At 64.5% G+C, this 54,671-nt stretch carries 57 protein-coding genes (1 of these 57 running past the window's edge); 15 read left to right on the top strand and 42 right to left on the bottom strand.

Features of this window, described 5'->3' with window-relative positions; genetic code table 11:
* The 16 genes from ACVOLV_RS05805 to ACVOLV_RS05730 all read right to left on the bottom strand — a co-directional run.
* On the bottom strand, positions 1-222 hold the 5' end (the start) of the coding sequence (locus tag ACVOLV_RS05805; RefSeq protein WP_481553567.1) for a tetratricopeptide repeat protein. 516 nt of this gene lie to the left of the window's left edge; only the first 222 of its 738 coding nucleotides appear in the window; the start codon lies at positions 220-222; its stop codon lies off the left edge, out of view.
* Between the two features lie 76 nt (positions 223-298).
* Positions 299-562 (bottom strand): hypothetical protein, encoded by a 264-nt coding sequence (locus tag ACVOLV_RS05800; RefSeq protein WP_481553566.1) that lies wholly within the window; start codon positions 560-562, stop codon positions 299-301.
* A gap of 117 nt (positions 563-679) precedes the next feature.
* Entirely contained in the window at positions 680-2,041 is a 1,362-nt protein-coding gene (gene mgtE / locus ACVOLV_RS05795) for a magnesium transporter (RefSeq protein ID WP_481531995.1), read from the bottom strand.
* A 117-nt stretch (positions 2,042-2,158) separates the two neighbouring features.
* On the bottom strand, positions 2,159-3,877 hold the full coding sequence (gene ptsP / locus ACVOLV_RS05790; protein WP_481553565.1) for a phosphoenolpyruvate--protein phosphotransferase: 1,719 nt from the start codon (positions 3,875-3,877) through the stop codon (positions 2,159-2,161).
* Between the two features lie 49 nt (positions 3,878-3,926).
* Positions 3,927-4,196, bottom strand: a complete 270-nt coding sequence (locus ACVOLV_RS05785) for an HPr family phosphocarrier protein (protein ID WP_303749143.1) — start codon at positions 4,194-4,196, stop codon at positions 3,927-3,929.
* Positions 4,189-4,581 (bottom strand): PTS sugar transporter subunit IIA, encoded by a 393-nt coding sequence (locus tag ACVOLV_RS05780; RefSeq protein WP_282267870.1) that lies wholly within the window; start codon positions 4,579-4,581, stop codon positions 4,189-4,191. Before ACVOLV_RS05780 ends, ACVOLV_RS05785 begins: the two co-directional genes overlap by 8 nt.
* A 98-nt stretch (positions 4,582-4,679) precedes the next feature.
* Positions 4,680-5,558 (bottom strand): RNase adapter RapZ, encoded by an 879-nt coding sequence (gene rapZ, locus ACVOLV_RS05775; protein WP_481553564.1) that lies wholly within the window; start codon positions 5,556-5,558, stop codon positions 4,680-4,682.
* Positions 5,555-6,505: an HPr(Ser) kinase/phosphatase gene (gene hprK / locus ACVOLV_RS05770; protein WP_481546254.1), complete on the bottom strand. Its 951-nt coding sequence runs from the start codon at positions 6,503-6,505 to the stop codon at positions 5,555-5,557. The genes rapZ and hprK overlap by 4 nt, the downstream gene beginning before the upstream one ends.
* Positions 6,502-6,954 carry a PTS sugar transporter subunit IIA gene (locus ACVOLV_RS05765; protein WP_303749146.1) on the bottom strand — a complete coding sequence of 151 codons (453 nt, stop codon included), beginning with the start codon at positions 6,952-6,954 and terminating at the stop codon, positions 6,502-6,504. Before ACVOLV_RS05765 ends, hprK begins: the two co-directional genes overlap by 4 nt.
* Before the next feature lie 25 nt (positions 6,955-6,979).
* The gene (gene hpf / locus ACVOLV_RS05760) at positions 6,980-7,294 is read right to left on the bottom strand and encodes a ribosome hibernation-promoting factor, HPF/YfiA family (RefSeq protein WP_282267862.1); all 315 of its coding nucleotides are present in this window, start codon (positions 7,292-7,294) and stop codon (positions 6,980-6,982) included.
* Positions 7,295-7,353: 59 nt separating this feature from the next.
* Positions 7,354-8,784 (bottom strand): RNA polymerase factor sigma-54, encoded by a 1,431-nt coding sequence (locus ACVOLV_RS05755; protein ID WP_481553563.1) that lies wholly within the window; start codon positions 8,782-8,784, stop codon positions 7,354-7,356.
* Positions 8,785-8,825: 41 nt separating this feature from the next.
* The gene (gene lptB, locus ACVOLV_RS05750) at positions 8,826-9,545 is read right to left on the bottom strand and encodes an LPS export ABC transporter ATP-binding protein (protein ID WP_481546251.1); all 720 of its coding nucleotides are present in this window, start codon (positions 9,543-9,545) and stop codon (positions 8,826-8,828) included.
* A complete protein-coding gene (lptA, locus tag ACVOLV_RS05745) occupies positions 9,545-10,066 on the bottom strand; it encodes a lipopolysaccharide transport periplasmic protein LptA (protein WP_481553562.1) in 522 nt (173 codons plus the stop codon). The genes lptB and lptA overlap by 1 nt, the downstream gene beginning before the upstream one ends.
* Positions 10,053-10,619 carry an LPS export ABC transporter periplasmic protein LptC gene (lptC, locus tag ACVOLV_RS05740; RefSeq protein WP_481553561.1) on the bottom strand — a complete coding sequence of 189 codons (567 nt, stop codon included), beginning with the start codon at positions 10,617-10,619 and terminating at the stop codon, positions 10,053-10,055. Before lptC ends, lptA begins: the two co-directional genes overlap by 14 nt.
* Complete coding sequence (locus ACVOLV_RS05735; RefSeq protein ID WP_481553560.1) at positions 10,619-11,164, bottom strand: KdsC family phosphatase; 546 nt, start codon at positions 11,162-11,164, stop codon at positions 10,619-10,621. Before ACVOLV_RS05735 ends, lptC begins: the two co-directional genes overlap by 1 nt.
* A 63-nt stretch (positions 11,165-11,227) precedes the next feature.
* A complete protein-coding gene (locus tag ACVOLV_RS05730; protein ID WP_481553559.1) occupies positions 11,228-12,229 on the bottom strand; it encodes a KpsF/GutQ family sugar-phosphate isomerase in 1,002 nt (333 codons plus the stop codon).
* A gap of 52 nt (positions 12,230-12,281) precedes the next feature.
* On the opposite strand from ACVOLV_RS05730, the gene ACVOLV_RS05725 reads away from it, so the two are divergent.
* From ACVOLV_RS05725 to ACVOLV_RS05715, 3 genes are read left to right on the top strand one after another with little or no spacing between them, the layout of a single operon-like run.
* Complete coding sequence (locus tag ACVOLV_RS05725; RefSeq protein ID WP_481553558.1) at positions 12,282-12,512, top strand: BolA family protein; 231 nt, start codon at positions 12,282-12,284, stop codon at positions 12,510-12,512.
* Between the two features lie 39 nt (positions 12,513-12,551).
* Positions 12,552-13,826 carry a UDP-N-acetylglucosamine 1-carboxyvinyltransferase gene (gene murA / locus ACVOLV_RS05720; protein ID WP_481553557.1) on the top strand — a complete coding sequence of 425 codons (1,275 nt, stop codon included), beginning with the start codon at positions 12,552-12,554 and terminating at the stop codon, positions 13,824-13,826.
* Positions 13,823-14,131: an EF-hand domain-containing protein gene (locus ACVOLV_RS05715; RefSeq protein ID WP_481553556.1), complete on the top strand. Its 309-nt coding sequence runs from the start codon at positions 13,823-13,825 to the stop codon at positions 14,129-14,131. The genes murA and ACVOLV_RS05715 overlap by 4 nt, the downstream gene beginning before the upstream one ends.
* A 463-nt stretch (positions 14,132-14,594) precedes the next feature.
* Here the strand turns inward: ACVOLV_RS05715 and ACVOLV_RS05710 are convergent, their stop codons facing one another.
* The 5 genes from ACVOLV_RS05710 to purM form a co-directional block, all read right to left on the bottom strand.
* On the bottom strand, positions 14,595-15,278 hold the full coding sequence (locus ACVOLV_RS05710) for a DUF3108 domain-containing protein (RefSeq protein WP_481553555.1): 684 nt from the start codon (positions 15,276-15,278) through the stop codon (positions 14,595-14,597).
* 2 nt (positions 15,279-15,280) lie between these two features.
* Positions 15,281-16,045 carry a DUF3108 domain-containing protein gene (locus ACVOLV_RS05705; RefSeq protein ID WP_481553554.1) on the bottom strand — a complete coding sequence of 255 codons (765 nt, stop codon included), beginning with the start codon at positions 16,043-16,045 and terminating at the stop codon, positions 15,281-15,283.
* 86 nt (positions 16,046-16,131) lie between these two features.
* On the bottom strand, positions 16,132-16,791 hold the full coding sequence (gene purN, locus ACVOLV_RS05700) for a phosphoribosylglycinamide formyltransferase (RefSeq protein WP_481553553.1): 660 nt from the start codon (positions 16,789-16,791) through the stop codon (positions 16,132-16,134).
* Positions 16,788-17,396 (bottom strand): DUF2238 domain-containing protein, encoded by a 609-nt coding sequence (locus ACVOLV_RS05695; protein ID WP_481553552.1) that lies wholly within the window; start codon positions 17,394-17,396, stop codon positions 16,788-16,790. The genes purN and ACVOLV_RS05695 overlap by 4 nt, the downstream gene beginning before the upstream one ends.
* A 12-nt stretch (positions 17,397-17,408) precedes the next feature.
* The gene (purM, locus tag ACVOLV_RS05690; RefSeq protein ID WP_481553587.1) at positions 17,409-18,434 is read right to left on the bottom strand and encodes a phosphoribosylformylglycinamidine cyclo-ligase; all 1,026 of its coding nucleotides are present in this window, start codon (positions 18,432-18,434) and stop codon (positions 17,409-17,411) included.
* 142 nt (positions 18,435-18,576) lie between these two features.
* On the opposite strand from purM, the gene ACVOLV_RS05685 reads away from it, so the two are divergent.
* Genes ACVOLV_RS05685 through hda form a run of 3 tightly spaced genes read left to right on the top strand, consistent with a single transcriptional unit; the run spans position 18,577 to position 21,568 of the window.
* Positions 18,577-19,698: a DUF2066 domain-containing protein gene (locus ACVOLV_RS05685; RefSeq protein WP_481553551.1), complete on the top strand. Its 1,122-nt coding sequence runs from the start codon at positions 18,577-18,579 to the stop codon at positions 19,696-19,698.
* Entirely contained in the window at positions 19,695-20,870 is a 1,176-nt protein-coding gene (locus tag ACVOLV_RS05680; RefSeq protein ID WP_481553550.1) for an AI-2E family transporter, read from the top strand. The genes ACVOLV_RS05685 and ACVOLV_RS05680 overlap by 4 nt, the downstream gene beginning before the upstream one ends.
* Positions 20,867-21,568: a DnaA regulatory inactivator Hda gene (gene hda / locus ACVOLV_RS05675; protein ID WP_481553549.1), complete on the top strand. Its 702-nt coding sequence runs from the start codon at positions 20,867-20,869 to the stop codon at positions 21,566-21,568. The genes ACVOLV_RS05680 and hda overlap by 4 nt, the downstream gene beginning before the upstream one ends.
* Positions 21,569-21,702: 134 nt before the next feature.
* Here the strand turns inward: hda and murU are convergent, their stop codons facing one another.
* From murU to ACVOLV_RS05655, 4 genes are all read right to left on the bottom strand, one after another.
* On the bottom strand, positions 21,703-22,413 hold the full coding sequence (gene murU / locus ACVOLV_RS05670; protein ID WP_481553548.1) for an N-acetylmuramate alpha-1-phosphate uridylyltransferase MurU: 711 nt from the start codon (positions 22,411-22,413) through the stop codon (positions 21,703-21,705).
* Positions 22,410-23,420 carry an aminoglycoside phosphotransferase family protein gene (locus ACVOLV_RS05665; RefSeq protein ID WP_481553547.1) on the bottom strand — a complete coding sequence of 337 codons (1,011 nt, stop codon included), beginning with the start codon at positions 23,418-23,420 and terminating at the stop codon, positions 22,410-22,412. Before ACVOLV_RS05665 ends, murU begins: the two co-directional genes overlap by 4 nt.
* Before the next feature lie 46 nt (positions 23,421-23,466).
* On the bottom strand, positions 23,467-23,742 hold the full coding sequence (locus ACVOLV_RS05660; RefSeq protein WP_481553546.1) for a GlsB/YeaQ/YmgE family stress response membrane protein: 276 nt from the start codon (positions 23,740-23,742) through the stop codon (positions 23,467-23,469).
* 93 nt (positions 23,743-23,835) lie between these two features.
* Positions 23,836-25,329, bottom strand: coding sequence for a M20 family metallopeptidase (locus tag ACVOLV_RS05655; protein WP_481553545.1), 1,494 nt, complete (start codon positions 25,327-25,329; stop codon positions 23,836-23,838).
* Positions 25,330-25,564: 235 nt separating this feature from the next.
* Here ACVOLV_RS05655 and ACVOLV_RS05650 point away from each other — a divergent pair, with 235 nt between their 5' ends.
* The gene (locus ACVOLV_RS05650; protein ID WP_481553544.1) at positions 25,565-25,897 is read left to right on the top strand and encodes a ComEA family DNA-binding protein; all 333 of its coding nucleotides are present in this window, start codon (positions 25,565-25,567) and stop codon (positions 25,895-25,897) included.
* Positions 25,898-26,396: 499 nt separating this feature from the next.
* Here the strand turns inward: ACVOLV_RS05650 and ACVOLV_RS05645 are convergent, their stop codons facing one another.
* On the bottom strand, positions 26,397-27,803 hold the full coding sequence (locus ACVOLV_RS05645; RefSeq protein ID WP_481553543.1) for a GntP family permease: 1,407 nt from the start codon (positions 27,801-27,803) through the stop codon (positions 26,397-26,399).
* A gap of 161 nt (positions 27,804-27,964) precedes the next feature.
* Here ACVOLV_RS05645 and ACVOLV_RS05640 point away from each other — a divergent pair, with 161 nt between their 5' ends.
* From ACVOLV_RS05640 to ACVOLV_RS05630, 3 genes are all read left to right on the top strand, one after another.
* On the top strand, positions 27,965-30,205 hold the full coding sequence (locus ACVOLV_RS05640; protein WP_481553542.1) for a TonB-dependent receptor: 2,241 nt from the start codon (positions 27,965-27,967) through the stop codon (positions 30,203-30,205).
* 70 nt (positions 30,206-30,275) lie between these two features.
* Positions 30,276-30,437 (top strand): hypothetical protein, encoded by a 162-nt coding sequence (locus ACVOLV_RS05635; RefSeq protein WP_481553541.1) that lies wholly within the window; start codon positions 30,276-30,278, stop codon positions 30,435-30,437.
* Positions 30,438-30,633: 196 nt separating this feature from the next.
* Positions 30,634-33,990, top strand: coding sequence for a hybrid sensor histidine kinase/response regulator (locus ACVOLV_RS05630; RefSeq protein WP_481553540.1), 3,357 nt, complete (start codon positions 30,634-30,636; stop codon positions 33,988-33,990).
* 61 nt (positions 33,991-34,051) lie between these two features.
* Here the strand turns inward: ACVOLV_RS05630 and ACVOLV_RS05625 are convergent, their stop codons facing one another.
* Positions 34,052-34,411, bottom strand: coding sequence for an ArsR/SmtB family transcription factor (locus ACVOLV_RS05625; protein WP_481553586.1), 360 nt, complete (start codon positions 34,409-34,411; stop codon positions 34,052-34,054).
* Between the two features lie 82 nt (positions 34,412-34,493).
* Between ACVOLV_RS05625 and ACVOLV_RS05620 the strand changes: the two genes are divergently transcribed.
* Genes ACVOLV_RS05620 through ACVOLV_RS05610 form a run of 3 tightly spaced genes read left to right on the top strand, consistent with a single transcriptional unit; the run spans position 34,494 to position 36,219 of the window.
* The gene (locus ACVOLV_RS05620; protein ID WP_481553539.1) at positions 34,494-35,384 is read left to right on the top strand and encodes an MBL fold metallo-hydrolase; all 891 of its coding nucleotides are present in this window, start codon (positions 34,494-34,496) and stop codon (positions 35,382-35,384) included.
* Positions 35,381-35,794: a YeeE/YedE family protein gene (locus tag ACVOLV_RS05615; RefSeq protein WP_481553538.1), complete on the top strand. Its 414-nt coding sequence runs from the start codon at positions 35,381-35,383 to the stop codon at positions 35,792-35,794. The genes ACVOLV_RS05620 and ACVOLV_RS05615 overlap by 4 nt, the downstream gene beginning before the upstream one ends.
* Positions 35,791-36,219, top strand: coding sequence for a DUF6691 family protein (locus ACVOLV_RS05610; protein WP_481553537.1), 429 nt, complete (start codon positions 35,791-35,793; stop codon positions 36,217-36,219). The genes ACVOLV_RS05615 and ACVOLV_RS05610 overlap by 4 nt, the downstream gene beginning before the upstream one ends.
* 142 nt (positions 36,220-36,361) lie before the next feature.
* Here the strand turns inward: ACVOLV_RS05610 and ACVOLV_RS05605 are convergent, their stop codons facing one another.
* Together ACVOLV_RS05605 and ACVOLV_RS05600 are read right to left on the bottom strand one after the other, a co-directional pair.
* Positions 36,362-37,024: a response regulator transcription factor gene (locus ACVOLV_RS05605; RefSeq protein ID WP_481553585.1), complete on the bottom strand. Its 663-nt coding sequence runs from the start codon at positions 37,022-37,024 to the stop codon at positions 36,362-36,364.
* 111 nt (positions 37,025-37,135) lie between these two features.
* The gene (locus tag ACVOLV_RS05600) at positions 37,136-37,933 is read right to left on the bottom strand and encodes a 3-hydroxybutyrate dehydrogenase (protein ID WP_481553536.1); all 798 of its coding nucleotides are present in this window, start codon (positions 37,931-37,933) and stop codon (positions 37,136-37,138) included.
* 116 nt (positions 37,934-38,049) lie between these two features.
* Between ACVOLV_RS05600 and ACVOLV_RS05595 the strand changes: the two genes are divergently transcribed.
* Complete coding sequence (locus ACVOLV_RS05595) at positions 38,050-39,882, top strand: 3-hydroxybutyrate oligomer hydrolase family protein (RefSeq protein ID WP_481553535.1); 1,833 nt, start codon at positions 38,050-38,052, stop codon at positions 39,880-39,882.
* Positions 39,883-40,082: 200 nt separating this feature from the next.
* On the top strand, positions 40,083-40,685 hold the full coding sequence (locus ACVOLV_RS05590; RefSeq protein WP_296250704.1) for a HutD/Ves family protein: 603 nt from the start codon (positions 40,083-40,085) through the stop codon (positions 40,683-40,685).
* Between the two features lie 87 nt (positions 40,686-40,772).
* Here ACVOLV_RS05590 and ACVOLV_RS05585 read toward each other — a convergent pair whose 3' ends face one another.
* The 13 genes from ACVOLV_RS05585 to ACVOLV_RS05525 form a co-directional block, all read right to left on the bottom strand.
* On the bottom strand, positions 40,773-42,383 hold the full coding sequence (locus tag ACVOLV_RS05585) for a sulfite reductase subunit alpha (protein ID WP_481553534.1): 1,611 nt from the start codon (positions 42,381-42,383) through the stop codon (positions 40,773-40,775).
* Entirely contained in the window at positions 42,380-43,360 is a 981-nt protein-coding gene (locus ACVOLV_RS05580) for an FAD:protein FMN transferase (RefSeq protein ID WP_481553584.1), read from the bottom strand. Before ACVOLV_RS05580 ends, ACVOLV_RS05585 begins: the two co-directional genes overlap by 4 nt.
* Positions 43,361-43,537: 177 nt before the next feature.
* On the bottom strand, positions 43,538-44,344 hold the full coding sequence (locus tag ACVOLV_RS05575) for a DUF4198 domain-containing protein (RefSeq protein WP_481553533.1): 807 nt from the start codon (positions 44,342-44,344) through the stop codon (positions 43,538-43,540).
* A gap of 25 nt (positions 44,345-44,369) precedes the next feature.
* A complete protein-coding gene (locus ACVOLV_RS05570; RefSeq protein WP_282272916.1) occupies positions 44,370-44,891 on the bottom strand; it encodes a DUF2271 domain-containing protein in 522 nt (173 codons plus the stop codon).
* A gap of 25 nt (positions 44,892-44,916) precedes the next feature.
* Positions 44,917-45,561 (bottom strand): PepSY-associated TM helix domain-containing protein, encoded by a 645-nt coding sequence (locus ACVOLV_RS05565; RefSeq protein WP_282272918.1) that lies wholly within the window; start codon positions 45,559-45,561, stop codon positions 44,917-44,919.
* A gap of 313 nt (positions 45,562-45,874) precedes the next feature.
* Positions 45,875-48,289, bottom strand: a complete 2,415-nt coding sequence (locus ACVOLV_RS05560; protein ID WP_481553532.1) for a TonB-dependent receptor domain-containing protein — start codon at positions 48,287-48,289, stop codon at positions 45,875-45,877.
* Positions 48,290-48,407: 118 nt separating this feature from the next.
* The gene (locus ACVOLV_RS05555) at positions 48,408-48,821 is read right to left on the bottom strand and encodes a hypothetical protein (RefSeq protein ID WP_481553531.1); all 414 of its coding nucleotides are present in this window, start codon (positions 48,819-48,821) and stop codon (positions 48,408-48,410) included.
* 111 nt (positions 48,822-48,932) lie between these two features.
* The gene (locus ACVOLV_RS05550; RefSeq protein ID WP_481553530.1) at positions 48,933-49,646 is read right to left on the bottom strand and encodes a tetratricopeptide repeat protein; all 714 of its coding nucleotides are present in this window, start codon (positions 49,644-49,646) and stop codon (positions 48,933-48,935) included.
* Positions 49,643-50,335, bottom strand: a complete 693-nt coding sequence (locus ACVOLV_RS05545; protein ID WP_481553529.1) for a Fe2+-dependent dioxygenase — start codon at positions 50,333-50,335, stop codon at positions 49,643-49,645. Before ACVOLV_RS05545 ends, ACVOLV_RS05550 begins: the two co-directional genes overlap by 4 nt.
* A 75-nt stretch (positions 50,336-50,410) precedes the next feature.
* On the bottom strand, positions 50,411-52,714 hold the full coding sequence (locus tag ACVOLV_RS05540; protein WP_481553528.1) for a TonB-dependent receptor: 2,304 nt from the start codon (positions 52,712-52,714) through the stop codon (positions 50,411-50,413).
* Positions 52,715-52,833: 119 nt separating this feature from the next.
* Positions 52,834-53,265 (bottom strand): hypothetical protein, encoded by a 432-nt coding sequence (locus tag ACVOLV_RS05535; RefSeq protein WP_481553527.1) that lies wholly within the window; start codon positions 53,263-53,265, stop codon positions 52,834-52,836.
* 293 nt (positions 53,266-53,558) lie between these two features.
* Positions 53,559-53,891, bottom strand: a complete 333-nt coding sequence (locus ACVOLV_RS05530; RefSeq protein ID WP_303749185.1) for a non-heme iron oxygenase ferredoxin subunit — start codon at positions 53,889-53,891, stop codon at positions 53,559-53,561.
* A complete protein-coding gene (locus tag ACVOLV_RS05525; RefSeq protein WP_303749186.1) occupies positions 53,888-54,424 on the bottom strand; it encodes a GNAT family N-acetyltransferase in 537 nt (178 codons plus the stop codon). The genes ACVOLV_RS05530 and ACVOLV_RS05525 overlap by 4 nt, the downstream gene beginning before the upstream one ends.
* Positions 54,425-54,671 lie beyond the last annotated feature (247 nt).

The following is a 54,671-nucleotide window of genomic DNA, read 5'->3' as shown; positions in this document are numbered from 1 at the left end:
TTGGCGCGCGGCGTCGAGTAGCAGGGCTTTGGCCTGGGCATGCTCGCCTTTCACATTCAGGGTGCCGGCCTCCTGTACGGAAGCACGCAACTCCTTGCCCAGCGCTGGCTCACCTGGCTGCGAGTAGATCTGTGTGGTGCTGAGCGTGACCGGATCGACGGGTTCGTCGGCGAGTGCGTTGGCGCAAGCCAACGCCAGAACAATACAAAGCAGATAACGCATACGTCCCCCGCGTAGCGATGTGGACGTCAGCGTAGCCGGAGCCGCCGCGAATCGGTAGGGGCGCCGGTGCAGGCGCTCAGCCGCGCGGCGCCATTGCCAGGATTGCCAGCTGCTGCTGGGCTTCTTCATTGCCAGCTGCGGCGGCGGCCTGCACCTGGGCCAGGTCCGGGTGTTGCACTACCAGCAGTGGGTACTCGCATTCGGGGCAGGCGTATTCGGTCTGCTCGTCGTGCAGCTCCATTTCCATCTGCCGTGAGTTGCCTTTCCATTCGCAGGCAGGGCAGTTGTGCAGCTCTTCGCGCCAGCCGCTCTGGTAGTAGTCGTTGACGGTGATGGTCATGGGCAGGGCCTGAAACAAGAGCGGGGAAATGTAGCCCGGGTAAGCGGAAGCGCACCCGGGAGTTCTTCGCGGAAAGCCCCGGGTGCGCTGGCGCTTACCCGGGCTACGGTTTCGCAATCAGTGCAGCAGCACCAGCGTGGCCAGGCCGAGGAAGGTGAAGAAGCCCATCGAGTCGGTGACTGCGGTCAGGAAGATACCGCTGGCCAATGCCGGGTCGAAGCCGAGTCGCTTCAGCGTCAATGGCACCAATACGCCGGCCGATGCGGCAAACAATAGATTGAAGGTCAGCGCGATGCCGATCACCAGCGACAGCCCGGGCATGTGGAACCACGCCAACACGATCAGGCCGAGCACGGTGCCCAGCACCACACCATTGAGCAGGGCTACACGCAATTCCTTCCACAACAAGGTGCGGGCATTGGAGGCGCCAACCTGGCCCAAGGCCAGGCCGCGGATCATCAGCGCCAGCACCTGGGTACCGGCATTGCCGCCGAGGCCGGCGACAATCGGCATCAGTACCGCCAGCGCCACCAGCTTGTCGATGGTCCCTTCGAAGTGGCCGACCACGCTGGAGGCGAGGAAGGCGGTGCACAGATTGACCGACAGCCACATCAGGCGGCGGCGCATGGCGCGCCAGACCGGGCTGAACAGGTCTTCGTCCTCGTCCAGGCCGGCCGCGCCCAAGGCCTGGTGATCGGCCTGGCCACGGATGATGTCGACCACGTCATCGATGGTGATGCGGCCGATCAGGATGTTGTTGTCATCCACCACCGGTGCCGAGACCCAGTCGTGATCGGAGAACTGGCGGGCTACTTCGTCGGCGCTTTCGCCCACGTCGATGGCCGGCTGTTCGTCATCGATCAGGCGGTTGATCGGGGTGGTGTCTTCGTGGGTGACCAGCGAAGCCAGCGAGAGGCGGCCCAAGTACTGGTGGCGACGGCTGACCACGAACAGGTGATCGGTGTGGTCAGGCAGCTCGCCGCGCAGGCGCAGGTAGCGCAGCACCACGTCGACGTTGACGTCGGCGCGCACGGTGACCACGTCGGGGTTCATCAAACGGCCGGCGGTGTCTTCCGGGTAGGACAGCACCTGCTCAAGCCGCTCGCGGTTCTCGCGGTCCATCGACTTGAGCACTTCGTCGATGACGGTGTCGGGCAGGTCCTCGACCAGATCGGCAAGATCGTCGATGTCCAGGTCTTCGACTGCGGCGATGATCTCGTCCGCGTCCATGTCCGCCAACAGGCTCTCGCGCACGTCTTCACCGACATGCACCAGCACCTCACCATCATCCTCGGCATCGACCAGGCCCCACACCACTTCGCGCTTGCCTGGCGGCAGCGATTCGAGCAGGTTGCCGATCTCGGCCGGCGACAAGGTGTTGACCAGGCGACGCACCGGGCCCAGGCGGCCGCTGTCCAACGCATCGGAAAGCAGGCGCAGCTGACGTGCGGTCTTGTCGTGGCGTACGGCTTCGGCCATGCGCAGCTCCCGGAGTGGTGATGGCCGCAGTCGGTGGCGGCAGGCGCCATCGGTGGTGTCTAGCCCGCCATTATCGCGTGCGGCGCGCGCGCTTGCATATAACCCGCGTTAGCGGAGTCAGTTTCCGGCGATGCTGGCGACCCAGCGTTCAATGCCGCGGCGGTCGCGTGCAGCCAACAACTGCGGGGCCTGCAGGCGCAGCTCGGCCAAGTTGACCTCACGGATGGCGCGTCGCACTTCCAGCAAGGTCGCCGGGTGCAGGCTGAACTCGGTCAGCCCCAGCGCCAGCAGCAGGGCTGTCATATGCGCGTCACCTGCCATTTCACCGCAGACCGCCACCGGCGTGTCGTGCCGCTGCGCGGTATCGATCACCTGCCACAGCAGCCGCAGCACCGCCGGATGCAGCGGCGAGTACAGCTCGGCCACGGCGTCGTTGTTGCGGTCGGCGGCGAGCAGGTACTGGACCAGATCGTTGGTGCCGATCGACAGGAAGTCGACCTGGTCGATGAAGGTCTCCAGTGCGATGGCCGCTGCCGGCACCTCGATCATCGCCCCGACCGGAATGTTCTCCGCGACCTCATGACCGTCATTGCGCAGGATCGCGGCCAACCGCGACAGCCGCCGGCGCACCGCCATGATTTCCTCGCGGGTGGTCAGCATCGGCACCAGGATGCGTAGCGGGCCATAGCCGGAAGCGCGCAGGATGGCCCGCAGCTGGGTGTCGGAGACTTTCGGCCGGGCCAGCGACAGGCGCACGCCACGCAGGCCGAGTGCGGGATTTTCTTCGCTGCTGAGTACCAGACCGGTGCGGTCGGCCTTGTCCGCGCCAAGGTCCAGGGTGCGGATGGTGACCGGGCGGCCGCTCATGCCCAGCACGGTGTCGCGGTAGACACGGAACTGTTCTTCTTCGTCAGGCAGCTGGTTGCGCTGCATGAACAGGAATTCGGTGCGGTACAGGCCGAGGCCACGGGCACCCAGCGCATGCGCCTGGGCCACGTCGTCATGCGACTCGGCATTGGCCAGCAGGGTGATCTCCGCGCCATCGAGGGTGCGGGTGGGTTTTGCCCGCAAACGCCCAAGCTCCCGTTGCTCACGGGCCAGTTCGCGTTGGCGCAGGCGGTACTGGCGCAGGTCGTCCGGGGCCGGATCGACCACGATCTCGCCGCTGACGCCGTCCAGGATCAATACATCGCCATCGCTGACTTTCTGCAGCACCGCAGTCGCAGCCACTACCAGCGGCATATGCAGGCTGCGGGCGAGGATGGCGCTGTGCGAGAGCACGCTGCCGGCGCTGCTGACGATGCCGACCACGCCCTGCGCCTGCAGCTGCGCCAGTTCCGACGGAGCGACGTTTTCGCAGACCAGGATCTCGCCCGCCAGCCCTTTCATGGTAGTGGTGCGTTTATGCAGGAAGGACTGGATGCGACCAATGACATGGTCCAGGTCGTCCATCCGGCTCTTCAGGTAGGCATCTTCCATGCCCTCGAACACCTTGGCCAGGCGGTCGCGCTGGATGCGCAGGGCGTGGCTGGCGCTGTAGCGCTTGCTGCGCACCAGTTCGTCCAGCGCGGTCAGCAGTTCGGGGTCGTCCAGCAGCATGGCGTGCAGGTCGAGGAACTCGCCCACTTCCGCCGGCAGTGCGCCCTGCAGGCGGGTGCGCAGCTCGCGCATTTCCTGGCGGGCCGCATCGGTGGCACGGTGCAGCCGTTCCAGCTCGTGTTCAACCGCAGCGGCGGCGACGCGCTTTTCACCAATATCCTGCACATGCGGCAGGCGTACGCGGGCACGGCCGAGCGCGCTGCCACGGGAGGCGGGCAGGCCCGATAAACGGGTCATTGCTGCCGGCTCCACACAATGGCTGCAGCTGCGCGCGCGGCCTGTGGCATCAGTTGTCCTCGTCGAAACGACGCTCGAACAGCGCAGCAACTGCCTCCAGTGCGGCCGCCTCGTCTTCGCCGTCCACGCGCACCGTTACCGGCGTGCCTTGGGCGGCGGCCAGCAACATCACGCCCATGATGCTCTTGGCGTTGACCTCGCGGCCCTTGGCCACAAGCGTGGCGTTGGAGCGGAAGGCAGACAGCACCTGCACCAGTTTGGCGGTGGCCCGGGCATGCAGCCCCAGCCGGTTTGAAACCATGAGTTCTTGTTCAAGCATCGTCGGTGATGACTCCGTTGCGAGCGCCCGCCGCCGCAGTGGCGGGCAGTTGGTCCAATCCCTGTTCCGGATAGTTCATTACCCGCAGCAACATCGCCAGACTCAATCCCGATACGCGCTTGGTAGGCGTGCCCAGGCGTGCCAGTTTGCCGGCAAGATTGCTCGGGCTGGCGCCGTACAGATCGGTCAGTATCAACACGCCGCCTTCACCTTCCACCCGCCGCATCGCCGCAGAAGCGGCCGGTAGCAGGGCATCCAGGTCGGCGTCGAAAGGCACTTCGAACGCTTCTGTCTTCAGCGGCAGTTGCCGCAACAAGGCGGTCGTCACTTCCAGCAGGGAAGTGCCGACACCGGTATGAGTTACAAGGAGAATGCCGCAGGTCATCCCTGAACGTTAACAGGTCAGGCCAAGTCCGCGATAGCGCTTAAAACTGTCTTCTGTGTGCCATTCAGTGCCTGCGCGGTGATTGCGCAGGCACATGTTCAATCCTGTTCGCGATGGAAGGTGGCCACGTCCTGCCAGCCCTGTTCGCGCGCGTGCCGGGCCAGCCGTTCGGCCAGGTAGACCGAGCGGTGTTTGCCGCCGGTGCAGCCAAAGGCCACGGTGACGTAACTGCGGGTCTCGCTGCCCAGCTTGGGCAGCCAGGTATCGAGCAGGTCCTGCAGCTGGGTGACGTAGCGCACCACCTCGGGCTGGGCGTCCAGGTATTCGCGGACTTCGCGGTCGCGCCCGGTCAGCGAGCGCAGTTCCGGGTCCCAATGCGGATTGGGAAGGACCCGCGCGTCGAAGACGAAATCGGCTTCGGCCGGCACGCCGCGCTTGTAGGCGAAGGACTCGAACAGCAATGACAGCTTGCTCTCGTGGCTGAGCGCAAATTCGGTGATCACCCGGCGGCGCAGCTGGTGCACGTTGAGGCGGGTGGTGTCGATGATGGCATCGGCCTCGCGGCGCAGCGGGGCGGTCAGCTCGCGCTCGCGGGCAATGGCTTCCGGCAGTGACAGGCCGAGATGGCTCAGCGGGTGTCGGCGGCGGGTGTCGGCGTAGCGGGCCAGCAAGGTGTCGTCATCGGCTTCGAAGAACAGCAGCCGCGCCTCGATGCCGTAATCCAGCGCGGTCTTGCGCCAGACAGCCAGCTGGCTGAGGTCGCTGCGGCCACGCACGTCAATGCCGACCACCAGTCGCTGCGGACGATTCTCATCGCGTTCGCCGAGTACGCCACGTACGAATTCCGGCAGCAGGTTTACCGGGATATTGTCCGAGCAGTAGTAATCCAGGTCTTCAAAGGTCTTCAAGGCCACTGACTTGCCCGAACCGGACAGGCCACTGACGATGATCAGGACCGATGCAGGGTGCGCACTCATGAGCTGCGTTGCTCCAGCAGGTTGCTATGGCGGGCGATGAACATCGCCGCCGGGTCGATGCCCTTGGTGCGCAGGATGTGCAGGCGGGTGGCGGCCTCGGTCAGCACCGCCAGGTTGCGCCCGGGCATCACCGGCAGGGTGATCAGCGGCACGTCCAGGTCAAGCACGTGGCGTTTGCCCGAATCACCGGTCAGGCGCTCATAGCCATAGCTGCTGGGTTCGGTCATCGGCTTGGTCAGGTGGACGATGAGGCGAAGGTACTTGTTCTTCTTTACAGACGTGTCACCGAACATCTGACGCACATTCAGTACGCCCAGCCCGCGCACTTCCAGCAGGTCCTGCAGCAGCTCCGGGCAGGTGCCATCGAGCACGTCCGGGGCGATCTGGGTGAATTCGGGGGCGTCATCGGCGACCAGCCGATGGCCGCGGGACAGCAGCTCCAGCGCCAGTTCGCTCTTGCCCGAGCCTGCCTCACCGGTGATCAGCACGCCGATGGAGTAGATCTCCATGAATACGCCATGCAGGATGACCCGCGGCGCCAGCGTGCGGGCCAGGTGATAGCTGAGGTGGTTGAGCAGTTCATGGCCACGGCGTGGCGACACCCACAGCGGCGTCTGCGACTCATCGGCGGCCGAGCGCAGGTCTTCCGGGCAGCCGTGGCTCTTGGTGATCACCAGCGCCAGCGGCCGGGCCTGGATGATGCGCTCGATCACTTCCCAGCGCTGGCGGGCATCCAGCGAATCCAGCCAGGTCAGTTCCTCGGTGCCGAGGATCTGCACTTTGTTCGGGTAGATGGTGTTGAGGTAGCCGGCCAGCGAGGGCCGCCGCGAGACCGTATTGCCGGCCTCCAGCTCCCGTTGCGCGCCGGCATGGCCGGCGACCCAGCGCAGGTCAAGCTTCTCGCGTTGGTGGTCGAAGAGTTCCTGGGCGGTGATGCTGGTATTCATCCGCTACGCGCCTGCTGCGGGTTGATGATGATGTCTTTGAGGGTCTGCGCATCGGGGGCAACGCGCAATGCCTGACGGATGTCGGCGTCGGAAAAGATCTCCGCCAGCTCGGACAGCAGCATCAGGTGCTGGTGGGTGTAATGCGCAGGTACGGCCATCGCGAAGACCAGGTCGACCGGTTCGTCGCCGCCGAAATCAACGGGTTCCTGCAGTCGTAGCAGGGCACCGCGTGGTTCCTGCAAGGTATCCGAACGCCCGTGGGGAATGGCGATGCCGTGGCCAATGGCGGTGCTGCCGACGTTTTCACGTTCGCGCAGGCTTAAAAACAGGCTGTCCGCACCGGCCTCTCGACAAGCGAGCAGGCGGGAGGCGGCAATAAGGGTGCTGTCTCGATCAGCGACCGCGAGTACCTGGGTACTCACGGCCGCCATCAGGTCGGTCAACGGCATGTTGGCTTACGGCTGGGTATAAAGATCAGCCATTGTCGCGCAGAGCATGCGATGCGTGGGGAAGATGCTTTTCCTTGTGCTTTATGACCAGTCGGTCGAGCTTGTCGGCCAGTACGTCGATGGCTGCGTACATGGTGGGTTCGGCAGCATCGGCGTGCAGGGTGCGCCCGGGTAAATTCACCGTGGCGACGACGAGGTAGTCAGGCTTGCGGGTGGACAACTGGACTCGTACTTCGCAGTGCTGGTCGAAGTGCCGACCCAGCCGCTCCAGCTTTGTTTCCACGTACTCCTTCAGGGCAGGCGTGACTTCAACTTGCTGGCCATACGTCTCGATACGCATCGGATTCCTCCTGTGGTTCGGGGTTGCCTAGATGAACCCTGCGCTGCTCAACGAATGCTTCAGGCGATGCGGACGCGTTCGTGGGAGGCACAGATGTTCATGGCCTCACGATACTTCGCAACGGTGCGGCGCGCTACCGGTATGCCACTTGTTTTGAGCATCTCAGCCAGCTTGGCGTCAGAAAGCGGTTTGCGCGGGTTTTCCGCATCGATCAGATTGCGGATCATCGACTGGATGGCCGTGCTGGAGGCCTCGCCACCGCCTTCGGTATCAATGCCGGAGGCAAAAAAGGCACGCAGCGGCAGGGTGCCGCGCGGTGTGCGCACGTATTTGCGGGCGATGGCGCGCGAGATGGTGGATTCGTGCAGTTCCAGCTCACCTGCGATTTCACGCAGCGTTAGCGGACGCAAGGCCTGTTCGCCGAATTCCAGGAAGCCAGCCTGGTGGTGCAGCAGGCTGCTGACTACGCGCAGCAGGGTTTCGCCACGCGCCTGCAGGCTTTTCAGCAACCAACGCGCCTCCTGCAGCTGCGCGCGCAGATAGCTGGCATCGGCATCGCCGCAACGGCGTATCAGTTGTTCGTAGCTTTGATTGATGACCACCCGCGGACCGGCGTGGCCGGCCAGCGCGCAGCGCCAGATGCCACGCTGGCGCCAGACCACGCAATCGGGCACCACATAGGTATCCGAGCTCATCTGCCCCAATTGCTTGCCCGGGCGCGGATCGAGTGAGCGCAGCAGCTGCACCGCTTCTTCCACGTCGGCGACGGGTTGTTTCAGTTCCTGCGCAATGCCACTGATACCGGCGCGCGGCAGGCGCTCCAGCGGGCCATCGGCGATGCGCCTGGCCAGCGCGAGTGCAGGGGTTTCACATGGCAATACGTCCAATTGCAGGCTCAGGCATTCGCCCAGCGTGCGCGCACCAACCCCTGCAGGATCGAAGCGTTGGATCTGGCGTAGCACCGCCACGATCTCGTCTTCGTCGGCATGGATCTCGGGCAACAGCGTCTGCGCGATTGCCGACAAGGGCTCGCGTAGATAGCCGTCTTCATCCAATGCATCGATCAAGGCCACGCCGATGGCGCGATCACACGGACCCAGGTGGGTCAGGTGCAGCTGCCACAGCAGGTGGTCGGCGAGGGTGTCGCCGTCTTCGGCCTGCTCGCGTTCCTCGTCTTCATCGCCATCGAAGGAGCCGGAGCGAGCACTGCTCCAGTCTTCATCGCCACCGTCCCAATCTTCGCCGTCGGCGTTGATTTCGCCCTGTGCGGGATCGATCGGGGCATCGTCGTTGGCGCTGCTTGCGGGGGTGTCGTCACCGTCACCACTTTCGGCATTCTCTGCCCATTCCAGCAGTGGATTGGTTTCCACTGCCTCGGTCAGTTCAAGCTCCAGCTCGGTGCTGGACATCTGCAGCAGCCGTATGGCCTGACGCAACTGCGGCGTCATCACCAGGCTCTGTCCCATCGATGTCTGCAGCCGAGCTTTCATGCCTGTTCCGTTCGGGTAGGGGCCCGACGTGGCGCTGCGACTCAGAGGGTGAAAGCGTCCCCGAGGTAAACACGGCGTACGTCAGTATTGGCAAGCAGATCTTCCGGTGCCCCCTGCGCCAGTACGCTGCCTTCAGCGAGGATATACGCCCGGTCGCAGATTCCCAAGGTTTCGCGCACATTGTGGTCGGTGATCAACACACCGATGCCGCGTTGCTTGAGGTGGGTCACGATGCGCTGGATCTCGCCGACCGAGATCGGGTCGACGCCGGCGAACGGTTCGTCGAGCAGGATCAGGCGTGGCTTGGCAGCCAGTGCGCGGGCGATTTCGCAACGACGACGTTCACCGCCGGACAGGCTGGCGCCGGTCTGGTCGGCCACGTGGCTTATCTGCAGTTCTTCGAGCAGGGACGATAGTTCGCGCTCGCGGCCGGCGTTGTCGAGGTCGGTACGCAGTTCCAGCACCAGGCGGATGTTGTCGGCCACGCTGAGTTTGCGGAACACCGAAGGCTCCTGCGGCAGATAACCCACGCCCAACTTTGCGCGCTCGTACATCGGCTCGGAGGTGATGTCCTTGCCGTCGAGCACGATGCTGCCGGCATCGGCGGCGACCAGGCCGACGATCATGTAGAAGCAGGTGGTCTTGCCGGCACCGTTGGGGCCGAGCACACCGACCACTTCGCCGGCATCCAGGGTCAGCCCGAAGTCCTTGACGACTTCGCGGTTCTTGTAGCGCTTGCGCAGGCCTTGGGCGACGAGCATTACTTGGCCTCTCCTGCCGCTGCCGGCGCCTTGTTCTTGGGCTGGATCACGGTGCGCACGCGGGTGCCGTCGCCGCCACTCTGCATCGCACCGCTGCGGGTGTTGTAGACCATGCGCTGGCCGGCATTGGTGCCGCGCTCGGATTCAACCTTGTAGTTGCCGGTGAGCACGATGACTTCGGTGGCGACGTTGTAATCCAGGTTGTCGGCGCGGGCGTTCATCCAGGTGTTGTCGTCCATCTGCTGCTTCAACGTGGCCTGCTTGCCAACCAGCACGACGCGTTCGGTTTCGCCGTTCTTCTGAATGACGTCAGCGGTGTCGGCGTGGATTTCCAAGGTGCCCTGGGTGATCACCACATTGCCGCTGAAACGGCATTTGCCGTTGTCGCCGACCATGTTGCAGTCACTGTTGGTCGAGTCGATGGTCATCGCCTGGTTGCGATCTGACGACTTGGCCCACGCCATGCCAGGCGCGAGCAGGGCGGCGAGCAGGGTGATCGACGCGAGCTTAGCGGGCAGCACTGGGTTCATAGCGGGTCTTGACCTGGGAAAGGAGTGAATACTGCTGGGATTTGAGGTTGGCACGGAAGCCGACTCCGGTCTGTGACAGGCCCGGACGGGTCAGCGTGACCAGCCCCTCGGTGCGCGCCAGATCCTGCTCGGTCAGCACATCCAGGGCATCAGTGCGGAAGGTGGTTGGCGGGGTCTTGCCGTCCTTGGGGCTGTCGCCGGCGACGTTGCCGCGCAGGCGCAGCTCTTCGCCCTTGGGGCTGACCCAGCCGGTGTCTGCACGCAGTTCCCAGTGCTGGCCGGCGGCGTCGGGCAACAGGAACAGCGGCTTGCTGATGGTCGAGGTCTGGTCGGCGCGGCTGCGTGCCATCGACGGCGCGCGCAGGGTCACCGACTCGTGGCCTTCCTTGTCCAGGGTGACGATCTCGAAGTCGGTCAGGGTGAAATCGGTGCTGCCCTGCTCGATGGCCGAGGGTGCGGTGTTGGCGCGGTTGCGCCATGCCGACCAGCCGCTGAGCAGCGCCGCCAGCAGCAGGCCAATGCCGAGAACCGAACGCCAGTTCATCAGGAAAACCTCGCCAGGACTGCGTCCAGTTTGCCTTGCGCGGCCAGCAGCACGTCACACAGTTCGCGCGCAGCACCACGTCCGCCCTGGGCGCGGGTCTGCCAGTGCACGCGCTCGGCGATCCACGGATGCGCATCGGCCGGCGCTACCGCCAGGCCGACCGCGCACAGTGGCGCCAGATCGGGCAGGTCATCGCCCATGAAGGCGACCTGGTCCAGGCCAATGCCGTGCTGTTCGCACAGAGCGCGCACGCTGGCCAACTTGTCGCCGACCGCGATCTGGGTGTCGATGCCCAGATCGGCGCCGCGGCGCTGCGCCGACAGGCTGTTGCGGGCGGTGATCAGCACCGGGTGGATGCCGTGCTGCTGCAGCAGCTTCAGGCCCAGCCCGTCCTGCACGTAATAGGCCTTGCTCTCGTTGCCCGCGTGGTCATAGAACAGCCGGCCGTCGGTCAGTGTGCCGTCCACGTCAAAGCAGGCCAGGCGGATGGCGCTGGCGGTGGCATGCAGATTGGCGGGGAAGAGATCGAGCGGCGAGTAGGGCATGGGCAGGCAGTATCCGTTGCGGCAGGTCGGGTGTGTGGCCCGAGGTCGTTGATTGTGCGGGGTTTAGACCACTTTTGCCCGCAACAGGTCATGAATGTTCAGGGCGCCGACGGGGTGGTTGTCGCCGTCGACCACGATCAAACCATTGATCTTGTGGGTTTCCAGCAGCCGCGCGGCCTCGGCGGCGAGTTGATCGGCAGCGATGGTGCGCGGGTTGCGGGTCATCACCTGGGCGATGCTGGCGGTGCGAACGTCCAGGTCGGTATCCAGGGCGCGGCGCAGGTCACCATCGGTGAACAGACCGACCAGTTTGCCCTGTGCATCGACCACGGCGGTCATGCCCAGCCGCTTGCGGCTCATTTCCATCAAGGCCTGGCTGAGGCTGGCATCGTCGCTGACGCTGGGCAGGTCGTCACCGCCGTGCATCACATCGGTGATATGCAGCAGCAGGCGGCGGCCGAGGCTGCCGGCCGGGTGTGAACGGGCGAAGTCGTCGGCGGTGAAGCCGCGCGCATCCAGCAGGGCCACGGCCAGCGCATCGCCCATCGCCAGCGAGGCGGTGGTGCTGGAGGTTGGAGCCAGGGCCAGCGGGCAGGCCTCGTGGTCCACGTTCACGTCCAGATGCACGTCGGCGGCCAGCGCCAGGCTCGACTGCGGCCTGCCGGTCATGGAAATCAGTGGATTGCCCTGGCGCTTGAATACCGGCAGCAGGGTCAGCACTTCGTCCGATTCGCCGGAATAGGACAGCGCCAAAACCACGTCATCTTCGGTGATCATGCCCAGATCGCCGTGCCCGGCCTCACCAGGGTGCACATAGAACGACGGCGTGCCGGTCGAGGCCAGGGTCGCGGCGATCTTGCGTGCGATATGCCCGGATTTGCCCATACCGGTGGTGACCACGCGGCCACGGGAGGCCAGCACCAGGCGGCAGGCGGCGGCGAATTCGGCGCCGATGCGACCGCCGACCCGGTCCAGCTCGTCGCGCTCGATCTCGAACACTCGGTGACCACTGGCCACCAGATCGGCGTCGCGCAATGTATCCAGGGAAAGCGGGGAAGCAGCCATACGGATGCCACTCGGATAGTAGAATGGGGGTTCATTTTATTAGGAAAGCGCTTTGGACGCCGAGACCATCCGAAATCTGATCGAAGCCGGCCTGCCAGGCGCCCGCGCCGACGTGCAGGGCGACGACGGGGTGCACTTCGAGGCCACGGTTGTCTGTGAGGCATTTGCCGGCAAGATGCCGTTGGCGCGCCACCGCATGGTGTATGCGACGCTGGGCGACCTGATGGGCGGCGCAATCCATGCGCTGGCGCTGAAAACCGTTACCCCGGGTGAAGCTGGCTGAGCCGGCGCACTCTCTTCTCCTTATATCGGCCTTAAATCCATGGCAAAAATCGTAGTCACCGGCGGCAATGCGCTGAACGGTGAGGTTCATATCTCCGGCGCCAAGAACGCCGTCCTGCCGATCCTGTGCGCCACCTTGCTGGCCGATGCGCCGGTGGAAATCACCAACGTGCCGCATCTGCACGACGTGATCACCACCGTGAAGCTGCTCGGTGAGCTGGGCGCCAAGGTCACCATCGACCAGGGCACGCTGTCGCGCGGCAGCGCGGTGGTGGTGGACCCGCGTACCGTCGACCAACACGTGGCACCGTATGAGCTGGTCAAGACCATGCGCGCCTCGATCCTGGTGCTTGGCCCGTTGCTGGCCAAGTTCGGCAAGGCCGAAGTGTCGTTGCCGGGCGGTTGCGCCATCGGCTCGCGTCCGGTTGACCAGCACATCAAGGGCCTGCAGGCGCTGGGTGCGGAAATCAGCGTGGAGAACGGCTTCATCAAGGCCCACGTCGATGGGCGCCTGAAAGGCGGCCGTTACACCTTCGACATGGTCAGCGTCACCGGCACCGAGAACGTGCTGATGGCCGCTGTACTGGCTGACGGCACCTCGGTGCTGGAAAACGCCGCGATGGAGCCGGAAGTGGCTGATCTGGCGCATTGCCTGATCGCACTGGGCGCGAAGATCGAAGGCATCGGCACCGCGCGTCTGGTCGTGGAAGGCGTCGAGCGCCTGCACGGTGGCCGCCACGCGGTACTGCCCGATCGCATAGAAACCGGCACCTTCCTGGTGGCTGCGGCAATGAGCGGTGGTCGCGTCACGGTGCGCAATGCGCGCCCGGATACCATGGACGCAGTGCTGCACAAGCTGACCGAGGCCGGTGCCGAGATCAGCACCACTGAAGACACAATCACCTTGGACATGCATGGCAAGCGGCCGAAGGCGGTGAACATCACCACCGCGCCGCACCCGGCATTCCCGACCGATATGCAGGCCCAGTTCATGGCCATGAACTGCGTGGCCGATGGTGTCGGTGTGATCACCGAGACCATCTTTGAAAACCGCTTCATGCACGTCAACGAGCTGCTGCGCTTGGGCGCCGACATCCAGATCGAAGGCCACACCGCGATTGTGCGTGGCGTCGAGAGGCTCAGTGGCGCGCCGGTGATGGCGACCGACCTGCGTGCCTCGGCCTGCCTGATCCTGGCCGGCCTGGTGGCTGCTGATGAAACCAGCATCGACCGCATCTACCACCTTGATCGTGGCTACGAAAACATTGAGGAAAAGCTCAGTGGGCTCGGCGCCAACGTGCGGCGCATCGCATGATTCTCAAGGGCCGTTTCAGTCCGCGTCGCAGGGCTCTGTTGGGTCTGGTGCTGCTTGCACTGGCCTGGTTGGGCTGGGGCTGGTACAGCGGCGTGGCCATCACCCAGGGCGTTGAGAAGGAACAGATGGACTGGAATGGCGACGGCCAGGTCAGCAGCGACGAGTTCATGCAGGCCTTCTACGCGGTGCAGGTGAAGGACAGCGAAGAAGGCGAGCGCCAGTGCCGCAGTTTCATCTGGCGTAGCAGCGGCGAAGAGTTCCGCCGCGACTGCCGCACGGTGTTCAAGAAGCCGGCAGCGGAGTAACAGCAGCCTGTAGTGCCGAGCCATGCTCGGCAGAAGCGTTACCGAGGCGCCCTCAAACGGGCGCTTTTTTTTTTGTAGGAGCGGCGTAAGCCGCGAAACTGATGATCCACCTGATCGCAGATGTGCTGCTGTCTTGATAGCGCCGGCTTCGCGGCTTACGCCGCTTCCACAAAAAAAGCCTGGGCTGACGGTTATCGGGAAGGCCTCTGCCGAGCATGGCTCGGCACTACCTGCTCCCTCCCTTTCGCGCAGCGAAGGGGAGGGCTGGGGAGGGGTAGCTTTACCGCTTATGGGAAGGCCCCAGCCGAGCATGGCTCGGCACTACCTGCTCCCTCCCTTTCGCGCAGCGAAGGGGAGGGTTGGGGAGGGGTAGCTTTACCGCCTTTGGCAAGGCCTCTGCCGAGCATGGCTCGGCACTACCTGCTCCGTCCCTTTCGCGTAGCGAAGGGGGCGCACCTGGCGCTTACTGGATCGACTTGATGGTCAGGTCCAGTGCGTCCTGGCCGTTCTCACGCTGCAGCAGGCGCGCCGGGACCGGCATGCCGGGGACGATCCAGGCGATCTGTTCCTTGTTGCCGTCCACGCGCGACACCTTGGTGGCTTCCTGCTGCTTGCCAGCGATGGTCATGTTTTCCTTGCCGATCACCCGATAGGTCATCGGCTTGATGCGGCCATCGTCGACCATGCGGTAGTTCAGCGGCTTGCCGTCGGCGACATCGCGGGCGATGGCCAGGTTGATCAGCAGTGCGTCCATGTCGCCGCTCTGCAGGCGGATTGGGCCGCTGCGGTCGGGCTTCACGTCGCCAGTCCAGGTGGCCTGGTTGCTGTTCCAGTCATAGCGCGCATCTACCTGCTTGCGCTTGATCAACACCACCGAACGGTCATGGCTGCTGAGCGGGCGCAGCTTGCCGCCATGCTCATCGAACACGGTGGCCTGGCTCAGGTCGGCCATCGGATTCTTGATCTGCAGGCTGTAACGCCATTGGTTGTTACCGGCCGCGGCAACCGTCATCACGCCGTTGGCCTGCATGCCCATGTAGCTGGCCTGGTAATTGGCGGTGAATGGCTCGATGGCCAATGCCGGCAAGCTGGCCGCGGCCAAGGCGGCGACAGCGAGGAAACGCAGGGGGCTACGGGAAAGCTTCATGCTCAGGCTCCTTGGTATTCGATCAGGCGCAGGTCGATCTCATCCTGCCCATCTTTGCGTTGCAGGATGCGCACCGGCGTGGGTACGCCGTTGGCAATCCAGAGGATGGTTTCATCATTGCCGCCATTGGTGCGGTATACCCGCAAGGCGTCATAGCTGAGATCACCCACCTGCACGTTCTCGGTGGTGTCGGCAGCGCGGTACTCGTACTGACGCACCCGGCCAACATCGACATAGCGGTATTGCAATGCCTGGCCCGGGCGCGCATCGCGCATCAGCGACAGGTTCAACACCAGCGCACTCTGGTCGCCGCGCTGCAGTGGAATGGGGCGCTGTCGGTCTTCCTTCAGGTCACCCTGCCACTGCGCGGTACCGGCTTGCCAGTTATAGACGCCGGTGACTTTCTTGCTCATGAACAGGGCTTTCTTGACCGTGCTCTGGCTCAACGGCGTGTAAACGGCGCCCTCGTTGTTGAAGACATTGCTCTGCTCGATGTTCAGGCCGAGCACGCTGGCAAAGCCACGCTTGCCGCGCACCGCCAAGTCCACCCGCCACTGGCTGTTGCTGTTGTGGACCACGCGCATGGTGGCATCGCCGGCTTCCTTGCCCTTGTAGAAGGCCTGGTAAGTAGCGACGAAAGGCTCCAGGGCTGGCGGGGTCCATTCCAGCGCCGGCAACGCCGGTGCAACCGGGGCCTGCGCTGGTGCGGGTGCCGGCGTTTCCTGGGCGTGGCTGACGGCCGATACCAGCAAAGCGGTCAAAACCATTGGTTTGAAAAGCGCTATGGCCATGCGAGGAAGAGGGCAGGAGAGAGGGAGATCATGCCAAACCACACATCAGCAGCATGTGCGGATCAGCGGCGGAGGGTTCCGGCGGAATCTAGGCGCAATGGACTAAACAGGGACTGACCGTCGCATTGAACCACGCCGTCCTGTTCAGCCACGCGGCCGGCGACCAATAGCTGAACGCTGGCCAGCAGCAGCGGGTGTTCCACCGCCAGCACGCGTTTGGCCAGGGTTTCGGCGCTGTCGTCGGCCAGTACGGGTACCCGTGCCTGCGCGATCACTGCGCCAGCATCCAGCTCGGGCACCACGAAGTGCACGCTGGCGCCGTGCTCGGCGTGGCCGCCGGCAATGGCCTGGGCGTGGGTGTGCAGGCCCTTGTGCAGTGGCAGCAGGGAGGGGTGGATGTTGATCAGGCGGCCGCTGAAGCGCTGCACGAAGCTGGCGCCAAGGATGCGCATGTAGCCGGCACAGATGATCCAGTCCGGCTGGCTTGCAGCCAGCGCATCAGCCATTGCACTGTCGAAGGCCTCGCGGTCGGCGAATTCTCTGGGGGAGCGCGCCCAGCGCTGCGCGGGCGGCACTTTTGCCAGTGCGACAGCCTCTGGCTTGTCGGAGAACACGCCGACAATCTGTGCATCCAGCTGGCCTGCGGCAATCGCATCGAGCAGGCACTGCAGGTTGCTGCCACGCCCGGAGGCAAGCACGGCAAGGCGTGGCGAGGCACTCATGCGTGGGATTTCCGCAGCAGCGGCCACAGCACAAGACTGCCCAGCGTGGCCAGCAGCATGTCGGCATGCGCATCCCAGATGTCGCCCTGCTGGCCGTTGTAGGCCTCGGCAGCTTCCGGTGACAGTGCAAGCGCGATGCCCCATTCCAACCATTCGTAGGCCAGGCTGGTACACATGATGGTCATCACTGCCAAGGTGAAGGCTTGGCCAACGCGTAGCGCCGGCCAGCTGCGGCGGGCCAACTGGGTCAGCGCCGGGGTGAAGCAGATGCCGTACAGCAGGTGGATCAGCCGATCGAAATGATTGCGCTCCCAGCCGAACGCGGCATTCGGCGACCAGCCGAACAATGCCTGCGCCCATTGGTCATACGGGATGTTGGAATACAGCCAACGGGCGCCGATGCAGTGCAGGAGGATGAAGCCGCAGATGGCCGCGAACGCGCCGCTGCCCAAGGGCCAGCGGCGGTCCACCCACCACAGCGCGAGCAGGCCGAGCACGGTCAGCGAGCTGTGCAGGGCCTGTTCGACAGGCCATAGCGGTTTGATCCAGGTAAGCGCGAATACAACAAGCACGCCGATGAAGGCGGCCTTCTTGGCGGCTGTCATGTAGGCGTTGGCTCAGCCGATGTGGACGCGTTCGGCGCGGTTTTCAGCCACCACTTCACCAATCTGCCAATGCGCCAGCTCCAAGGTGTCCAGCGTGGCATTGATGGCGGCGACCTGGTCGGCCGGCACCAGCAGCACGAAGCCGATGCCGCAGTTGAAGGTGCGCCACATCTCGCTGTTGGCGACATTGCCTTCGCGCTGCAGCCACTGGAACACCGGCGGCAGGGTCCAGCTGCTAGCGTCGATGTTCAGGCCCAGGCCTTCCGGCACCACGCGGATGATGTTCTCGGTCAGGCCGCCGCCGGTGACGTGGGCCATGCCGTGCACGGCGGCGCCATGGGTCTTGAGCAGCGACAGGATCGGCTTGACGTACAGGCGGGTCGGTGCCATCAGCGCATCGACCAGCTTCACGCCGTCTTCCAGCACCAGCTCGGCCGGGCTGCCGGCGCGCTCATAGATGCGGCGGACCAGCGAATAGCCGTTGGAGTGCGGGCCGGAGGAGGCAATGCCGATCAGCACGTCGCCGAGGGCAACGGCCGAGCCGTCCTTGAGCTCGCTCTTCTCCACGCCGGCGACGGTGAAGCCGGCCAGGTCGTACTCGCCCGGGGCGTACATGTCGGGCATTTCGGCGGTTTCGCCGCCGATCAGTGCGCAACCGGCCTCGGTGCAGCCATTGGCAATGCCGCCGACCACGGCCGCGGCAGTGTCGATGTCGAGCTTGCCGGTGGCGAAATAATCCAGGAAGAACAAGGGCTCAGCGCCCTGTACCAGTACGTCGTTGACGCACATGGCGACCAGATCGATGCCGATGGTGTCGTGGCGGCCGAGCTGTTGTGCCAGCTTCAGCTTGGTGCCGACGCCGTCGGTGCCGGATACCAGGACCGGCTCGCGGTACTTGTTGGAGAGGTCGAACAGGGCGCCAAAGCCACCCAGTCCGCCCATCACCTCCGGGCGGAAGCTGCGCTTTACCAGCGGCTTGATGCGCTCGACCAGTTCGTTGCCCGCGTCGATGTCGACACCGGCGTCACGGTAGGTCAGGGGGGAGTTGGCAGAGGTCGAGGGGCTGGTCACTGGCGGCTGCACTGGCGGGGTGAACGGTCGATTTTAACAGGCCACGTTGGCGTGAAGGCCCCATTCGGGCAACAATTCCCTCCGGAATCGTCGAGCAATGGAAATTTCAATGCGCCGCAGCCTGGTCACAATCCTGTTTCTGGCGCTCTGCCTGCCAATTTCGTTGGTGCAGGCACAGTCGTCCGGCATGCGTACCGAAGGGGACGTAGCCGGCGCCCGCAGTGCCTATGAGGCCGAGGTGCCGGTCAACAGCCAAAGCGAGGCCGATCGCAACGGCGGGCTGGCGCGTGCGCTGGGCGCGGTGCTGGCCAAGCTGTCCGGCGACCGCAGCGTGCTGGCGCGGCCGGGCGTGGCGCAGGCACTGCGCAGCGCAAAAGACATGGTCGAGGGCTACGACTACCGTCAGGACCAGAGCGTGAGCGCCAGTGGCGCGCCGAGCTTCCGCACCATGCTGGTGGCGCGTTTCCGTGAGGATGACGTCGACGGGCTGGTCGCCGCGCTGGGTTTGCCGGTGTGGCCGCAGCCGCGCCCCAAGCCGGTGGTCTGGCTGGCCATTGATGATGGCAGCGGCCCGCGCCTGGTCGGTGTGCCGCAGTCCAATGCGGCGCGGCCGCTGCTGGACCGCGCGGTCGAGCGCGGCTTCAAGCTCGGTCTGCCCGCAGGTGGCGCGGCTGAGCAGGCCCTGGTTGGCGCGATCTGGCGCCAGGATACCGCCGCGGTGGCGCGGGCCTCGGCACGCTATTCGCCGCCGATGCAGCTGGTGGGCAAGCTGTACCGCGGCAAGGGCGGTGGTTGGGTTGCTGATTGGGTGTTCGTCGACAACGGCCGTGAGCTGTCCAAGTGGACGACGACCGATGGCGATGCGCGACGGGCGATGGTCGGTGGTGCCGATGGCGCCGCCGATGCATTGGTACGTCGTTATGCCAAGGCGCCGGTGGGCGGCGCGGCAGGTGTTTACCGGATCGTGGTCAGCGGCATCCGCAGTGCGGACGACTATCTGCGCCTGGCTGCCACCTTGCAGCGAGTTGCGGTGGTCAAGTCGATCGTGCCGATCCAGGCCTCGGGCGACCGCCTGGAGCTGGATGTCGAGCTGATGAGCGGCCTGCCGGGCTTCAACCGCATGCTGGGCAGCGACGCTGCGCTGCAGCCGGTGGGGGCGGTAGCTGACGATGATGCCGACGCCGGTACCGAACAGAACACTAGTCGCCGCGCGGAGTACCGCATTCGATGAGTACTGATACAGCGGAAATGGAAATCGCGCTGTTCCTGCGCCGCGTCAAGTGGGTGGTGTTGACCGCTTTTGGATTGTGGGTGACATGGCTGTTGGCACCGGTGCTGACCCCGTTCGTGGTCGCCTTGATGCTGGCCTGGCTGGGCGATCCGCTGGTGGATCGGCTGGAGGCCCGCGGCCGTTCACGCAACACCGCGGTGGTGCTGGTGTTCGTGTTGATGATCCTGTTGCTGGCCTTGGCGCTGCTGATCCTGGTGCCCTTGATCCAGCGCCAGATCATCACCTTGATCGCCGCCTTGCCGCAGGGACAGGACTGGCTGATGAGCACGGCTATCCCGTGGCTGGAGCAGAAAACCGGGTTGGAAATCATGGCCTGGCTGGATCCGGGGCGGTTGTTCGAGTGGGTGCGCAGCCATTGGCAGCAGGCCGGTGGCGTCGCCACCACGTTCTTCGGCTACGTGTCGCGCTCGGGCTTTGCGATGGTGGCCTGGGTGATCAACCTGGCCTTGCTGCCGATCCTGGCCTATTACTTCCTGCGCGACTGGGACAAGCTGGTCGAGCGGGTTGCATCGATGATCCCGCGCAACCATATCGAGGTGGTGTCGCGTCTGGCGCGTGAGTCCAACGACGTGCTGGGTGCCTTCATCCGCGGCCAGATCGTGGTGATGATCGCGCTTGGCATCGTCTACGCGGCGGGCCTCAGCCTGGTTGGACTGAATCTGGGACTGCTGATCGGCCTGGTCGCTGGTTTGATCAGCTTCATTCCTTACCTGGGCGCAACTACTGGCGTGGTGTTGGCGGTGCTGGCGGCGCTGGTGCAGTCGCAGGGCTTCGACCTGCAGTTGCTGGTGTTGGTGGGGGTGGTCTTCACTGTCGGCCAGCTGCTGGAAAGCTATGTGCTGACGCCGCGCATCGTCGGTGACAAAATTGGCCTGCATCCGGTTGCGGTGATATTTGCGGTGATGGCAGGTGGCCAGTTGTTTGGCTTCCTGGGAATGCTGCTGGCCCTGCCAGCGGCGGCGGTGATCAACGTGTTGTTGCGCTATGCGCACCAGCGTTATCGCCAAAGTGAGTTGTATGCCGGCCACGGGCCGACGATTGTGTTGGATCCGCGCAGCCTTGATGTGCCGGCGGACCTGAGCATCGTGTCGAAGGATGTAGAACCTAAGTGAGTGTGCCGCAGTTACCGCTGGCCTTGCGTTACCCGCCAGACCAGCGCTTTGAGACCTTCATCGGTGCGCCCGACGGCGCGCTGGCGCAGTTGCGCGCCGTCGCCAATGGTGACAGCCAGGATTGGATCTATCTGGTTGGCGCCGGTGCTACCGGCAAGACGCATCTGGCCTTGGCTACCTGTGCCGCTGCACTGCAGGCCGGGCGCCGCCCCGCCTACCTGCCACTGCAGGCGGCCGGTACGCGCCTGCAGGACGCATTGGAAGCGCTGGAAGGGCACGACGTGCTGGCGCTGGACGGGCTGGAATATGTTGCTGGTCGACGCGAACAGGAGGTGACGCTGTTCGAGTTCCACAACCGCGCGCGCGCTGCCGATGTGACCGTGATCTATACCTCGCGTCTGCCGCCCGATGGCCTTGGGCTGGTGTTGCCCGACCTGCGCTCGCGCCTGTCGCAGTGCAGCCGCATCACCCTGGAGCCGCTGGATGCCGAAGGCCGTGGCGCGGTGCTGCGTGAGCGTTCGGTGCGGCGCGGATTGGTGATGGACGAAGCGACGCTGGACTGGTTGCTGACCCGCACCGGCCGCGACCTGAGTGGCCTGGTGAGCCTGCTGGAGCGGCTGGACCGGGAATCGCTTGCGGCAAAGAAGCGGATCACCGTGCCGTTCCTGAAGCGGGTGCTGGAGAACGGGCCGGGTTGATAGCCGGGGCGTTGAGTTCAGGGATTCTGGTTTTGTGGGAGCGGTGTAAACCGCGAAGCCGGTACAGCATCCGCAAACAAAAATGCCTGCAATTGCAGGCATTCTTGTATCTGAAGCTTCAGTTGCTTCGCGGCTCACGCCGCTCCCACAAGCTGCTTGTCCAGCTGCTGCAGGCGCTCGGGGGTGCCTACGTCGGTCCAGCGGCCTTGGTGATGCTGGCCACTGATGCTGTTGCTGGCCATTGCCGCGCGCAGCAAGGGGGCAAGCTTGAAGCGCGGTGGTGTTTCCGCGCTGCCATCGGCATTGCCAATCACCGCTTGCCAGTTCTGCAGCAACTGAGGTCTGTAGATGCCGATACCGGCAAAGGTCAGCCGCGCTTGTTCGCCGTTGTCGTGCAACCGGCCATCGGCTTCCAGAATGAAATCGCCACGCGGGTGCTGCACTGGATTGTCGACCATGACCAGATGCGCGCTGCCCTTCGGTTCCTGCGGCAAGGCAGCGAAATCAAAATCGCTCCAGATATCCCCATTCACCGCCAGGAACGGCGCATCACCGAGCAGCGGCAGCGCGTTGTGCATACCACCGCCGGTCTCCAGCGGCACCGGGCCTTCGTACAGATAATGCAGGCGCAGGTTCCAGCGACTGCCATCGCCCAGCTTTTCCGGGAATTGCGTCGCCAACCAACTGGTGTTGATCACTACATCGCTGATGCCCAACGCAGCCAAACGCTGCAGATGCCATTCGATCAATGGCACCCCTGCGACCGCCAGCAACGGCTTGGGCGTGTGATCGGTGAGCGGACGCATGCGTTCGCCGAGCCCGGCGGCGAAGATCAAGGCCTTCATGCCGAAGCCTTGGCAGCCATCGCTGGCTTGAAGCGACGTTCGAACAACTCCTGCAGCGGCGCCAGTTCCGGATAGCGCGGCAGCACCTCATCCAGATAGCGGATGAAGCGCGGTGCGTCCTCGAAGTAATGGCCCTTGCCGTCGCGATCACGCAGGCGCACGAAGATGCCGAGGATTTTCAGATGGCGCTGTACACCCATCCAGTCGGCATCGCGCAGGAACTGCGGCCACGGCCGGATCGGCAGGCCTGCGGCGGAAGCGCGGGCGTGGTAGCGGGCCAGCCACGCGTCCACCTTTTCCAGCGGCCAGCTCAGGAAGGCATCCTTGAACAGACTGGCCGGATCGTAGGCAATAGGGCCGCTGACCAAGTCCTGGAAATCCAGCACCGCCGGGCCGCCTTCGACCGGCATCAGGTTGCGCGGCATGAAGTCGCGGTGGGTCAGTACCTGCGGCTGGTTCAAGGCGTTGTCCATCAAACGCCGCTGCACCAGTTGCAACTGCTCGCTCTCACCGCAATCCAGGGTCAGGCCGAGGTGGCGCTGCACGAACCATTCTTCAAACAGGCCGGCATCGCGTTGCAGCAGTGCCTCGCCGAACGCGCCCATGCCTTCGGGCACCGGAATCTGCTGCAGGCGGATCAGCTGCGCGAAGCTGGCTTCGAACCATGCATCGGCGGTGTCGTCGGTGATGAGGCGTGCCAAGGTAGGCCCGCCGAGGTCTTCCAGCAGCAGGAAACCGTTGTCGAGATCGCGCGCCAGCACCTGCGGCACGCGCACACCACGCGGCTCCAGCAGATCGTGCATGCGCAGCCACGGCCGCACATCTTCCAGCCCGGGCGGGGAGTCCATCACGATGTGGCTGCCGCGCGCGCTGTTGCTGCGCCAATAACTGCGGAAGCCGGCATCGACCGATGCGCGTTGCAGTGTGGTTGCGGGGTCGCCAAGTGCGGTGGCGGCCCACTGCAGGCGTTGTTCGGTGCGCCGTGGATCGGAAGCGGGATCGTTCATGGACACTACAAAGTAGCGGCGCCCGCAGGCGCCGTTGGAGAAGGAATCAGCGCTTCTTGCCGCCGCTGATCAGGCGCAGCAGCGCCAGCAGCACGATCGCACCGAGGATGGCGCCGACGAAGCCGGCCGGTTGGCCAGCCGAATACCAGCCCATCTCACGGCCGAACCAGCCGGCGAATACCGCACCAGCGACGCCGAGCACGATGGTCAGCAGGCAGCCCATGCGGTTGTTGCCGGGCATGAAGAAGCGCCCCAGCAGGCCTACGAAGAAGCCGATCAGGATGATGTACAGCCAGCTGTCGCTGCCAAACAGTCCGCTCATGTTCTTGTCCGTGCCAAAGAAAAACGCAGCCTAGCAAGGCCAGGCTGCGTTCGTCATCAAACCATCAACATCCGACCAACCGCGCCGGACCGATCAGCAGCAACCGTGGCCGCCGTGACGGGTGCCGCTGTCGGCGGCCACCGGCGAACCGCTGGTCTCGCCACGCAGGCTGGCGGCGTGGTGGTCGAACAGCACCTTGGACACGCAGGAGGTGACGCGCTTGCCCATCGGGATGTGCAGGAACTCGTTCGGGCCATGTGCATTGGAATGCGGGCCGAGCACGCCGGTGATCATGAACTGCGCACCCGGGAACTTCTCGCCCAGCATGCCCATGAACGGAATCGAGCCGCCTTCGCCCATGTACATCGCCGGCTTGCCGAAGAAGGCCTGGCTGGCGGCGTCGATGGACTGCTCCAGCCACGGCGCCATTGCCGGTGCGTTCCAGCCGGTGGAAGCCTTTTCCAGGTCCAGGCTGACATGGGCGCCGTTCGGCGGATCGCGCAGCAGGGCTTCCTTCAGCAGCTCGCCGCAGGCCTTGCCATTGGCGGTCGGCGGTAGGCGCAGCGACAGCTTCACCGAGGTTTCCGGACGCAGCACGTTGCCGGCCGATTCCAACGGCGGCATGCCGCCAATGCCGGTGACCGACAGGGCAGGGCGCCAGGTGCGGTTGAGCACCAGCTCGGTCAGTTCGTCGCTCATCGGCTTGAGGCCGTCTACCAGCGGGAACTTGTCGAAGATGGCGGTATCGACCACGTCGGCAGCACGCTTGGCCTGCTCCAGACGCTCGGCAGGCACTTCCACGTGCAGACCATCGAGCAGGATGCGGCCGGTGTTCTCGTCCTCGATGCGCGACAGCAGCTGGCGCAGCAGGCGGAAGCTGGACGGCACCACGCCGGAGGCATCGCCGGAGTGCACGCCTTCGTTGAGCACCTTGACGGTGAAGTTGCCGCCGGTCAGGCCGCGCAGCGAGGTGGTGCACCACAGCTGGTCGTAGTTGGCGCAGCCCGAATCCAGGCACACCACCAGCGACGGCTGGCCGATACGATCGGCCAGATGGTCGACGTAGGCCGGCAGATCGTAGGAGCCGGACTCTTCGCAGGCTTCGATGAGGATCACGCAGCGGGCGTGCGGCAGGCCTTGTTCCTGCAGCGCGAGCACCGCGGCCAGCGAGCCGAAGATGGCGTAGCCGTCATCGGCGCCGCCGCGGCCGTACAGCTTGTCGCCGCGCAGCACCGGAATCCACGGGCCGAGGTCCTCGTCCCAGCCGGTCATTTCCGGCTGCTTGTCCAGGTGGCCGTAAAGCAGGACGGTGTCGTCGCCGGTTTCCGGGCCGGTGGCCGGGATTTCCAGGAACAGCAGCGGGGTGCGGCCTTCCAGGCGAACCACCTCGACCTGCAGGCCGGGGATGGTCTGCGCCTTGGCCCAGTTCTCCATCAGGGTCACGGCCTGTTCCATGTAACCGTTGGCGACCCAATTGGCGTCGAACATCGGCGATTTATTGGGGATACGGATGTAATCGACCAGTTGCGGGACGATGTCGCTGTCCCACTTGTCGCTGAGAAATTGGCCGATCTTGGCGCTGTCCATCTGGATCTCCGGTAGCAATGTCAGGTGCAACCATTCTACGCCGCTCCCTTGGTTTGGCGGGCCTGCAGCAGTTTCACTAATGAAACCATGTAGGACTTTTCCTACATGGCCTCGGGTTGTTGGCTGGCTGTTTGCTTAACCCGCCCCGGATATTCTGGCTACATGTGGCGCGGGACACTGATTCGGCCGGCGGGAGAGCCAGCCAATCAGTCATCAAGTCACAAGGAGTACAGCGATGAAGCTTTTTACCGTAACGCTGCAGTCTCTGATTCTCGCATTGGTATTGACCCTTACGGCGCAAGCCACGGACAAGGTTGATATCAATACCGCCTCCGCGGCGGAGCTGAATCAGGTGTTGGTGAACGTCGGCCCTTCCAAGGCGCAGGCGATCATCGAACACAGACAGGCCAACGGGCCCTTCAAGAGTGTCGAGGAACTGGCACTGGTGAAAGGAATCGGATTGAAGACGGTCGAACGGAATCGTGACCTGATCGAAGCAAGGGCCGGAGCTGCCCCTGCCAAGAGTGCTACCGGGACGGTAGCTGCACAGCCGGTTGAGAGGCGCTGAGCGGAAGGAATCGAATAGTGAACCGTCAGGATGACGGATCACCAGGAACCCGAAAAGGGCAGGATGCTGGGGGCTGGCAGGATGCCAACAAGGATGTGAGGTCGTCCGGTGTTGCACAGTGACGTGCAGCCGGGCGATTTTTCTGTCTGTGCTCTTTGGAAACGGCAAGGCCCGGGGAAACCCGGGCCTTGCTGGTTTTCGGGCGTTGAGCCGAAATCTGGATCGGATATTCCGTATCCGTAGTAGCTGGAGTTCGAGCTTTTCGGCTCCGCTGCCCGGCTGTTGCCGCGGCTGCGGTTGCTTGTAGGAGCGGCGTCAGCCGCGAAGCTGATACAAAATCAGATCGCCCAGCTGCCAATCGCCCGAACACCACCAGCTTCGCGGCTGCCCCCCCACCTACAAAAGCTGGTCCGTGCGCGGTCTGTGTGGCCTGGTTGATTCGGCTACGAAACCTTATCGCGGTTGAATGCCCGGGTTTTGGGCCAGGGCAAGCCGCTGCTTACACCAAGCCGGTGGCGTAGTACACGCCGATGATCGCGAACACCGCCAAGGTCTTGATGATGGTGATGGCGAAGATGTCCTTGTAGGACTGGCGGTGGGTCAGGCCGGTGACGGCCAACACGGTGATCACCGCGCCGTTATGCGGCAAGGTGTCCATGCCGCCGGAGGCCATCGCCGCCACGCGGTGCAGCACTTCCATCGGAATGCCGGCAGCCTGCGCATTGGCGATGAAGCTGTCGGCCATTGCCGCCAGCGCGATGCTCATGCCGCCCGATGCCGAGCCGGTGATGCCGGCCATGGCGGTAACCGAAACCGCTTCATTGACCAGCGGGTTGGGAATCGAGCCCAGCGCATTGGCGACCACGAGGAAGCCGGGCAGGGCGGCAATCACCGCACCGAAACCATATTCGGAGGCGGTATTCATCGACGCCAGCATCGCGCCGCCGATCGCCGACTTGGTGCCCTCGGCAAATGAGGCCACCACCGGCTTCCAGGCAAAAGCGATGACGCTGAGGATGCCCAGCAGCAGCGCGCCCTGCACGGCCCAGATCGCGCCCAGCTTGGAGACTTCCTGCACCACCGGTGCCGGGTTGCCGATCACGGCGGGAATGAAGGACTGGGTTTCGCCGTAGAAGCCGGGAATCCAGCGGGTCAACAGAAAGTTGGCTACGCCAACGAGGATCAGCGGAGTGATTGCGATCAGTGGGTGCGCAAGATTCTGGCCTTGGAAGGGCTCGGGCTCGTTGCGCAGCTCCTCGTTGGCGCCGGCATAGCCTTCGCCATTGCGCACGGCGACACGGCGGCGCCATTCCAGGTAGCTCATGCCCAGGATCAGGATCACCACGGTGCCGATCACGCCCAGCCACGGCGCGGCCCAGCTGTTGGTGCCGAAGAACGCAGACGGAATGATGTTCTGGATCTGCGGCGTGCCCGGCAGCGCGTCCATGGTGAAGGTGAAAGCACCCAGCGCGATGGTGCCGGGGATCAGCCGCTTGGGGATGTTGCTCTGGCGGAACAGCTCGGCGGCAAACGGGTAGACCGCGAACACCACCACGAACAGCGACACGCCGCCGTAGGTGAGCAGCGCACAGACCAGCACGATCGACAGCATTGCGCGCTTGGCACCAACCAGCTTGATGGTGGCGCTGACGATGGACTTGGAGAAACCCGAGACCTCGATCAGCTTGCCGAACACCGCGCCCAGCACGAACACCGGGAAGTACAGCTTGAGGAAGCCGACCATCTTGTCCATGAACAAGCCGGTGAACATCGGCTGCACCAGCGTGGGATCGGTCAGCAGCACTGCGCCCAGCGCCGCCACCGGCGCGAACAGGATCACGCTGTAGCCGCGGTAGGCGACGAACATCAGGAAGCACAGGGCCGCCAATACGATCAGAAACGACATTCACAGCTCCCCGGCCAATACATTGCCGGCGAGTATCAGGACGAAGCGGGGCCCGGCCCACTGTACGAAGGGACTATACGCGGCCGGCTAACGCTCCATTAACGTGCGCTCCATGGCGACATTCGTGTGTCGCAACGTCATACCCGGGAGGAGGGAGACCAATGAAGCGCAAGTATCTGAGTATCGCCATCGGTGGCATTCTGTTGGCACCGGCCGCATTCGTGCAGGCACAGGAGCAGCAGGCAGTGCCGGCCGGCACCAAGGCCACGCAGCTGGACGAAGTGACCGTGACCGCGCGTCGTCGCAGCGAGTCCATCCAGGACGTGCCGGTGGCGGTCAGTGCCTTCGGCGAGGAGCAGATCAAGGATCTGCAGGCCTCGACCGTGGAAGGTCTGCAGGGCGCCGTGCCCAACATGAACATCGCCCAGGGCCGCGGTTCGGCCAACAGCGTCAACGTCTTCATCCGCGGCATCGGCCAGCCCGACGCGCTGCAGACCTTCGACCCGGGCGTGGGCATGTACGTGGACGACGTCTACTACTCGCGCATCAATGGCGCGCTGTTCTCGCTGTTCGACATCCAGCAGCTGGAAGTGCTGCGCGGCCCCCAGGGCACGCTGTACGGCAAGAACTCCACCGGTGGCGCGATCAAGCTGACCACCAAGAACCCCTTCGACAACGAAGGCGGCGCGGTTGAAGTCACCGCCGGCGATTACGGCCGCCTGGAAGGTCGTTTCTATGTTTCCGGCAAGCTGAGCGATACGTTGGCCGGCAGCATCGCGGGTGCCAAGATCACCAATGACGGTTATGTCAAGGATGCGGTCACCGGCAAGCGCTACAACGACGACGATACCGAAGCGTTCCGCGCCAAGTTGGCCTATAAGCCGACCGACAACTTCAGCGCGGTGCTGTCGCTGGATACCACCAAGCAGGATGCCGCGCTGACCCTGGGCCGCCCGATGGCGGATCTGCGCCAGACCAGTTTGGCGCCAGCCGGCGTGATCGTGCTGCAGCCGGGTGAAACCGGTGAATGGAACCGTCGCGCACAGACCTCGTTCCAGAATGGCGAAGGCCAGTACCTGAAGCATTCCGGCGCCTCGCTGGCGATGGACTGGGATATCAACGAGCAGTTCACCTTGAAGAGCATCACTTCCTACCGCAAGCTCAAGACCAAGTCGTACATCGACATTGATGCTTCCGAGTACGAGTTGGGCGATGTGCTGGTGGCGCTGGACCAGAACCAGAAGAGCCAGGAATTCCAGCTGCATTACGACAACGGCTCCACTGTGCACGCGACCTTTGGCGCGTACTACATGAAGGAGAACGTACCGTCGTACCAGGAGGCTTACGCCGACGATCTGTTCTCGTTCCTGGGCGCCAAGGTGCCGTTCCTGCGCACCATCGGTGATGACCTGACCACCACCTCTACCGCTGCATTCGCGCACGTGAACTGGGAGTTCGTGCCGAGCTGGACTGTGGCTGCTGGCGTGCGCTGGACCAAGGACAAGAAGGATTACGATCGTTCCACCAGCACCTTCTGGGGTGCCCCGTTCGCCAGCTTGAACGGCACCGTCGCGTTCGATGCCAAGGCGTCGTGGACGGCGGTGACACCGTCGATCAGCCTGCAGAAGGAATTCAGCGAAAACCTGATGGGCTATGTGTCGGCCAACCGTGGCTTCAAGTCTGGTGGCTTCAACGGCCGCGCCAACACGGTGTATGACACCCAGCACGCCAAGTTCGACCCGGAATATGTGTGGACCTACGAACTGGGCCTGAAGGGCAGCAGCGCCGATCACCGCCTGCGTGGTACCGCGACGGCGTTCTACAGCAATTACAGCGACTTCCAGGCGCGCGTGTCGCAGGACGTTGGTACTTTCCCGGTGTTGAATGCGGCCAAGCTCAACATCAAGGGCATCGAGCTGGAAGGCAGCGCACTGCTGGGTGAGGCGACCACGCTGAGCGCGCAGTTGGGCTGGATGGATGCCAAGTACGACAGCTTCGAGGACTTCCGTCTTGATCCTTCCTACGCCGGCTACGATCCGACCGTGAACCACGATCATGTGCCGTTCTCGCCGGATTGGACCGCACGCGTTGCCCTGCAGCACGTGTTCTCGCTGGGTGACAGCGGCAGCCTGACTTTCGGCGGTGACGTCTCCTATCGCGGCGACACCTGGTTGTCGGTCGACAACCGTAAGGTGTTGAGCCAGGACGCTTACACCCTGGTGGGCGCGTATGGCGTATGGGATTCGTCGCAGCTGACCTGGCAGATCCGTGCAGGCGTGCGCAACCTGACCGACAAGCAGTACAAGACCGAAGGTCAGGAGTTCGCCAGCGTGGGCAACATCCAGACCGCGTACTACGGTCTGCCACGCAACTGGTACGTGTCGGTGCGTTACAACTTCTGATGATGTAGCCGGTGACGGCTGACTGATTGGAATGCAAGGCAGCCCTTTCCCGCATGGCGGGGGAGGGCTTTTGCGTTTGTTGCTGGTGCTCAGTTTGAAGCTGCAGCTGTTGCTGGTGCAGGTGCAGGTGCAGGTGCAGGTGCCGGTGCTGTTGCATTGGCATTGGCATTGGCTTTGGCTGTTGCTGTTGATTGAAGCCTCTCTCCCGCCTGCGGGAGAGGGGTTGGGGTGAGGGCAGCTTTTGCCGTTGGCTTTCAAGCTCTGGCTTTTGATGCAAAGAAAGAAGCAAATTGCCAGCGAACCGCACCCTCACCCCAACCCCTCTGCCGGTGGGAGAGGGGCTTTGAGCAACGGCTTTGAGCATGTCTTGCTTCATCCTCCGCTCCTAACTCCGTATCCTGCCAAGCAGCTTCCGGGAAACGCTTTCCATGTTGAGTCTGGTAACAGTGGCCTTGGCGGGCCTGGCCTGGCTGGCCCTGATGTTCGGCGTGGCGCTGTACGGCGAACGACGGCCCACCGCATTTGCGCGCCATTGGCGGCACATCTACACCTTGTCGCTGGCGGTGCACTGCACCTCGTGGACCTTCTACGGCACGGTTACCCAGGCAGCTCGCCACGGCTGGCCGCTGCCGCCGACCTTCGTCGGCGCCATCCTGTTCTATGCGCTGGCGATCGGTGTGATGATGCGTCTGGTGCGGCTGGCGCGCGAAACCAATGCCACCTCGCTGGCCGACCTGATCGCTGCGCGGCTGGGCCGCGATGCCTGGCTGGCGGCGACGGTGACGCTGGTGACCGTGCTGGGCTTGATTCCCTATATCGCCCTGCAGCTCAAGGCCGTGGCAATGAGCTTCGGCATGATCACCTCGCGCGCGGTGGAAGCTGGGCAGGGCGGCTCCATCTGGCAGGACAGCGCCTTGTACGTGGCGCTGGCGATGGCCTTGTTCGCCATGCTGTTTGGTGCGCGTCGTGCTGATGCCTCCGAGCACAATCGCGGACTGGTGCTGGCGATGGCGGCCGAGTCCGTGTTCAAGCTCGGCGCGATGCTCGCGCTGGGCGTGTTCGTGTGGTTCGGGCTCAAGGGCATTCCCAGTGCACCACCGGTGCCGGTCAGCGCGCAGGACGGCGGCTTCATTCCGCTGGTGATACTCGGTGGCCTGGCGATGTTCCTGCTACCGCATCAGTTCCATGTTGGCGTGGTCGAATGCCGCGACCCGGCCGATGTGCGCACCGCGCGCTGGTTGTTCCCCTTGTACCTGCTGTTGATCGCCTTGCCGATCCTGCCGTTGGCGCGCGCAGGTACGGTGCTGCTCGGCAACAGCGTGCCTACCGATATGTATACGTTGGCTTTGCCGTTCGCCGCTGGCCATGAAGGTGTGGCGCTGTTTGCTTTCCTCGGCGGCTTGAGTGCGGCCACCGGCATGGTGGTGGTGAGCACGCTGACCTTGAGCCTGATGATCGGCAACCATTGGTTCGCCCCGGGCCTGGTGCGCAGCGCCTGGGCGCGTGCCGGTGGTGGTGATCACCGGCGCGAACTGGTGTGGCTGCGGCGCGCTGGCATCTGCGTGATCATGCTGGCTGCCTGGGGCTATAGCCGGCTGATCGGTGGCGGCAATGTGCTGGCCGATATCGGCGGGGTTTCGTTCTCGGCGATGGCGACCCTGCTGCCGGTGCTGGCATTCGCGATCTGGCGCCCGCAGACGCCGGCGCGCGCTGCAATTGCTGGTGTGTTGGCCGGCTTCGCAACCTGGGCGTGGGTGCTGTTGCTGCCCTCCCTGCTGGAAAGCGGCGGGCGCACGCCGGCATGGTTGCTGCACGGGCCGTTTGGTTGGCAATGGTTGTCGCCGCAGGGCCTGTTTGGTTTGACCGGGTGGACGCCGTTGGGGCGCGCGGTCGGCGCCAGCCTGTTTGTAGGCACCGCAGTGACCTTGCTGTCGATGGCCTGGCGGCGCGACACGCCGGACCGCATCAGCCGTAATCTGGATGCGGACACTCTGCGCAATGCCGGCCGTAGGTTCCTGCCGGACGAGCGTGTCCAACAGCTCTTGGCGGATGCACCGCGCAATGGCGCTGTACCGCCTGCGATCGAAGCCAGCGTTGAACGCGAGTTGTCCGCAGTACTTGGCGCGGCGTCTGCGCGCTTGCTGCTGGATGCCGCACGTCGCGAGGGCAACGAACTGGCGACGGTGGCGGCCATCGTCAGCGAGGCCTCGCAGGACCTGCGTTTCAGCCAGCAGGTGCTGCAGGCTGCCTTGCAGAACATGAGCCAGGGCATCAGCGTGATCGATCGCGAGCAGCGGCTGGTGGCCTGGAACCGCCCCTATGCGCGCATGTTCGGCTTCCCCGAGGAGTTGCTGCAGGTGGGGCGGCCGATCATGGACCTGACCCGCTGGGCGCTGCAGGCAATGCCGGTGCGCGGTGGTGATGAGCGTGCGGTGGACCGGCGGCTGGCGTTCATGCGCGCGGGCACGCCGCATCTGACCGAGCGCGTTTTCCCGGATGGCAGCATCGTCGAGATCCGTGGCAACCCAATGCCCGGCGGTGGCTTCGTCGCGACCTTCACCGATGTCACCGAGTTCCGTCGCAGCGAGCGTGAGCTCAAGCGCAGCAATGAGACGCTGGAACAGCGCGTTGGTGAGCGTACCGCCTTGCTGGAGTCGGCCAAGCGTGAGGCCGAGCGCGCCAATGATGCGAAGAGCCGCTTCCTTGCCGCGGTCGGGCATGACCTGTTGCAGCCGTTGCATGCCGCGCATCTGTTCACCGACACGCTGGCACAGCAGGTTGAATCCAGCCAGCAGCAACAGGCGGTGGTGCAGATCCGTGGCGCCCTGGATTCCACCACGGATCTGTTGACCGGCTTGTTCGACATGTCGCGCTTGGAAGCCGGAGGACTGGTGCCGCAGCCGCGTGATCTGCCGCTGGCGGAAGTGCTTGATCCCTTGGTCTCCGAGTTCCGCGCGTTGGCTACCGAGCGTGGGCTGGCCTTCCACTACGTGCCTACCCGCGCATGGGTGCATAGCGATCCGCAGCTGCTGCGGCGTGTGCTGCAGAACTTCCTGGCCAATGCGGTGCGTTACACCGGCCAAGGCGGCATCCTGCTCGGCGTACGTCGCGAAGACGGCCGTGTGCGCGTTGAAGTGCATGACACTGGTCCGGGTATTGCCAAGCAAGAGCAGCAGCGCATATTCGAGGAGTTCCGGCGCGGCGAGGACAGCAGCGGGCAAGGACTTGGTCTTGGTCTGGCGATTGCTGATCGCATTGCCGGCCTGCTGCATGCGCCTCTGCGCCTGCGTAGTGAGAAGGGACAGGGCACAGTGTTTTCGGTGTCGTTGCAGCGTGCCGCGTCACCGCAGGTGGCGAGCACGCCTGGTCCACGCAACGCAGCGACTTCGGGTGGTGTACCGGTGCTGGTGGTCGACAACGATCCCGCAGCGCTACAAGGATTGGCGGGCTTGCTGCGTGGGTGGGGCTACACCGTTGCCGAGGCATCCGGCGAAGCGCAGGCGGTAGCGGCATTGCAGGCTGCAGCAGCGAGCTTGTGGCTGTTCGACTACAACCTGGATGACGGCGATACCGGCACCGCGCTGCAACTGCGGCTGGGCGAACGGTTTGGTGCACGACCGACCTTGATCCTCAGCGCCGACGACAGTCTGGCAACGCGGCGCGAAGTGTTGGAGCAGGGGCTGACGCTGCTGCACAAACCGGTGCGACCGTTGGCGCTGAAGTCGATCCTGGATCGGTTGTTGGCGGCGGATGCGTTGCGACCGGGAATGGGGAATCGGGAATAGAACAAGCGTGGCCGGTTGCGGTTGTAGCCCGGGTAAGCGCAGCGCACCCGGGCTACAGGTCTTAACGACTTGCGCGCTCGCCGGTCGCCAATCCGGGCTCTGCAATCCCCGCGCCAGCGCAATACGCCGCATGCAATGCCTGCATCACGCCCAGTGCCGGGCTGTCCGTCAACGCGTAGTAAATGGTCTGCGCTTCGCGGCGGGTAGTGACCAGCGCCGCTTCGCGCATCACCGCCAGGTGCTGGGACAGCGCAGACATCGACAGGCCAACCTGCGCCTGCAATTCACCTACCGAGGCTTCGCCTTCCACCAGGCGGCACAGCACACGCAGGCGGGCAGGATGGGCCAGCGACTTCAGCAGTTGCGCGGCCTGCTCGGCGTGCGCCTGCATCTGCTCCATATCCATGTCTGAAGCGCGCATCATGAGCGTTGAGGTTCGGGCTTGTGCTTTGGAGGGTACTAGCCTAATTTAGAAAAAGCTAAATTAAAAGCGAGGCACCCCCATGAGCCAGCCGCAGCCTTCATCCACCTTGGTCGAACCGTTCTACGACAAGGAAACCGGCACCTTCAGTTACGTGGCCTATGACCAGATCGGCGGCATGGCCGTGATCATCGATCCGGTGCTGGATTACGAACCAGCGGGCGCGCGCATCAGCACGGTATCGGCCGATGCACTGCTGGAGTTCGTGCGCGCCAAGCTGCTGACGGTGGCGTGGATACTGGAAACCCATGCGCACGCCGATCATCTCAGTGCTGCGGGTTATCTGGCCGATGAACTGCAGGCGCCGGTGGCGATCGGTCGCGGCATCGTGCAGGTGCAGCAGCACTTCAAGGCAGTGTTTGGGCTGGCTGATGAGTTCATTGCCGACGGTAGCCAGTTCGACCGATTGTTCGATGATGGCGATACCTTCAACGTAGGTGCCTTGAGTGCGCGGGTGATCGCAACGCCGGGGCACACCGATGACAGCCTTACCTACGTGATTGGCGACGCTGCGTTCGTCGGTGACACCATGTTTGCGAGCGATACCGGCACCGCGCGCTGTGATTTCCCCGGTGGCGATGCGCATCGCCTGTACGCATCGATCCAGCGGATTCTGTCGCTGCCCGCCGATACGCGCATCTGCCTGTGCCACGACTATCCGGGCAACCGGCGCGAGGCGCAGGCACAGACCACGATCGACGAACAACGACAGAACAACGTGCATCTGAAGGGCGGCACGGATGAGGCAGCCTTCGTGCAGATGCGCCAGCAGCGTGATGCGACGTTGCCGGTGCCGAAGCTGATCCTGCCCGCCTTGCAGGTCAACATACGTGGTGGCCGTCTGCCGGAGCCCGATGCCAATGGCGTGCGCTATCTGCGGCTGCCCTTGGATCAGATCGGAAAGACGCAATGAACAGCTGGATGCTGGCCTTGGCCGGCGGCGTATTGATCGGCGTCGCCGCCACCTTGCTGCTGTGGTTGACCGGGCGTATCGCCGGCATAAGCGGCATACTCGGCGGCGTGTTGATGCCACGCAGCGGTGAGCTGGCTTGGCGCGTGGCGTTCCTTGTCGGTTTGATTGGTGCCGGCGCGGCGTACCTGTGGCTGGTACCGGGCGCTTATGCGCCGCGACAGGGATTTCCGCCGGTGCTGCTGGTGATCGCCGGCCTGCTGGTCGGCTTTGGCACGCGCATGGGCAATGGTTGTACCAGTGGTCATGGGGTCTGTGGTTTGGGGCGCTTGTCGATGCGCTCGTTCGCCGCGGTGCTGACCTTCATGGCTACCGCGATAGCGACCACTTACGTCGTCAGGCACCTGGTATGAGTACGCCACGCATCAGCTTGGCTGCACTGGTTTCTGGCGCACTGTTCGGGCTTGGGCTGGCGGTGTCCGGCATGACCGATCCGCAGCGCATCCTGGGCTTTCTGGATGTGTTTGGTGACTTCAATCCGGCGCTGTTGTTTGTGCTCGGCGGTGCGGTTGGGACGACGATGCTGCTGTTTCGCTTTGTGCTGCGGCGGCCGGCACCGGTGTTTGCCGAGCGCTTCCAGATATCGGATCTGCGCAGCATTGATCGGCCATTGCTGATCGGTGCGGCTTTGTTCGGTATCGGCTGGGGCTTGGCAGGCTATTGCCCGGGGCCGGCCTTGGTTGGCTTGGGGGTACTTTCATCTGAGGCATTGTGGTTTGTGCCGGCGATGGTGGCAGGCATGTTGATGCACAAGTTGACCAACAGAAGCAGCATGTAGGAGCGGCGTCAGCCGCGAAGCTGACGTTGGTTCCGACATCGAAAAAAATGTAATCAGGAATGCGTGGGGTTGATCTGGCCGCGGCTTGCCAGTTCGATAGCTTCGCGGTTGACACCGCTCCCACAAGAATCAAAAGCCTTGACTACAGCGCCTGTCGCGCCGGGTCGCTCAATTCCAGCTCACGCAGCACCACGCTGGCCTGGGTGCGGTTGCGCACCCCCAGCCGCTCGAAGATGGCGGAAAGATGCGCCTTGACCGTGCGTTCCTGTACATCCAGACGGTCGGCGATCTGCTTGTTGAGCAGGCCTTCGGCGACCAGCGCCAGTACGCGGAACTGCTGCGGTGACAGGCTCGCCAGGCGCGCCGCCAACTCGCTGTCGTGGCTGGAAGACTGTGCACGCGAGACCGAAGCGCGCAACGAGGCTGGCAGCCATTGCTCGCAGGCCATCACGCTGCGAATTGCCTCGCGCAACTCGTTCAAGCCCGAACTCTTGGGCAGGTAACCCGCAGCGCCGTGATCGAGCGCACGTCGCACCACGCGCGGATCATCATTGGCTGAAACCACGATCACCGCCACGCCAGGGTGCTGGGCACGGATCGCGGCCAGACCGGCCAGGCCATGATTGCCCGGCATGTGCAGGTCGAGCAGGATCAGGTCGGTATCCGGTGCGGCATCCAGGGCGGCGAGCACCCCTTCCAGCGTTTCGGCCTCGCGGACCTGCAGTTCACTGACGGCCTCGCTGGCGGCCTGCCGCAGGGCGGCGCGGAACAGGGGATGGTCGTCGGCAATCAACAGGCTGGGCATGGCAGTGCTAACAGGATGGAAGGAAGCGGGTGCCGGCTGCTCGGCAGCGTGCACCCGTGGCAGTATGCCGTGGATTTCAGCCATTGCCCGCTTCCTCCTGCATTTCCAGACTTACTGCGCGGTCCAGCCGCCGTCCATCGGCATCGCCGCGCCGGTCAGGTTGTGCGCCTCGCGGCGGCACAGCCACACCACCATCGCGCCGATGTCTTCTGGTAGTGACATGCGCAGGCTGGGCTGCTTTTCTTCCAGCAGGGCGCGCACGCCGTCGTCGCGGCTGCCGCCATTGCGGTGTGCCTGGATCTGCGGCTCGATCAGCGGGGTTTCCACCCAGCCCGGGCAGACGCAGTTGACGGTGACGCCACCGCTGTCACGGCTGCCTGCCGCGGCGTATTCCAGTGCGGCGACCTTGCTCAGGCCAACGATGCCGAACTTGCTGGCTACGTAAGGAGCCTTGTTCTTGGAGGCGACCAGACCGTGTACCGAGGCGATGTTGACCACCCGGCCATAGCCACGCTCGGCCATGCCCGGCAGCGCCTGCTGCATGGTGTGGAAGGCCGCGCTGAGGTTGATGGCGATGATGTCGTCCCACTTCTGCGGCGGCTGCTCGGCCAAGGGCGCGGCGTGCTGGATGCCGGCGCAGTTCACCAGGATGTCGATGTTGCCCCAGGCCTGCACGGCTTCGAGCATGTGCGCGATCTGGTCGGGCTTGCGCAGGTCGGCATCGAAATGCTGCGATTCGCTGCCTGCATCGGTGACGCTCTTCAGCGCCGCCTCGATCTGCTCGGCGCTGCCGAGGCCATTGATGGCCACGCGCGCACCGGCGCTGGCCAGGGCCTGGGCGATGGCCAGGCCGATGCCGGAGGTACTGCCGGTCACCAATGCGGTGCGGCCTTGCAGGAAGCGGTCCATGGGGAACTCCGATTTGTTGCTTTGGGGGATGGTGGAAACCTAGCAGCCGTGGCGCTAAAAGCGTGTGGTACTTAAGTACGATGAGAGGGCTGCTGCGGCTCTGCTAGGGTGCGTCCATGAGCCAAACCCTACTGCGCGCCGCCTGCGGCCTATTCGTCGGACTGAGCCTGGCTTCCTGTGCCAGCGGCCCAGCATCCAAGTCCGTGGAGCCTTCCATGTTCAGCAACGAACTCCGCAGCGAACACCGCGGCAGTGACGACCTGCTTACCGCCGGGCTCGGCCTGGCCGGGCTGCGCAGCATGGCGCCGCCGGCATTTGCCGACGCCAGTGCGCCAACCGTCGATGAGCTGCGCCGGCGGGCGATGTGGGGAAGCTGGCGCGGTATTGCCGACCTCGCTCCCGGCGGTGGCTACGGCGAACTGTTCGGCAGCCTGCAGAGCGTGCCCGGCCGCGAGTATTCGGCGTTCGCCCGCCTGCCTGGCGCCAAGCAACCGCATCGCGTGCTGGCACAGGTGCCGGACAACTTCGATACCGGCAAGCGCTGCGTGCTGGTCGCACCGGCGTCGGGCTCGCGCGGCATCTATGGCGCCGTGTCGGTCGCCGCTGCCTGGGGCCTGCCCAAGGGCTGTGCCGTGGTCTATACCGACAAGGGCGCGGGCAGCGATTATTACGATCTGAACGCGCAGGTTGGCGTGCGTGCGAATGGCACGGTTGGTGCCTTGGGTGAGGTGAGTGATCTCGCCTTCGTGCCGGATGCGCCGATCAATGCTTCGGGCGTTGCGTTCAAGCACGCACATTCCAAGGACAATCCGGAGGCTGATTGGGGCCGGCACGTAAAGCAGGCCGCCGAGTTCGCGCTGCTGGCATTGGCAGAAGCCTATCCGCAGGCTGCGCCTTTCACGTTTGAGAACACCCGCATCGTTGCCGTCGGTATCTCCAACGGTGGCGGTGCGGTGCTGCGTGCGGCCGAGTTGGAGGGCGATTGGCTGGACGCCGTGGTGGCGGGCGAGCCGAGCATCTATTCCAGCGGCCCGGGCGCACGCGCGTTGTACGACTACACCACCGAAGCGGCATTGTTGATGCCGTGTGCGCAGCTGCACATGAGCAACCTGCCGCAGCCGCCGATGACCGCTGCCCTGCAGGCCGGTGCCGCAGTGCGCTGCGCGACGCTGGCGACCGAAGGCGTTATCAGCGGCGCTACCCCGGCTGCGCAGGCCAAGGCGGCGTACGACCTGATGCTGAGCAAGGGTTGGACCGATGCATCGCTGCGTGCGGGCGCCTTGTCCACCGGCTTTGATCTGTGGCGTGCGATTGCTGCGACCTATGCATCGGCTTATGGCCGTTTTGGCGTGGGCGAGCATCCCTGCGGTTTCAACTTCGCCGCACAGAATGCTGACTTCTCGCCACGCGCGGCGACGTCGATCGAGCGGGCCGCATGGATCTCCGATGGCAGCGGCATCCCACCGGGCGCAGGCGTCGGCCTGCTCGACAGCAAAGTCGCCCTGCCGGACCTGACCTATGCCGGGCTGAGATGTCTGCGCGCTCTGTGGGACGGGCAGGGCGAAGACGCCAAGCGCGTGCAGGCGGGCATCCAGGCCACGCATGCCGGCGTGCCGCGCAAGGGCCTGCCGGTGATGGTGGTGCACGGTGCCGATGATGGTCTGATTCCGCCGGCTTTCAGCAGCGCGCCATATGCGGCAGCGGCCAAGGCTGCCGGGCGCGAGGTGAGCTATTGGAAGGTGCAGAACGTGCAGCACTTCGATGGTTTCCTCGGCCTGCCGGATTACGGCTCGCGTTACCTGCCGCTGTTGCCGTACGTCTATGAGGCGTTGGACCGGGTGCAGGCGCGCCTGGACAAGGGCACGGCCTTGCCGGCTGATGCGGTGATCGTGACCACCCCGCGGGCGGGCAAGCCGTTGACGGCTGAGAACCTGGCGATGCCGAAGTAAGCAAGGCTTCTGCCCCCTCCCTTTTGCATAGCAAAGGGGAGGGTTGGGGAGGGGGTGCTTTGAACCCCCTCCCTTTGCCGAAGGCAAGGGGAGGGCTGGGGAGGGGTTGCCGTTGCCTTGGGCTGTTGGATCCGTGGCTTCGCGGCTCACGCCGCTCCCACAAAAAAGCAGTCGCTGCGCGCTGATGGCATCATTGCCCGATGCATACACTGAACTCTCCTTCCCGCGTCATCCCCTCCGCCCTCTACCAGCGCGAGCGCTGGCGCAATGGTCTGGGTTGGACGCGCGAAATCCTGCGGCTGCCCGAGCAGGGTGATTGGCAGCTGCGGCTATCCATCGCCGAGATCGAACAGGACGCGGCGTTCTCCGCCTTCCCGGGTGTCGAACGTGAGCTTGTATTACTGCAGGGCGAAGGCCTGCGCCTGCGCTTCGCCGATGGCCGTTGCGAAACCCTGCTGCCGCCGTATCAGCGCCTGCGCTTCGCTGGCGAGGCGGAGCTGGTGGGTGAACTGGTCGATGGCGTGACCCAGGATTTCAACCTGATGTGGCGGCGTGAGGCGCTGCAAGCCGAGCTGCTGCATCGCCCCTTGGTTGGCAACATGCTGTTCTTCACCGAGCCGCAGGCCGCGTGGGCGATCCATCTATTGGCCGGGCAGGCCGAGTTCGAGGGTGGCGTGCTGCCGGCAATGTCGGCGGGCGATACCGCCTGGTTGGGGGCGGGCGAGCGGCAGCGTTACACGCTCAGCGGCGGCGGTGAGCTGCTGGCGATAAAGGTAGCCCCGGCTGTTGTAGGAGCGGCGTGAGCCGCGAAGCCAAAGAACCAACAGCGCAAGGCAACGGCAACCCCTCCCCAACCCTCCCCTTTGCTGCGCAAAAGGGAGGGGGCAGAGCTAGTACACGTCGCGGCGGTAGCGGCCGGCTATGCGTAATGCTTGATGCGCATCTTCGCCAATCGCGTCGACGATGACCTTGTCCACCGCCGGGGCCATGCCTTGCAGGCTGCCGCAGACCAGGATGGTGGCGCCGTCATCCAGCCATTGCCGTAGCAGCTCGCCATGCGCCGCCAGCGCGTCCTGCACGTAGTGGAACTGACCATCATCGCGGCTGAAAACGGTGTCCAGTCGCTCGATTCCGCCCTCGCGCTGCCATTGCTGCAGCTCGGTACCAAAATGGAAATCGTGGGCGGCATTGCGTTCGCCAAACAGCAGCCAGTTGCGTCGCGCGCCGGCATCGATGCGTGCACGCAGATGTGCGCGCAGGCCGGCAATGCCGGTGCCATTGCCGATCAGGATCAACGGTGCGGCATTGCCTGGTGGATGGAAGTTGCTGTTGCTGCGCAGGCGCAGATCAATGCTGTCGCCGATCTGTGTGTAGTCACACAACCAACCGCTGGCCAGGCCCGGTGTGCCGTCCGGACGCAGTTGCCGGCGCAACATCAGTTGCAGGCTGCCTTCGCCTGGCATCGAGGCAATCGAGTACTCGCGGTGCGGCAGTGGCTTGAGGTTGGCGGCAAGTGCATTGGCGTCGTGGTTGTCGACGCTGTCGGGCAGATGGGATTGGGCGAGGGCATCGCGCAGTGAACGGCCATCGGCAAGCATGGCTGCAGCATCGAAGCCGTTCGCCTGCAGCCACTGCGTCACCGCGGCAGTAGATTGACGTGGGCCGATCTCGGCGATATCGCCAGCCTGCCAGGTCGGCAGCTTTCCGTCCGCGGGCTGCAGCTGCAGGTGGAATACCTGGCCGCCAACGCTGTCGGGATTAAGCACGTCGCGCTGGCGCAGCAGCCACGACTGGTAGGCCGGTGCACTCCAGTCGGTTGCGTTGGCGGCTTCGCCACCCAGCTGGCCCAGCAGCTGCTGCCAATGGCGCAGCGCGTCGACATCGGCGTTGTCCACTTCCACTGTATCGAACAGCGGCTGTGCGCCATGCGTGCGCAGCCACTCATCGAGCTGATGGCCGAACGCGCAGTATTGCTCGTAGGTTTTGTCGCCCAAGGCCAGCACGGCGTACTGCAGCTGCGGCAGTTTCAGTGGTTGCGGCATCACCCGGCTGAGGAAGGCGAGTGCGTGGTCCGGTGGATCGCCTTCACCGGTGGTGGCGGCGATGAACAAGGCCTGGCGGCTACTGGCGAGCAGGCCTGCATCAACCTGGTCGATGGCACGCAGTCGGGTCTTGTGGCCGGCGCCGCGTAGATGCGCGGCGGTGCGTTGTGCCAGTTGCTGGGCAAAGCCGGTCTGGCTTGCCCACACCACCAGGATTGGCGGCTCCTTGCTGTCGCTCGTGTCGTCATCGCGCTGGCGGGTACACCACCACAATGCGAAACAGGCCGCCGCGTAGATCGCCAAAGCTGCCAGTGCCATCCACCATTGCGGCGCAAGCGGCGCGGCCGGCCACCAGCGTTCGCCCAGATGCAGACTCAGCAGCAACAGCGCGATCAGCAGCAGGCCCAGGCCAACGGCGAGATTGCCGAGCAGTGCGCGCGTGGAGCGGTTGGGGTTCATTGCGTGCTGGGGTCCAGGTAACGCTGGAAGGCGGGGGTCATGGTTTCCACGAGCCCAGTATCGGCGCGGGTGATGAAACGTGCAGCCAGATCATGTTGGTTGGCGAAGGCCAGGCCTTCATCGGCGCCCATCACGGTGAGTGCGGTGGCCCAGGCATCGGCGTGCATGGCGTCGCGCGCGATCACCGTGACCGCTGCAGCGGCACGGCTGACCGGTGCATGGCTGCGTGGATCCAGCGTGTGGCTATAGGACACGCCGTCGCGTTCGAACTGGTGCCAGCGGTCGCCGGAAGTGGCTACCGCCAGATCATCGAGCGCCAGCACGCGCGGCGGATACTCGGCGCCGGCGTCTTCTTCCGGTGCGGATTCGACCAGCACACGCCAGGGTTGGCCGTCGGGCTTCAAACCGTAGCCGTGCAGTTCGCCACCGACTTCGACCAGCGCGGCGCTGATGCCGATACGGCGCAGCCAGCGGCTGACCAGATCCACGCCGTAGCCTTTGGCGATGGCCGATAGGTCCAGTTGCAGGCCGCCGGGTTGCAGCGCGCTTTGTGTCTGCGGTTCCAGCTGCAGTTTGTTCCAGCCGCAGCGAGCGGCAACCTCGGCCAGATGCGCGGAATCAGGTACGACCTGCGCGCCCGCATCGGCGCCAAAGCCCCACAGCGCGACCAGCGGACCGATGCTGGGATCGAAGGCGCCGGCGCTGCGTTCGGCGATGTCGCGCGCGCTGCTGAGCACGTTCCAGAAATCATCGGGCAGCGCGTGCCAGCTGTCTGCGCCGGCGCGGTTGTAGCGGCTGATGTCCGAGTCGGCTTCCCAGGTGCTCATCTGCGCGACCACGCGGTCGAGCTCGGCCTGGATGCCGGCATGCAGCGGATGCAGGTCACGGCTGCGCGCAACGACCAGCTTGACGCTCCAGCTGGTGCCCATGGTGTGGCCGCCAAGGGCGGCGATGTCGGAGTTGGAGGACATCGGTATCGGAAACTGTCTGGGTGCAGTTGGTCCCTTCTCCCGCAGGCGGGAGAAGGTGCCCCGAAGGGGCGGATGAGGGGAGCTTTTGCTTCTCTCGGCCAACTGCGAACTTCAAGAGTCCGACTCCGGCCTTGCCCTCACCCCAACCCCTCTCCCGCATGCGGGAGAGGGGCTTTTAGAGCATTACTGCGGCAGCACTTCCAGCGTGCCTACGTAGCTCAGGCGGCGGACGGCGGCCTGCGGGATCGAGGTCTTGTTGTCCTCGGTGCCGGTTTCCAGCCAGTACATGCCAGCCTGCGGCCAGGTCACCGAGAACTCGCCGTTGGCGTCGGTGGTGACCTTGATCTCTTCCTGGGCGTTGCGGTAACGGGTGCCACCACGGGTGATCTCGACTTCCAGACCAGCGTGCGGCTTGCCATCAACCAGCAGCTTGAACTTGGCCTGCTCACCAGCGAACAGGTCGTTCGGGTGGCCCAGGGCAACCAGTTCCATGCCCTTGCCGGTCGGCGCCAGCGCAGTGTTGTTCGGCTTGCCGTTGGTGACGAAGGTTTCAATGCGGCCGGCGGTCTCGGAGACCTTCAGGTCCTTGGCGTCCTTCGGCACTTCAGTTGCGAAGGTGGCGGCGGTACCGCGCCAGCGCTTGGGCTTGCCGTCTTCCTGCCAGTTGGCCGACAGGCCGGCATTGACGGTAGCCAGGCGGTAGGTGCCCTGCTGGGTCAGTTCGACGTCGAACACGCTGCGGTACTTGCCGGTGGCCGCGTTCTGCGGCTGCACGCTGCTGCCGTCCGGTGCGGTGATCACCAGGTTGTCCAGGCGCAGCGGTACGTGGTTGAAGTAGAACAGGTCGTTGGACACGGCCGCGTCCACGGTGATCCACGGGTTGGTACCGGCAATCACGGTCTGCGACGGCTGCAGCCAGGCCTTGTGGGCGGCGGCGGAGAAGGGCAGCACGGCGGCAATGGTGGCAGCAAGCAGGAGGGAACGCTTCATCGGTTGGCTCCGTTGGTAATGGGGATCAGGGCTTGACGGCAAGGGTGACGGCGCCGAGTTCGGAGGTGCCTTGGGCACTGCCGTTCTGCGCGGCACGGGCCGGCCAGGTGAAGGGAATCTTGACCAGTTCGCGGCCGCCGACTTCACGTGCGGCTTCCACTACCAGCGAGTACTGGCCGGCGGGCAGGGCGCGCAGCTGCGGCTGGCGGTCGCTGAAACTGAGCTGGTGCTTGCCGACCGGGCGGGTCGGGCCGGTGACGCCATCGACCGGCACCTGCAGGGTACGGCCGGACTTGCGCCACCACTGGCGCAGGTCCGGCAGCCACTTGGTGCCGTGGCCTTCGGCGGTGTCGCGGAGCTGGTACCAGACCGACAGGTTGGCGGCGACCTGCTGGTCGGCACCTTCGATCCACACCGCGACATACGGGCGGTGATATTCGGCCACGTTGAGCTTGGGCACTTCGACGTTGACGTCGAGGCTGGCGGCGTAGGCGGCGGGAGCGGTGGCAATCAAACCGCTCAGGGCGATGGTCAGGGTGACGCGCATGGTGCGACTCCGGGAAGAATGACGGTCAATGGATGAGGAGCAGGGCGATCAGCAGCGGGATCAGCAGGCCCAGGCCGACCAGCGGCCAGGTCATGCGCCGCTGCCGCGCATGCAGGTGCAACAGGAACAGGCCGGTGATGCAGAACACCAGGCAGGCCACCGCGAACACGTCGAGGAACCAGCCCCAGCCCGGGCCCGCGTTGCGGCCCTTGTGCAGGTCATTGAAGTAGGAAACCCAACCGCGGCGAGTCTTCTCGAACTCCACCGCGCCGGTTTCGCGGTCGATGCTCAGCCAGGCATCACTGCCAGGGCCGGGCATGGACAGATAGATTTCTTCCGGCGACCACTCGGCCTCGCGGCTGCCGATGGACACTTCCAGACGATTGGACAACCAGTCGGCCACGCGTGCCGGCAGCGGTGCATTGCCGTCTTCGCGATCACCCAGGGCCTTGAGCACCGGGGCAGGGAGTTCCAGTTGCTGGTTCTGCACCTGCGGCTTGGCTTCGATCTTGGACGCGTGGTTCAAGGTGATGCCGGTCAGGGAGAACAACAGCATGCCGATCAGGCAGACTGCCGAGCTGATCCAGTGCCACTGATGCAAGGTGCGCAACCAGAAACCACGGCTGGCCTGTTGTTGCACGGTGGTGGCGGTGCTGCGGTCTGCGGACACGGGAATCGGGATTATGAAAGGACGACGATTAGAGCACTAATGAGAATGATTCGCAATTTGTGCGGTGCATTGCCCCCTCCCCCTGCCGCAGGCAAGGGGAGGGTTTGGGAGGGGTAGCTTTTGATCTGGCTGTTGCTTTGGTTCTTCGCGGAATGCAAGAAGCCAAGTCAAAAGCTACCCCTCCCCAGCCCTCCCCTGTGCGTTGCACAAGGGAGGTAGTTGCTCTGCTTGTGCTGGAAACGTTTGTGGGGCTGCGGCGTTGACAGGCGGGGGTGGGCAAACGCTCAGCGCTGCCCGTGCCCAGCTACACCAATCAGAACTTCGCGTTCAACGAGAGCCAGTAGCTGCGGCGCTGTTCCTTCACCGCGTAGTCGTCAACGCAGCTGTACTCGCTGGGCGAGGTGAGCACGCAGGACTGCGAGACGAAGTCCTTGTCGAACAGGTTGTTGACGCGTGCATTGACGGTCAGCCAATCGTTGAGCTTCCAGCTGCCACCCAGGTGGAAGGTGGTGTAGTCCTCGTAGTAGCGCACGGTTGAGCTGGTGACGCCGCCCAGGTTGGAGAGCAGCGTGTCGCGGTAACGGTCGTAGCGGCCTTCGCCGATCAGGCTGAGGCTGATGGCGTCGTTGAGCTGCCAGTTCAGGCTGGCATTGGCCATGTGCTTGGCCGGGTTGCCGGCGATCGGCTGGCCCTTGGTGGCGCCGCTGGTCTGCTCGCTTTTGGTGTAGGTGTAGTTGCCGCGTAGCTGCAGGTTGTCCAGCAGGTCGACGTGGCTGGCCAGTTCAACGCCGCGGGTCTCGGCTTTGTCCAGGTTCACGCTCTGGCTGAAAACGCTGTACCCAAGTGCCGCCCAGCCCGGGCCCACGTCCACGCATCGGCCGCTGTTGGCAGGTGCCACTTCGCAGTTGGCGAAGCTGCCGCCGCTGGCGATCTTGTCGTCGAAGCGGTTGAGGAAGGCAGTGGCGTTGAAGCCCCAGCGGCCGCCGTCGTAATAGGTGGCGATTTCATAGTTGGTGCTGGTTTCGGGCTTCAGGTGAGGTGAGCCGACAAGCGGGGTCACGCCCTGGCCACCAAAGCCGGTGACACCCGGGAACAGCTGGTCCGGACGCGGGGTCTTATAGCCAGTGCTGACGCCGCCCTTGACGGTCCAGGCATCGCTGGCATTCCACACCAGGTAGGCACGCGGGCTGACATGGCTGCCGAAGATGTTGTGGTGGTCATAGCGCAGGCCGAGCGTGGCGGTAAGCGCATCGGTGAACGCCCAGTTGTCCTCGGCGAACACCGACCAGGTGCGATGCTTCTGCTTGACGTTGTCGCGGTAGCCATTACCGTCCATGCCGAACACGCCGTCGGTCATGTCGGTGTTGTTGTACTGGCCGCCAACGGTGACCTTGTGTGCGCCAAAGCTCAGGTCGAGCATGGTGTCCAGCACCATCGCGTCCAGTTCCATGGTGCGCAGCGGGCGTGGCAGGAAGGCCTGCAGGCGTGCACGTTCGGCGTCATTGAGCACCGACAGGTTACCGCTGGTCATGTTGCAGTTGGCGGCCTGGCCGCGGCGGCGGCAGACGTCGTTCCACAGGGTCTGCAGGTCGGCGCGCTCGTCCAGGGTCAGCGGCAAGGAGCGCCCCAGGTTGTTGCTCTGGGTGCGCGACAGGCTGGTCTGCCAGGTGCCGAAGTCGTAGCGGCCCTGATGGGTCAGCGACAGCTGGTCCAGCTCATAGCGCTGGTAAGCGGTGTAGCCCACGCGCGGCTGCACGACGCGGCGGGTGGTGGTGCCACCGCTGCCGTTGGGAATGGTGGCCACGCCACTGCGCCACAGGCTTTCGGCGCTGTCCAGGGTGCCGGTCTGGCCCTTGCTGTTGTCGTACTTCTGGCGCGAGACGTCGTAGTCCAGCCACAGGTCGTGGTTGTCACTGGCCTTGAAGTTCAGGCGGATGCCGCTGTTCCAGTTGGTGTTGGCCACGGCTTTGCCGCCGCCGCCAAAACCAAGTGCGCGTTCCCACTGACTGCCATCGGGCAGCGGCAGGGAGTCCCATTCCGGGCTTGATTCGTCGATGTCATACCAGCTGCCGCGCACGCTCATGCCGAGGCGGTCCTTGATCAGCGGGCCGCTCAGGTAGACGTCGGTGGTGCGCGCATCGCCGAACGCATCTTCCTGCTGCACGGTGAAGCCCTGGGTCACCGAACCGTGCCATTCGCTCTGGTTGCGACGGGTGATGATGTTGATCACCCCGCCCATGGCGTCGGCACCGTACAAGGTCGACATCGGACCGCGCACCACTTCGATGCGTTCGATGGCATCCAACGGCGGCATATAGGCAAACTGGCCACCGCCGAAGTTGTTCGGGTACAGGTTGCCGACGTTGCTCTGGCGGCGACCGTCGATCAGCACCAGCGTGTATTCGGATGGCATGCCGCGCATCGAGATGGTGGCGCGACCGTTCTTGTCGGTGGTTTCCATGCCGACGTCGATGCCTTCAACATCGCGCAGTGCGTCGACCAGGCTGGTGTAGGGACGCAGTGCCAGTTCCTCGCGGCTGACCACGCTGATGCTGGCCGGCGCGTCGGTAATCTTCTGCTCGAAGCCACTGGCGGTGACGACGACCTTGTCCAGCGTGGTCGGCGCGCCGCTGCCGTTGGCATGGGCGCTGGCGCTGATGGCGCCGAGCACGGCGAGGCTGAGCAGGTGGCGGGAAACGGACACACGGTGACGCTGGCGCAGGGCCATGGGAATACCTCGGTCAAGGAAATACGCGTTGCAGCCGTCAGCACCGCAGGCGCGCACGCGTGCAGGGACGAGCTGGGAAGAAGAGAGGGGTAAAGCGGAAACGACTACGCGCGGAGCGTCAGCTCAGCGGTGGCGCCTGCCCACGTTGTTGGCGCGGACTGGCCAGCGCATGGGCAATGACCGGCGCCGAGGCCGGGATGGGCATGCGGATGGGAATGAGATCGTCCGCTGCGGACAGCAGCTGCTGGACGCTTGGCAGTGGCAGGGCGGCGCGTGGTGCGCGCAGCTGTGCTACCCGGCGCAGCTTGGCCGGGCTTTCTTCTTCCAGGTGGCGTTCGCCGCCTTGACGTTCTTCCGCTGGCTCCGACGCGTGGCCGTTCTGGGCCAGGCCGAGCCGGGAAAACTGGGTGCCGCTCTGGCACAAGGCGGCCAGCAGCGACAACAGCAACAGCATGCACAAAGCCAGCGGACGCAGGCTGACAGCGCCGGAAACGGCGTTGTTCTGTGCGTGCTGGCGCTGTGGTTGCTGCATTCGTATCCCCGGATTGCGGACGCGGCGACAGGGGCCGGCGTTCGCGGTGCGGCATTGTAGATACGATTCGTTAACTTTTGCAAATGAGAATTGCTATCAATATGACGAATATCAATCGTCTGCTTCCAGCAGTGCGCGGATCACCGCATGTGGTGAACTGGCAAGCTGTGGCCGGATCTGCTGCAGGAACGAAGGGCTGCCATGTGCCAAGGCCTTGCCCAGCCACAAGGCTGCTTCATCAACCTGGCCGGCGGCGAGCAGCAGGGAAGCGTGGCTGGCTTGTCCACGAAAATCTCCCGCCTCTGCAGAGCGCAGGTACCACGCCGGGGCGGCCGTCGGGTTGGCCGTGACACCGCGGCCTTCTTCCAGGCAGCGCCCGACCAGATTCATTGATTTTGCGTGGCCAGCGTAGGCTGCACGCAGGTACAGCGCATATGCACCGGTTTCATCCTTGGCTACACCGCGGCCGGTCGCCTGCAGGTTGGCCAGGTTGTACATGCCCCAGTCCAGGCCGCTGTCGGCAGCTTTGCGATACCAGACCGCCGCCAGTTCGTGATTCACCGCGGTGCCTTGGCCCAACTCATGGCAGCGCCCGAGCATGTTCATGGCCAACGGCAAGCCGCCATTGGCGGCGCGTTCGAACCATGCCTTGCCGGTGCTGACGTCGATGGGCCGGCCGCGGCCTTCCATGCAGGCCTGGCCCAACAGGAACTGGGCAACGGCATCGCCGGCCTGCGCGCGCTGCTGCAGCGCCTGCAATGCAGCGTCGGGGTCGTCGGCCAGTTGCTGCAGCAATGCGTGGATGTCGAGGTCGTGGTCGCTCACGCCTCGGCCCATTGCCGCAGCAGGTTGTGGTACACGCCGGTCAGGCTGACCAGCGAGGGGTGTTGCGGGTGATCATGGGTGAGCTGCCGTACCGAGTTGTCCAACTCCCACAGCAGGCGCCGATGGCCGTCATCGCGGATCATGCTCTGAATCCAGAAGAACGATGCCACGCGTGCGCCGCGTGTTACTGGCGTGACCTGGTGCAGGCTGGTGCCGGGATACAGCACCATGTGTCCTGCGGGCAGCTTCACCCGTTGGTTGCCATAGGTGTCTTCGATGACCAGCTCGCCACCCTCGTACTCGTCCGGATCAGCCAGGAACAGCGTTGCCGACAGATCGGTACGTACCGGCTGCGGATCATTGGGGCGGGTTATGTGGTCGTAGCGGATGGCGTTGTCGACGTGGAAGCCGAAAGTCTGGCCCTGCTGATAGCAATTGAACAGCGGCGGGTAGACCCGCCTCGGCAAGGCTGCCGCAAAAAAAGTGTCGTTGCGTCCCAGCGCATCGAGAATCATCGAACCCAGCGCACGTGCGGCAGGGTCCGATTCGGGTAATTGCAGGTTCTGCTTGGCCTGTGCCGATTGATAACCGGCCGTGGCCTTGCCGTCTGCCCAGCCCGCCTCCTGCAGGCGCTGGCGGGCCAGTGCCACCTGTTCGCGCGTGAGTACGTCGGGGATGTGCAACAGCATGGTGTTCCCTTGTGGAGACGCCCCCGGCAGCTGCCGGGGGCGGGTGGATCCAGAACTGACGATCAGTTGTCTATATCAGAACTTGAAGTTGAAGGTCAGCGTTGCGGCGCGGCCCGGTGCGATCGCCGCGTAGTGCGAAGCATACGCCTTGGTGAAGTACACCTTGTCGGTCAGGTTCTGCACGTTCAACTGCAGGCTGTAGGTGTCATTGAAGGCGTAGCTGGCCATCGCGTCCCAACGGGTGTACGAAGGAATCCACTTGGTGTTGTTGACGTTGCCGTAGACCTTGTCGACGTAGTTGGCGCCGGCACCAACGGTCAGGCCGCGCACGAAGCTCGGCGACCAGGTGGTCCAGATGCTGGCGCTGTGCTTGGCGGTATTCGGGAACACGTTGCCGTTGAACGGCGACGGTACGTAGGCACCGTTGACCAGGGTGAAGCCGTTGTCCTCAACCACGGCATCCAGGTAGGTGTAACCACCGAATACCTGCAAGCCTTCGACGATGGTGCCGCTGATGCCGATTTCGGCACCCTTGACCTTCTTGCGGCCCGCGTTTTCGGTGGTGCCGGCATCGCTGGTGACGCGGGCGTTGTTCATCTCGGTCTGGAAGATGGAGCCGGTCAGCGACAGGCGCTGGTCCAGCAGGTCCCACTTGGTGCCCAGCTCGATGTTGCGGCTGCGCTGCGGTTCCAGGTTCTTGATGGTTGCGCTGATACCGTCGGCGCCATCGCCGGCGTCCATGCCAACCGGCGTGGACGAGGTGCCCCACGACAGGTAGATGCTGCCGTTTTCAGCCGGCTTGAACACCAGGCCGGCCTGGCCATTCCAGAACGACTGGGCATTGCGCAGGTCGCTGGTGCCAGCGGCGATGGCGGCCGGAGTCGGGGTGATCAGGCGTGCATCGTAGTCGTCAAAGCGTACGCCCACGTTCAACAGCCATTGCGGGGTGAACTCCATGGTGTCGAACAGATAGGCAGAACGCGTGCGGTTGGTCTGGCGCACGTCGACTGCAGGGTTGCTGCGGGTGACGGTGTGCGTTGCCGACCACGGATCGTGCGGGTTCGGATTGGCGAAGTCGGTGCAGTTGTAACCGGTGGCGGCGCCGGTGGTGGCGCAGACCTGGTTGCCGGTGATCGGGTTGTTGGTGCCGCCGGTGGTCTGGCCGTTGGGACGGACAACATCGCCGATCAGGTAGCTGCCGCGACGGGTCTTCTCTTCGGAATACTCGATGCCGCCGTTGATGTTGTGCTTGATCGAGCCAGTGCTGAACTCGCCGGTCAGGCTGGTCTGGTTGATGAAGCTTTCAGTGCGTGCCGCGCGGCTGTTGGTACGGCGCCACAAGGTGCCGAACAGGTTCGGATTGCCCTTGCTGTCGTCCGGCTGGGTCCACAGGTAATCATTGGTGGTACGGCCGAAGCGGGCCACGTTGCGCAGGGTGAACGCGCCGAACTCATGCGACAGGTTGGCCGTGGTGATGTCGGCCTTGGTTTCCTGGAAATCGCGATCCACCAGACCGTAGAAGTTGTTGCGGTCCGGCACGATCGGGCTGCCATCGCCGTTCTTGGGGACGTTTACGCCGGTGGTGAACGGGTTGTTGTATGGGAAACCGCCGGCATCGGGCAGGTCGTCGGTTTCCATGTGGTAGTGGCCCAGGGTGAACTGGGTCGGGCCGTTCAGGCCCCACGCGATGGACGGTGCAATACCCCAGCGGCTGACGTTGACTTCGTCGCGGCCGGCGATGTCGCTGTCGTGCTTCATCAGGTTCACGCGGGCGGCAATGCCGTCACCGATCACCGCATTGGCGTCCACGGTGGCGCGCTGGTAGCTGTCGGTACCCAGGCCCACCGAGCCCTGCACGAAATCGCGCAGTTTCGGGGTCTTGCTGACCAGGCTGACGCTGCCGCCAGCCGAACCGCGGCCGCTATAGGCCGAGCTCGGTCCCTTGAGCACTTCGATCTGCTCGATCGCAAACACTTCGCGGGTCTGGCTGCCGACGTCACGCAGGCCGTCCACGTAGATGTCCGACGCCGAGTCGAAGCCACGGATGAACGGACGGTCGCCGGTCGGGTTGCCGCCTTCGCCGGCACCAAAGGTGATGCCCGGTACGGTACGCAGCGCATCCAGCAAGGTGGTGGCGGCGGTCTGCTCGATCACCTGCTGCGAAATCACCGAGACCGACTTGGGCGTATCCAGCAGCGGCGCGGTGAACTTGGAGGACTGCAGGCGCGCCCGTTCGGCGTGTACGTCAACCGCGTCCAGTTCGGTGGCTTTGCGCTGGTCAGTGGCTGCGTCGGCAGCGGTGTCCGGGGCGGCGTGGGCGGCAAGCGGTGCAATGGCGAGCAGCAGGGCAGAAGTGAGCGGGGTACGCACAGGGGTCATGGTTGGACTCGTAGGCAAACAAAGAGGACGCACTGGCAGATCCAGCCAATGCAAAGGGAAACGCAGAAAGGAGACAGGACCGGCGCAGCGCTGGCGCGACGGCAGGGTGAAACGATGGCTCAGGCGCGCGGCGGGGCGTGGCCGGGATTGAGCAGCAGGTAGGGCGCCAACGGATAGCGTTGGGCACGTTCAACCGCGTGCTGCAGCAGCGTGTCGCTGGCGGCAGTCACGAAGACGCGGCTGGGGGTGAACAGAGCGAGCGGAACCGGGCTGGACAGCATCGCTGCCGGCCGTGGCCGGGTCAGGCGTGAGGACTCGCCGCCGGATTCGCTGATGGCGGCCATCTCCAGCGGCGGCTGCGGATGGCCTGGTTCAGGCGAAACCAGAATCTGGTCGAACGCTTCCATTGCCAGCGGGGCGGTGACCACCGCCTTGGCCTGGAATGCCACGGCCCAGACCAGCAACATGCCGAACACCAGCATCAGCCAAGGCAGGCGCCGCCGCACGGTGGCGACAGTCAGCGTTTGAGCCTTGGTGGACGGGGAGGACATGGGGAAAAGCGCAGACCGTTAATTTCGCGTTATCGCGACAGATGCGCATCTTATTGAGAATTGTTTGCGTTTTCAATTCTGAAGTACTGGGTATACCTCAGCTATCTTCCGGGTACGGGGCGGCCGCGAAGGATGAATTGGCGGTTCACGGCAGCGGCCCGGCATCCGCCAGGTTGGACAACGCCTATTCAGGCTGGGGGCTGCTCTGGAGCGGGGGGCCAGATACCGCGGTTTGTCCCGGCTTCTGGGAAAGGACGCGCACGCGTCTCTCTTGCCCCCGTTGGTTGACCAGCTCAGTCGCGATCGTCGCGCGACCAGATGCCGCCGTGTTCGCGTTTGACCGGGAACTTGGGCACGGCCGTATAGGCCGGGGCGCACAGGGCGCGGCCATCGCGGATGTCGAAGCGGGCACCGTGCAGGATGCACTCGATGCTGCCCTCGTCCGGGTCCAAGGTGCCAGAGGACAGCTCGAACTCCTCATGCGTGCACTGGTCTTCCAGCGCATACAGCTCACCGTCCAGATTGAACACGACGATCGGTGAACCGGTCACTTCGTCGAAGCCGGTCTTCATTTCGCCCGGCAGCAGTTCCTCGCTGGCACAGATGAAGGTCCAGGTCTCGCTCATGCGGCAACACCCAGCGGCTTTTCAAGGATCTCGAACTGCAGGTCGTCACGCTTGGGGATGCCGAAGCGCTCATCGCCATACGGGAACGGCTTCTTGATGCCGGTACGCACGTAGCCACGGCGTTCATAGAAGGCGATCAGTTCATCGCGGCAGTCGATCACCGTCATCTGCATGGTCGGCAGCTGCCACTGCTCGGCGGCGTGCTGTTCGGCGCGCTGCATCAACTGCTTGCCGATACCGCCGCCCTGGGCGTTGGGGCTGACCGAGAACATGCCGAAGTAGCCGTGGCCGTTTTCATCGGCGACATGGCAGCAGGCCTGCAGCTGGCCGTCCTGCTCGGCGAGCAGGATCACGCTGCGCGGGCGGTCCAGATCGCCCTGGATGCCAGCTGCGTCAATGCGCTGGCCATCAAGCAGGTCGGCTTCGGTGGTCCAGCCAACACGGGAGGCGTCGCCACGGTAGGCGGAGGTGACCAGGTCGATCAGGGCCGGGATGTCGGCGGCGGTAGCGGGGCGGAAAGTCAGCGTGTTCATGGGCTGCATTCTAGCGCCGGGAGGCGGAACCGACGATGGGAGGTGTCCTGGGCTGTGCTCCCTCCCTTTGCCGCAGGCAAGGGGAGGGTTGGGGAGGGGGGGCTCTCCGCAAGTTGATGCAGCAGAGGCGTCACTTGCGTAGAGCCCCGGCCAGAGAGGCCCGGGGGGGTCAGGGGGGGGCCCCCCCCCCGCCGGGGGGGGGCGCACGCGGGGGGGGGGGGGCCGGCCGGGGCGGCGGCGACCCGGG

The organism is Stenotrophomonas sp. STEN023, assembly GCF_056760135.1.
The sequence above is the reverse complement of the archived record's forward strand: the minus strand, read 5'-3'. Positions and strand labels throughout refer to the sequence as shown.

Excerpts from the sequence above, each read along its gene's own strand:
- ACVOLV_RS05800 (WP_481553566.1), bottom strand. The coding sequence starts at position 562 with ATGACCATCACCGTCAACGACTACTACCAGAGCGGCTGGCGCGAAGAG.
- mgtE (WP_481531995.1), bottom strand. The coding sequence starts at position 2,041 with ATGGCCGAAGCCGTACGCCACGACAAGACCGCACGTCAGCTGCGCCTG.
- ptsP (WP_481553565.1), bottom strand. The coding sequence starts at position 3,877 with ATGACCCGTTTATCGGGCCTGCCCGCCTCCCGTGGCAGCGCGCTCGGC.
- ACVOLV_RS05785 (WP_303749143.1), bottom strand. The coding sequence starts at position 4,196 with ATGCTTGAACAAGAACTCATGGTTTCAAACCGGCTGGGGCTGCATGCC.
- ACVOLV_RS05780 (WP_282267870.1), bottom strand. The coding sequence starts at position 4,581 with ATGACCTGCGGCATTCTCCTTGTAACTCATACCGGTGTCGGCACTTCC.
- rapZ (WP_481553564.1), bottom strand. The coding sequence starts at position 5,558 with ATGAGTGCGCACCCTGCATCGGTCCTGATCATCGTCAGTGGCCTGTCC.
- hprK (WP_481546254.1), bottom strand. The coding sequence starts at position 6,505 with ATGAATACCAGCATCACCGCCCAGGAACTCTTCGACCACCAACGCGAG.
- ACVOLV_RS05765 (WP_303749146.1), bottom strand. The coding sequence starts at position 6,954 with ATGCCGTTGACCGACCTGATGGCGGCCGTGAGTACCCAGGTACTCGCG.
- hpf (WP_282267862.1), bottom strand. The coding sequence starts at position 7,294 with ATGCGTATCGAGACGTATGGCCAGCAAGTTGAAGTCACGCCTGCCCTG.
- ACVOLV_RS05755 (WP_481553563.1), bottom strand. The coding sequence starts at position 8,784 with ATGAAAGCTCGGCTGCAGACATCGATGGGACAGAGCCTGGTGATGACG.
- lptB (WP_481546251.1), bottom strand. The coding sequence starts at position 9,545 with ATGCTCGTCGCCCAAGGCCTGCGCAAGCGCTACAAGAACCGCGAAGTC.
- lptC (WP_481553561.1), bottom strand. The coding sequence starts at position 10,619 with ATGAACTGGCGTTCGGTTCTCGGCATTGGCCTGCTGCTGGCGGCGCTG.
- ACVOLV_RS05735 (WP_481553560.1), bottom strand. The coding sequence starts at position 11,164 with ATGCCCTACTCGCCGCTCGATCTCTTCCCCGCCAATCTGCATGCCACC.
- ACVOLV_RS05730 (WP_481553559.1), bottom strand. The coding sequence starts at position 12,229 with ATGGCTGCTTCCCCGCTTTCCCTGGATACATTGCGCGACGCCGATCTG.
- murA (WP_481553557.1), top strand. The coding sequence starts at position 12,552 with ATGGCAAAAATCGTAGTCACCGGCGGCAATGCGCTGAACGGTGAGGTT.
- ACVOLV_RS05715 (WP_481553556.1), top strand. The coding sequence starts at position 13,823 with ATGATTCTCAAGGGCCGTTTCAGTCCGCGTCGCAGGGCTCTGTTGGGT.
- ACVOLV_RS05710 (WP_481553555.1), bottom strand. The coding sequence starts at position 15,278 with ATGAAGCTTTCCCGTAGCCCCCTGCGTTTCCTCGCTGTCGCCGCCTTG.
- ACVOLV_RS05705 (WP_481553554.1), bottom strand. The coding sequence starts at position 16,045 with ATGGTTTTGACCGCTTTGCTGGTATCGGCCGTCAGCCACGCCCAGGAA.
- purN (WP_481553553.1), bottom strand. The coding sequence starts at position 16,791 with ATGAGTGCCTCGCCACGCCTTGCCGTGCTTGCCTCCGGGCGTGGCAGC.
- ACVOLV_RS05695 (WP_481553552.1), bottom strand. The coding sequence starts at position 17,396 with ATGACAGCCGCCAAGAAGGCCGCCTTCATCGGCGTGCTTGTTGTATTC.
- ACVOLV_RS05685 (WP_481553551.1), top strand. The coding sequence starts at position 18,577 with ATGCGCCGCAGCCTGGTCACAATCCTGTTTCTGGCGCTCTGCCTGCCA.
- ACVOLV_RS05680 (WP_481553550.1), top strand. The coding sequence starts at position 19,695 with ATGAGTACTGATACAGCGGAAATGGAAATCGCGCTGTTCCTGCGCCGC.
- murU (WP_481553548.1), bottom strand. The coding sequence starts at position 22,413 with ATGAAGGCCTTGATCTTCGCCGCCGGGCTCGGCGAACGCATGCGTCCG.
- ACVOLV_RS05665 (WP_481553547.1), bottom strand. The coding sequence starts at position 23,420 with ATGAACGATCCCGCTTCCGATCCACGGCGCACCGAACAACGCCTGCAG.
- ACVOLV_RS05660 (WP_481553546.1), bottom strand. The coding sequence starts at position 23,742 with ATGAGCGGACTGTTTGGCAGCGACAGCTGGCTGTACATCATCCTGATC.
- ACVOLV_RS05655 (WP_481553545.1), bottom strand. The coding sequence starts at position 25,329 with ATGGACAGCGCCAAGATCGGCCAATTTCTCAGCGACAAGTGGGACAGC.
- ACVOLV_RS05650 (WP_481553544.1), top strand. The coding sequence starts at position 25,565 with ATGAAGCTTTTTACCGTAACGCTGCAGTCTCTGATTCTCGCATTGGTA.
- ACVOLV_RS05645 (WP_481553543.1), bottom strand. The coding sequence starts at position 27,803 with ATGTCGTTTCTGATCGTATTGGCGGCCCTGTGCTTCCTGATGTTCGTC.
- ACVOLV_RS05640 (WP_481553542.1), top strand. The coding sequence starts at position 27,965 with ATGAAGCGCAAGTATCTGAGTATCGCCATCGGTGGCATTCTGTTGGCA.
- ACVOLV_RS05630 (WP_481553540.1), top strand. The coding sequence starts at position 30,634 with ATGTTGAGTCTGGTAACAGTGGCCTTGGCGGGCCTGGCCTGGCTGGCC.
- ACVOLV_RS05625 (WP_481553586.1), bottom strand. The coding sequence starts at position 34,411 with ATGCGCGCTTCAGACATGGATATGGAGCAGATGCAGGCGCACGCCGAG.
- ACVOLV_RS05620 (WP_481553539.1), top strand. The coding sequence starts at position 34,494 with ATGAGCCAGCCGCAGCCTTCATCCACCTTGGTCGAACCGTTCTACGAC.
- ACVOLV_RS05615 (WP_481553538.1), top strand. The coding sequence starts at position 35,381 with ATGAACAGCTGGATGCTGGCCTTGGCCGGCGGCGTATTGATCGGCGTC.
- ACVOLV_RS05610 (WP_481553537.1), top strand. The coding sequence starts at position 35,791 with ATGAGTACGCCACGCATCAGCTTGGCTGCACTGGTTTCTGGCGCACTG.
- ACVOLV_RS05605 (WP_481553585.1), bottom strand. The coding sequence starts at position 37,024 with ATGCCCAGCCTGTTGATTGCCGACGACCATCCCCTGTTCCGCGCCGCC.
- ACVOLV_RS05600 (WP_481553536.1), bottom strand. The coding sequence starts at position 37,933 with ATGGACCGCTTCCTGCAAGGCCGCACCGCATTGGTGACCGGCAGTACC.
- ACVOLV_RS05595 (WP_481553535.1), top strand. The coding sequence starts at position 38,050 with ATGAGCCAAACCCTACTGCGCGCCGCCTGCGGCCTATTCGTCGGACTG.
- ACVOLV_RS05590 (WP_296250704.1), top strand. The coding sequence starts at position 40,083 with ATGCATACACTGAACTCTCCTTCCCGCGTCATCCCCTCCGCCCTCTAC.
- ACVOLV_RS05585 (WP_481553534.1), bottom strand. The coding sequence starts at position 42,383 with ATGAACCCCAACCGCTCCACGCGCGCACTGCTCGGCAATCTCGCCGTT.
- ACVOLV_RS05575 (WP_481553533.1), bottom strand. The coding sequence starts at position 44,344 with ATGAAGCGTTCCCTCCTGCTTGCTGCCACCATTGCCGCCGTGCTGCCC.
- ACVOLV_RS05570 (WP_282272916.1), bottom strand. The coding sequence starts at position 44,891 with ATGCGCGTCACCCTGACCATCGCCCTGAGCGGTTTGATTGCCACCGCT.
- ACVOLV_RS05560 (WP_481553532.1), bottom strand. The coding sequence starts at position 48,289 with ATGGCCCTGCGCCAGCGTCACCGTGTGTCCGTTTCCCGCCACCTGCTC.
- ACVOLV_RS05555 (WP_481553531.1), bottom strand. The coding sequence starts at position 48,821 with ATGCAGCAACCACAGCGCCAGCACGCACAGAACAACGCCGTTTCCGGC.
- ACVOLV_RS05545 (WP_481553529.1), bottom strand. The coding sequence starts at position 50,335 with ATGCTGTTGCACATCCCCGACGTACTCACGCGCGAACAGGTGGCACTG.
- ACVOLV_RS05540 (WP_481553528.1), bottom strand. The coding sequence starts at position 52,714 with ATGACCCCTGTGCGTACCCCGCTCACTTCTGCCCTGCTGCTCGCCATT.
- ACVOLV_RS05535 (WP_481553527.1), bottom strand. The coding sequence starts at position 53,265 with ATGTCCTCCCCGTCCACCAAGGCTCAAACGCTGACTGTCGCCACCGTG.
- ACVOLV_RS05530 (WP_303749185.1), bottom strand. The coding sequence starts at position 53,891 with ATGAGCGAGACCTGGACCTTCATCTGTGCCAGCGAGGAACTGCTGCCG.
- ACVOLV_RS05525 (WP_303749186.1), bottom strand. The coding sequence starts at position 54,424 with ATGAACACGCTGACTTTCCGCCCCGCTACCGCCGCCGACATCCCGGCC.